This window comes from Azospirillum sp. TSH64 (genome assembly GCF_003116035.1).
Lineage (GTDB): Bacteria > Pseudomonadota > Alphaproteobacteria > Azospirillales > Azospirillaceae > Azospirillum.
On record NZ_LGQW01000015.1, the window covers coordinates 4,147,431 to 4,203,966 of the forward strand.

A 56,536-nucleotide genomic window follows, 5' to 3' on the forward strand; every position below is an offset into this window, starting at 1 on the left:
ACGGCTCTAGGGACGCTGACGAACTCGTCGGCCGGTGCAGGCATGCTGGTTCTGGCCAACAATGGCAGCAGTTCCGGCCTGTACCAGGTGGTCGACACCAACGGCGACGGACAGGTGGCCGCCACCGAGGTCCGGCTGCTCAGCGTCTACAACAGCACGGTGCTTTCGCTCTCCGACGTCAACCTCGGTTGATGGCCGGATCAGGGCCGGCATTGCGGCTGTACCGGGGGAAGGCGGGCGTTCCTCCTTCCCCAGCCGGCCGCAAATCTGCTATGGCCGCGGAACCGGGCGGACTCTGGCCTTTTGGTTTCCCGTGCGATTCACGCTTCAAGCGATTCCGCTTGAGCCGATCGCACTCCAGGCCATGCCCGGGTGAAAGGAGTGGGCGCCATGTGGCCCCTTGACTGGATCCGCCGTTCCCTGCCGAGCACCCTGCGCGGCAAGCTGCTTCTGGTTTCGCTTGCCGTGGTGGTTCTGCCCATCTCGCTGACCGGTTACCTGCTGGAACGGGAGGGACGGCAGGCGCTGGTCCGGGAAAAGTCGGAGAAGCTCTTCGGCCTGACGCGCCTGCTGGATGCTCATCTCGGCCCCGGCTTCGATTCCCTTCTGACAGATGCCGGTGTCGCGGCCGGCGACCGCGATGCCGCGATCCGCGCCCTTTCGGGCCGGCTGACCCCCTTCACCGACATGGTCGCCGGGGCGAATCCCGGCGTGGGCGTCGGCTATTACAGCAAAGCGCTCAACGCCATCATCACCTATGGGCCCAGCCGGGACTACAGCGCGACGGTCGGCACCACGATACCGCCGGAGCATCCGGGCTGGCATGTGCTGGAAAGCGGCAGGCAGGCGGTCGAAAGCGGCCGGCAGGTGCGCGGCTTCATCCTGAACGCGATGCTGCCGATCCTCCGCGACGGCGGCGTGATCGGCTACATCTGGGCCAACGAGCTTTCCGACGATGTGGAGCGGCAGGCCGCCGCCATGGACCGGGCGGTCCTGACCGTCAGCCTCGGCGGAATATTGCTCGGCCTTGTGCTGACACAGGTGCTGACGCGTGGGGTCGGCCGCGACATCCGCCAGATCATCGACGGTCTGTTGCGCATGCGGAGCGACCTTGGCGACGCGATCCGGCCGCCGCCGGGCGAGGTCGGCGCCATCGCGGTCGAGGTCAACGCCATGGCCCGCGCCCTGCTGGACGCCAAGTCCCTGACCGAAAACATCCTGCACAGCATTGCCGACGGCGTGATCGCCGTGGATCGGGCCGGGCAGGTGACGGCGCTCAACCCGGCCGCCGAGGCGATGATCGGGGTGAATGCGGCCGAAGTGATCGGCAGACCCTACGAGTCCCTGTTCAAGCCGGATGGCCGTTTCGCCAGCCCGCTGCTCGACACGCTGAAGACCGGCCGGCAGCATGTCGGCGTGGCGCTGGATTTTCCGGGGACCAGACAGACGCTTCATCTCACGGTATCGAGCAGCGTGCTGCGCGACAGCCATGGCGAGGCCATCGGCGCGGTGGTGGTGCTGAAGGATTTGACCGAGCAGCAGCGGCTGCGCACCCAGATCATGCGGGCCGACCGGCTGGCGGCGTTGGGCGAGCTGGTCGCCGGCCTCGCCCACGAGGTGCGCAACCCGCTGACCTCGATCCGCGGCTTTATGCAGTTCCTCGAAAGCTCCGACGATGTCGCCGAGTGGCAGCGCTATGCCCCCCTGATCGTCCGGCAGGTCGACAGCCTGAACCGCCTCGTCACCGAACTGCTGGAGTTCGGCCGGCCACGCCCGCCGGCCTTCCTGCCGGTGCAGTTGAACGATCTGATCCGCGAGGTGTCTTTGCTGGCGGGGCGCAGGTCGAACGCCCGCATCGCCCTGCATCCCGCCCCTGGCCTGCCCCTGGTCGAAGCCGATGGCGAGGCGCTGAAGCAGGTCATGCTCAACCTGATCATCAATGCGGTGCAGGCGACCTCGGAAACCGGAGGCATCGCCATCGCCACCGCCATGGCGGCGGATGGCCGCGAGGCCGTCGTCACGGTGAGCGACGACGGCGAGGGAATCGCGCCGGAGAACCTCGACAAGGTGTTCGATCCCTTCTTTTCGACCAAGCCGCAGGGGACCGGGCTTGGCTTGGCGATGGCGCACCGGATCGTCGATGCGCATCATGGAACCATCGCCATCGCCAGCGTGCCGGGTGCCGGCACGACGGTGACCCTGCGGATTCCCATCCTTCACAACCGGACGGTTGACGCATGACGACCCAGTTCCCTGCCATGCAGACCATTTCGGCGCCGGCCGTCCTGGTGGTGGACGACGACGAGGCGATCCGCGAAATGCTCGCCGCGGTGCTGACGCGCGACGGGCTGTCGGTGACCGCAGCCGCCGACGGGGTGGAGGCGGTCGCCGCCTTCGCAGCGCAGCGCCATGCCGTGGTGCTGATGGATGTCCGCATGCCGCGGATGACTGGGTTGCAGGCGTTGGCGGAAATCCGCAAGCTCGACCGCTCCACCGCGGTGATCCTGATGACCGCCTATGCCGAGGTCGGTGCCGCGGTCCAGGCGATCAAGGACGGCGCCTTCGACTATGTCATCAAGCCCTTCGACATCGCGGAGATCCTGCTGCAGGTCGGGCGGGCGTTGCAGATGCGCCGGATGCGCGACGACATCGCCACCCTGCACCGCGAACTGTCCAGCAGCTACCGCACCGACCGCATCCTGACCGCCAGCCCGCGCATGAGCGAGCTTCTCCAGACCATCGCCAAGGTCGCCAAGAGCAACGCCACCGTGCTGGTGACCGGCGAGAGTGGAACCGGCAAGGAGCTGGTGGCGGCGGCCATCCACTACAACAGCCCGCGCAATGCCGGCCCCTTCGTCAAGGTCAACTGCGCCGCGGTGCCGGAGGGGCTGCTGGAAAGCGAGTTCTTCGGCCACGAGAAGGGGGCCTTCACCGGAGCGCAGGCGCGCCGCCGCGGCCGCTTCGAGCAGGCCGAGCACGGCACCCTGTTCCTCGACGAGATCGGCGACATCTCCCCCAGCCTTCAGGTGAAGCTGCTGCGCGTGCTTCAGGAGCGCGAGTTCGAGCGGGTCGGCGGCACCGAGCTGGTGCGCACGGATGTGCGCGTCATCGTCGCCACCAACCGCAACCTTGAGGAGATGGTCCGCCAGGGGTTGTTCCGGCAGGACCTCTATTTCCGGCTGAATGTCGTGACCCTCAGGACCGTGCCGCTGCGCGAGCGGCCGGAGGATGTCCGCCTGCTCGCCAGCCATTTCCTGCAACGCTTCGCCGCCGAGAACCGGATCGAGGTCAGCGGCATCGACGAGCAGGCGATGGAGCGCCTGCTGGCCTACCGCTGGCCGGGCAACATCCGCGAACTGTCCAACGCGATGGAGCGCGCGGTGGTGATGAGCACCGGTGCCATCATCGTCACCGAGGATCTGCCGGAGCAGATCGCCGGACAGGCCGGGGACAGCGAACCGACAACCGATACCGACAGCGACGGCGCTGCCGCCCCGTCCGCCGCCGGCAGCCTGCGCGAGCAGGTCAGCCGCTTCGAGGCACGGGTGGTGGCCGAGGCCCTGGCCCGCAACGACGGCAACCGGATGAGGACGGCCCAGCAGCTGGGGATCAGCCGCCGCTCCCTGCTCTACAAACTTCAGGAATACGGCATTTCCTGAACGGCCGGTCTGAAGGGGCTGCTGCGCAAGAATTTGCGCAGCACGCACAAAGTTGCGCACCGGATCGGGCGGCCGGGCCGGCATTCTCCCGGTTCCGACCGGCGGCGGGTGCCGAACTCCAAGGCGGATGCTGGATTTCTCCGTCATCCGGCCTGGAGCCGGCCGTTGGCACATCCATTGCAATTGTATGGATATATCGGCCGGCTCAGACGGTCCACGGCACTGGCCTGGATGTCGCGGGTCTCCCGATCGCAGCGCTATGAAACAAGAATGAGCGCGCGGTCCACCTTTCAAGGCTCCCGTCAGGGATCCCGGGGCGGGCTCCGCGCCCGCGGGGCTGCCGGCGGAAATCGATCCGCCGCACCCCGACGTCCAAGGGAGACGTCGAATGAGTAAAGTGCGAAAGCTGGAAGAGGCCGTCGCCATGATTCCCGATGGCGCGGTTTTGATGATCGGCGGGTTCATGGGGGTCGGAACGCCGCCCCACCTGATCGATGAACTGCTCCGCCAGGGCAAGCGCGACCTGACGGTCATCGCCAACGACACCGCCCGCCCCACCGTGGGGATCGGCCGGCTGGTCACGGCGAAGGCGGTGCGCAAGGTGATTGCCAGCCACATCGGCACCAATTCCGAAACCCAGCGCCAGATGATCGCCGGCGAGACAATGGTCGATCTGGTGCCGCAGGGCACGCTGGCCGAGCGGGTGCGCGCCGGCGGCTTTGGCCTCGGCGGCGTGCTGACCCCGACCGGCGTCGGCACGGTGGTCGAGGAGGGCAAGCAGCGCATCGAGCTGGACGGCACGGTCTATCTGCTGGAGACGGCGCTGAAGGCCGATTTCGCCCTGATCGCCGCCAAGCGGGCCGATTATCTGGGAAATCTCGAATACGCGCTGACGGCGCGCAACTTCAACCCGCTGATGGCGATGGCGGCCGAAACGGTGATCGTCGAGGCGGAGGACATCGTGCCGGTGGGCGTCATTCCGCCCGACAGCGTCGTCACCCCGAATGTGCTGGTCGACTGCCTGGTCGCCAAGGAGCGTCGCCATGGATGAGAAAACCCTGATCGCCAAGCGCGTCGCGCTGGAACTGCGGCCGGGCAACCTGGTGAATCTCGGCATCGGCCTGCCGACCATGGTCGCCGCCCATCTTCCGACCGGCGTCAACGTCTTCTTCCAGTCGGAGAACGGCATCGTCGGCATGGCCCCGGTGCCCGAACCGGGGGCGGAGAACGAGGATCTGAGCGATGCCGGCGGGAGTCCCATCGGTGCCGTTCCGGGGGCCGCGTCCTTCGACAGCGCAATGTCCTTCGGCCTGATCCGCGGCGGGCATCTCGACGTCACCGTGCTGGGCGGCCTCCAGATCGACGAGGAGGGCCGGCTCGCCAACTGGATGGTGCCCGGCAAGATGGTGCCCGGCATGGGCGGTGCGATGGATCTGGTCTCCGGCGCCAAGCGGGTGATCGTCGCCATGCAGCACAGCGCCAAGGGCACGCCCAAGATCGTCAAGCGCTGCGAACTGCCGCTGACCTCGGTGCGACGGGTCGACCTGATCGTCACCGAACTGGCGGTGATCGAGCCGACGGACAAGGGGCTGGTGCTGCGGGAAGTGGCACCCGGCGTCACGGTGGCCGACGTGCTGGCCCAGACCGGGGCCGAGCTGATCGTCCCGTCCGCGGTGCCGACCATGCCGGTCGGCGCCTGACCGCCGTTCTTCACGCATCGGCCCATTTTGATCGCGGTCCATTTTGATCGTTGGGGGGAACCGTCCTCCCCGCGCCGTCCGGCCGTGCAGCCGACGGCGCGGGAACGGCCCCCTCGTGCCGGAGACCCGCCATGAGCGTCACCACAGCCCCCCCGCCGGCGCCGGAGACCAGCGCCCGCTTCAACCCGATCACGCCGATTTCCCGTGCCCTGACCTGGCTGGTCAGCCGCTATCTGCCCGACCCGCTGATCTTCGCCATCATCCTGACCGTGCTGACCTTCGGCTTCGCCTGGTGGCTGACGCCGAGCGGGCCGGTCGATCTGGTGCGCATGTGGGGCAACGGCTTCTGGAACCTGCTGGCCTTCTCGATGCAGATGGCGCTGGTGCTAGTCACCGGCCATGCGCTCGCCAGTTCGGAGCCGGTGCGCAACGTCATGGGCCGGGTGGCCTCCATCGCCAGGACGCCGGCCCAGGGCGTCATGCTGGTCTGCTTCGCCGCCGCGGTGACCAACGTCGTCAACTGGGGCTTCGGCCTCGTCGTCGGCGCCATGTTCGCCCGCGAGGTGGCCCGCCGCGTGCCGAAATCGGACTACCGGCTGCTGATCGCGTCCGCCTATATCGGCTTCATGACGTGGCATGGCGGCTTCTCCGCCTCGGTTCCGCTGGTCGCCGCGACCAAGGGCAACCCGATGGAGAAGACCGTCGGCCTGATCCCGATCTCCGACACCATCTTCACCACCTACAATGTCGGCATCACGCTGGCGCTGATCGTCGTCCTGCCGCTGATCTGCTGGATGATGCACCCGAAGCCGCATGAGGTGGTCGCGGTCGATCCCGCCCTGCTGAAGCCGGAACCCTCGACCAAGCGCGTTCTCGGCCCCGATGCCAGCCCGGCCGAAAAGCTGGAGGAGAGCCGCGTCCTCGGCTTCGTCGTCGCAGCACTCGGCATCGGCTACCTGTTCCTGCACTTCCAGGCCAAGGGCTTCGACCTCAACATCAATACGGTCAACCTGATCATGCTGGTGGCCGGCCTGATCCTGCACGGCACGCCGATGGCCTATGCCCGCGCCGTCGCCAACGCCGCCCGCGGCACCGCCGGCATCATGGTGCAGTTTCCCTTCTACGCCGGCATCCAGATCATGATGGAGCATTCCGGCCTGGGCGGTCTGATCACCAACCTGTTCGTCGACATCGCCAACAAGGAGACCTTCCCGGTCCTCGCCTTCCTGTCGTCGGGCCTGATCAACTTCGCCGTCCCGTCGGGCGGCGGCCACTGGGTGGTCCAGGGTCCCTTCATCATGCCGGCCGCCCAGCAGCTCGGCGTCGATCTCGGCAAGGCGGCCATGGCCATCGCCTATGGCGAGGAGTGGATGAACATGGCGCAGCCCTTCTGGGCGCTGCCGGCGCTCGCCATCGCCGGGCTGGGGGTGCGCGACATCATGGGCTACTGCGCGACGGCCCTGGTCATCACGCTGCCCATCTTCCTGATCGGCCTCTACTTCTGACCATTTGCAACCGACCGGCCGCCGCGCTCCACCGGATGGGCGCGGCGGCCTTCCTTCCTGCAAGACACACTGTTCCGGAGGAGTCCTCCATGACCGAGATCGTCATCGCCAGCGCGGTCCGCACCGCCATCGGCAGCTTCAACGGCGCGCTGGCATCCGTCCCCGCCCATGAACTCGGCGCCGCCGCGATTCGCGAGGCGCTGTCGCGCGCCCACACCGACGCCGCCGAGGTGTCCGAGGTGGTGCTGGGCCAGGTGCTGACCGCCGGCCAGGGCCAGAACCCCGCCCGTCAGGCCGCGGTCAAGGCCGGCATCCCGGTCGAGAAGACCGCCTTCGGCATCAATCAGGTCTGCGGCTCCGGCCTGCGCGCGGTGGCGCTCGGCTGGCAGGCGATCCGCTGCGGCGACGCCGAGGTGATGGTGGTCGGCGGCCAGGAGAACATGAGCCTGTCGCCCCACCTCATGCATCTGCGCAACGGCACCAAGATGGGCACCGCCGAGATGCTCGACAGCATGATCCGCGACGGGCTGTGGGAGGCGTTTAACAACTACCACATGGGCGCCACCGCCGAGAATGTCGCCCGCGCCTGGGACCTGAGCCGCGAACGGCAGGACCGGTTCGCGGTTGCCTCGCAGCAGAAGGCGGAGGCCGCGCAGAAGGCCGGCCGCTTCCGGGACGAGATCGTGCCGGTCACCATCAAGGGCCGCAAGGGAGATACCGTCGTCGATACCGACGAGTATCCCAAGCACGGCACCACGCTGGAGGCGCTGGCCAAGCTGCGCCCGGCCTTCGCCAAGGACGGCACCGTGACCGCCGGCAACGCCTCCGGCCTCAATGACGGAGCCGCCGCGCTGGTGCTGATGACGGCGGAGAACGCCGCCCGGCGCGGGCTGACTCCGCTGGCCCGCATCGCCTCCTGGGCGACGGCCGGCGTCGATCCGGCGATCATGGGCACCGGGCCGATCCCGGCCTCGAAGCTGGCCTTGCAGAAGGCCGGCTGGTCGGTGGACGACCTCGACCTGATCGAGGCGAACGAGGCTTTTGCGGCGCAGGCGCTGGCGGTCAATGCCGGTATGGGCTGGGACGAGGCCAAGGTGAACGTCAACGGCGGCGCCATCGCGCTCGGTCATCCCATCGGCGCGTCGGGCGCCCGCATCCTGGTCAGCCTGCTGCATGAGATGGGCCGGCGCGATGCCCGCAAGGGCCTCGCCACCCTGTGCATCGGCGGCGGCATGGGCGTTGCCCTCTGCGTCGAGCGCGCTTGATCCCCTCACGAAACGCGGAGCCGCCGATACCGACACAGGGCGGCGGCTCCGCGACCATTTGTACCCTTTTGAAGGATAGTAGTATGGCAGAGATTATCGAGGTGTCCGTCACCCTCCACATCGCGGTCGCCGACGCCTCTGACGGGCGGGCCCTCGCCCTGCGGGCGGCGGAGCATTTCAGCCATGTCAGTCACGCCCAGATCGCCGCGTTCAACGAGGTGAACCGGGTCCATTCCGCAGACCATGGCACCGTCGAAGCGGTCACCAGCATCGTCGCCGGTGCGGGCCGCGGCTCGTAACGTCGGTCCGGCCACCGGGAACGGCCTCTGGGAACGGCCCCTGGGAGCGGACCGGGGGCAGGCCGGAAAGAGGGAAACAGAATCATGCGTTTGTCGGAGCTGCCGTTGCGGTGGCGAATCGGATTCCTCGCGTCGCTGTCGATCATCGCCGCCGGGCTGGTGGCGGCGGTCGGCGGCCATTTCGTCAACCGTGCGCTGGTCGAGCAGCGGATGAACAGCGTCCGCTTCATCGCCGAGAGCGGCGGCAGCATCGCCGCCCGCTTCCACAAGCTGGCGCAGGACGGCGCGATGAGCGAGGAGGACGCCAAGGAGCGCGCCAAAACGGCCATCGGCGCGATGCGCTACGCCGACGGGGAGTATCTGTGGATCTGGACCTCGCAGATCGTCAACGTCATGCATGCCAACCCGGCGCTGATCGGCAAGAGCGGTGCCGAGATCCGCGACCGCAACGGCGTCTACGTCATCCGTGAGGCGGTGCGCGGCGCGTTGACGCCGGTGCCGGAGTTCGTGACCTACGAATGGCCGCGGCCCAACGACCCCAAGGGGCCGACCTATGAGAAGCTGGCCTATTCGGTCCATTTCGAACCATGGGACTGGGTGATCGGCACCGGCGTCTACACCGACGACCTGCGCTCCGCCTTCGTCGGCATGATGACCGTGTTTGGTCTGGTGGTCGCCGGGCTGTCGGCACTCGCCCTTCTGCTGGGCTGGGCGGTCGCCCGCAGCGTGACGCGCCCGCTGTCGCGCGTGCATGGCGTCATGCTGCGGCTTGCCGACCATGATCTGGACGCCGAGGTGCCGGAGCGCGGACGGCGGGACGAGATTGGCGGCATGGCGCGCACGCTGGAGGTCTTCAAGGAGAACATCCTGCGCAACCGCCAGATGGAGCAGGAGCGCCGCAGCGCCGCCGCACGGGCGGATGCCGAAAAGCGGGCGGCGGTGGTCGATCTGGCGAACCGGTTTGAAAGCCGGGTCGGCCGCATCGTCGAGCAGCTCGGTCAGTCGGCCAGCGGTTTCCAGCAGACCGCCTCGCACCTGTCCGGCGCGGTTCGCAAGGCCGAGCAGGACTGCACGTCGGTGGCCTCGGCGTCGGAGCAGGCGTCGGTCAATGTGCAGGCGGTGGCGTCGGCTGCCGAGGAGATGTCGACGGCGATCCGCGGCCTGTCGGGGCGGGTGGTGCAGGCGGCCCAGCGGTCCAAGGTGACCGCCGAGCGGGCGGAGCAGGCGCGCGGCCATCTGGATGCGCTGTCCACCGCCATCGAGCAGGTCGATCAGGTCGTCGCCTCGATCAACGCCGTGGCTTCCCAGACCAATCTGCTGGCGCTGAACGCGACCATCGAGGCGGCCCGCGCCGGCGAGGCGGGCAAGGGCTTCGCCGTGGTCGCCAGCGAGGTCAAGAATCTGGCGAGCCAGACCCATGCGATGACCGAGCAGATCGGCCAGCAGATCGGCACCGTGAAGGCGGCGTCGGACCGGACCGTGGAGGCGATGCGCGGCATCATCGGCCAGGTGGAGCAGATCGACCAGTCCGCCGCCGAGATGGCCGCCTCGGTCGAGCAGCAGAGTGCGGCGACCGACGAGATCAGCCGCAATGCCCAGCAGGCCGCCCTCGGCACCAACGAGGTCTCGCACAGCGTGGTCGACATCCAGAAGGCCGAGCGGGAGAGCGGGGTGGCCGCCGGTCAGGTCAAGCAGTCCGCCGACACGCTGGCGACCGACGCGGCCCTGCTGAAGCGGGAACTCGACACGTTCCTGGCGGAAATCCGCGCCGCCTGAAACCCATTGGGTCCGTGATTGCATGAACGCCCCGGTTCGCAGGAGCCGGGGCGTTCGTGCGTCTGGACTGCGGACGCAGCAGGTCAGGTGAACCAGTAGCGCGTGAGATGGAAGAACAGCGGCGCCGAGAACACGACGGAATCGAGACGGTCGAGGACGCCGCCATGCCCCTCGATCATCGTGCCCCAATCCTTGACGCCGAGGTCGCGCTTCATCGCCGACAGGACGAAACCGCCGAAGAACCCGGCCGTCACGATGACCAGCGACATGCCGGCCGCCTGGAGCGGCGAGAAGGGCGTGATGACGTGCAGGCCGGTGCCGATGGCGACGGCGGTCAGCCCGCCGCCGACCAGCCCCTCCACCGTCTTGGACGGGCTGATGCCGGGCGACAGCCGCGTCTTGCCCCACAGCTTGCCGAAGACATATTGGAAGACGTCGCTCAGCTGCGCCACCGTCATCAGATACAGCAGCAGCAGGGCGGGGGGCAGGCTGTAGCCGGGGATGTCGAGCCACAGCAGGGCCGGGGCATGGCTGGTGCAATAGACCGCCAGCATCAGGCCCCATTGCGCCTTGGCGGTGCGGGTCAGGAAGTCGGTGGTGTCGGCGCCCAGAACCGACAGCGACGGCAGCGCCATGAACACATAGACCGGGATGAAGATCGAGAACAGCCCGTACCAACCGATCCCGACCAGCCAGTATTGCAGCGGCACCACCACGAAGAAGGACAGGAACAGCCCGGCATGGTCGCCGCGCCGGGTCGGTGTCAGCGTGATGAACTCGCGCAGCGCCAGATAGGAGAGCAGGGCGAACAGCACCAGCGTCACCACGCTGCCCAGCAGCATCGCCGCGGCGAACAGCGCCACCATCACCCACCAGGAGCGGATGCGGGCGTTCAGGTTGCGCACCGTGTCGCGCCCGGCCGGCGTCTTCACCCGGTGGGCCAGGACGGCGCCGATCAGCGTGGCGACGACCAGCAGCCCGAGGGCGGCGCCCGACAGCCAGAGGAACAGCGGCTCGGTGGTCGTGAAGACAGTCATCACTGAGTTGATCACGCTGCTCATCGGGTGGTCCGTTGGTCGGAAGGTTGGGAAGCCGGTTGGGAATTGGACTGCGCGTTGGACTGGGAGGCGGGCCGGGACAGCGACACCAGCGCGTCGCGCGCGCGTCCCAGGAATGCCGCCTTGTCCTCGCCCTCGACCCCTTGCAGCGGCGCGCCGAAGCGCATGGTGCAGATCAGCGGCACCAGCAGCGGCATGCCTTTCGGCATCACGCGGTGCAGGTTCTCGATGAAGACGGGGACCAGCTCCGCCGTCGGCACCCGTTGGGAGAGGTGGTAAAGCCCGCTCTTGAATGGCGCCACGGTGCCGTCGCCGCGCGTGCCCTCGGGGAAGAGGATCAGCGACTGCCCGCTTTCCAGCACCGCCGCCATGGCGTCCATCACCTCCGCCGTCGCCTTGCCGGTGCGGTCGACCAGCAGCGCGTTCAGGCAGCCCACCGCCACCGCGCGCCGCAGGGCCGACCCCCCCCAATAGTCGAGTGCGGCCACCGGATGGGTACGCGCCCGCAAATTCGCCGGCAGGGCCGCCATGACGGCCAGCGTGTCGAGATGGCTGGTGTGGTTGGCGAAATAGATGCGCGGGACATCGGCGGGAGCGCTGCCTTCCCAGCTTGCGCGGGCGCCGACCAGCAGGCGGGTCAGCCCGAGCAGGCCGTGGCGGAGCGCCGGTTGGAACAGGGGGATCATGACCGGACCTCCGGCTTGAGGGCTTCCAGATGCTGGGAATTCAGGCGGCGGGCGATGCCGAGCGTGCGCGTCGCGACGGTCAGCAGGCTGCCGGCCATGATGATCCAGGCCGCCGCGAGCAGGCTGTAGCGCGTGCCCCACAGCGCATGCTCGACCGCCTGGGCGATCAGGGCGACGGTGAGGGCGGCCATGCGGCGCTGCTTGGCCATCACCCCGCCGAAATCCTGCGCCAGCCCAAGCGCGCCCCCGAAGGTGCGGACATAGGCGGTCATCATGGCCGCCAGCGCCGCCGCCCAGCCAAGCCAGGGCAGGCCGGCGGCATATCCCAGCGGCACCAAAAAGGCGGTGTCGGCGACACGGTCGGGGATCTCGTTGTAGAGCGCGCCGACCGGCGATCCCTTGCCGCCCTCAACCGCGACCATGCCGTCGAGCAGGTTGCACACGAGGCGCAGCTGGACGCACAGCGCAGCACCGATCCAGGCCAGCACACCGCCCTGCAGCAGAAGGGCGCCGCCAATTGCCGCCCACACCGCCGACAGCAGCGAGATCTGGTTCGGGGTCACCGGCGTCGTGGTCAGCCACGCCGCCAGCCGTTGCGCCCAGCGGGCCGACCGGGTGGCGATGGGGCGCCGGTCGGCAGCCGGCTTGGCGGCGGCATTGGCGGCGGTTGCACTGTTCTCCATCATGCAGGCTCCTTGGCTGCGGCCTCCGCGGCGAACCGCGTCACGGCGGGATAATCGGTCTTGCCGGTGCCCAGCAGCGGGACGGCGTCGATGTGCAGGATGTCGCGCGGAATGGCGATCTCGGGGGCTCCCCTGGTCCGTGCGGCGGCGACCAGCGCATCGCGGGTCAGCGTGGTGCCGGTGGTCGCCAGCACGATCCGCTCGCCGCGCTTGGCATCGGGCAGGGCGACGGCGGCATGGGTGGCGTCCGGATCGGCGAGTCCCGCCAGCTCTTCGACGAGGCCGAGCGGGATCATCTCGCCCGCCACCTTGGCGAAACGCTTGACCCGGCCGACGATGCGGATGAAGCCGTCGGCGTCGATCTCGACGATGTCGCCGGTGTCATGCCAGCCATCGGCCGGCGGCTGGATCACGCCGGGACGGTCGGCGTGCAGGTAGCCCTTCATCACGTTCGGCCCGCGCACCCGCAGCCGCCCGCCGGCATCGACGCCGGGCACCGGCACCAGCTCTGTCTCGATGCCGGGCAGGGCCTGTCCGACGCTGCCGGGACGGAAGCGGGCCGGGGTGTTGACGGCGATCACCGGTGCTGTTTCGGTGGTGCCGTAGCCCTCCAGCAGATGGACGCGCAGCCGCTCGGTGTAGACGCGCCGCGTCTCGTCCTGGAGCCGCTCTGCCCCGGCGAAGACGAGGCGCAGCGAGCGGTAGTCGTAGGGATCGGCCGACCGCGCCCAGGCGTTCAGGAAAAAGTCGGTGCCGAACAGGACGGTGGCGTTGGTCTGGTAGACCAGTTCCGGGATCAGCCGGACATGGCGCGGATTGGGGTAGAGCACCGTCTTCACCCCGTTCAGGATCGGCAGCAGCATGCCGCCGGTCAGGCCGAAGGAGTGGAAGACGGGCAGGCAGTTGAACACCACGTCCTGCCGGTTGAAATCCACCACCGACGCCACCTGCGCCATGTTGGCGAGCAGATTGCCATGGCTGAGCGCCACGCCCTTCGGCGGTCCCTCCGACCCCGAGGTGAAGAGGATGGCGGCGATGTCGTCGCTGGTCCCCTGCGGCGGCAGCAGCCGTTCCGGTGCCAGCAGAGCCGCCAGGGCGCGCAGCTTGTCACCCAGCCGCAGCCCGCGCTTGACCTCTTCCAGATGGATGATGGCGTGGTCGGCGGCCAGCGCCTCGACCAGCGCGCCGAGGCGTGCCTTCTCGATGAACTGGGCCGAGGTGACGATCCGGCGCACCCCGGCGGCGCGGCAGGCGGCCTTCACCGCATCCGGACCGGCGGTGAAATTCAGCATGGCCGCCGGCCGGCCATGGGCGGCGAGGCCGAAGAACACCGCCGCCGTCGGCGAGGCGGTCGGCAGCAGCACGCCCACCGGCTCGTCCGCTTCCGTGCCGCGCGTCAGGATGCGGCCGAGCACCAGGGCGCGGGCCGCCAGCGCGCGGTAGGACAGGGTGGAGAAATCGCCGTCCTGCACGGCCTCTTCCCGCGCCCCGGCCTTGGCCCGGGCGTCGAGCAAGGCCAGCATCAGCGTTTCCTGCCGCGGGCGGGCGGCGAAGACGCTCTCAGTCATCACGCGCGACAGCCAGGATTTCAGAGCGGCGCGGCGCTTCTTGCCGACCAGACCACCCACATCGGGGGTCGTCACTGGCGGCAGCACGGTGATGGTGATGCGCGGGAACAGGCCGAGCCGCAGCCGGCCCTTCATCCGCGACAGGACCGAGCGCTGGGCGCCCTCGATGCTGACCGGCACCACCGGGCAGCGCGCCTTGTCGGCCAGCATGCCGGGGCCGCCGTTGATCTTCATCAGCGACCCGGTGACGGTGATCCGCCCCTCCGGGAAGATGCAGACCTTGTCGCCGTCGGCAAGGGCGCGGGCCAGAATTCGGGTGCCGAGCGGGTTGGTCGGATCGATGGTGACATGGTCGGCGATTGCCAGGAACGGCTTGACCAGCGGGTGCTTTGCGATGTGGGTGTCGACCGCGAAGCGCATGCCCGGCAGGAAGGCGGCGAGCAGAGCGCCGTCCAGGAAGGACTGGTGGTTCGGCGTCACCACGGCGGCGCCGTCGAGCTTGGTCAGATGCTCGGCCCCGCGGACCTCGACACGGAAGGCCAGCCGGAACAGGCCGCGGAAGACGGTGCGCATCAGCGCCCGCGCATCGACGGCGAGCGCCATCACGACGGCCACCGCCATGCTGGCGCCGCCCACCGAGGCGACCGTCAGCGGCGAGGCCCCCAGCGCCAGCATCCCGGCGGCGACCGCCGAGCCGGCCACCATGTAGAGCGCGTTGATCACATAGGCGGCGGCGATGACGCGGGCACGGGCGCCCGGTGCCGCCCGGTGCTGGATCAACGCATAGAGCGGAACGGCGAAGGCGCCTCCGGCGGCGGCGATGACGAAGAGGTCGGCCAGCAGCGGCAACGCCCAGGGCTGGGCCAGCAGGGCCAGCGGCGACAACGGTTCTGCCGCCGGGACGGCCGGGGTCAGCAGGGGCAGGGCGGCGCCGGCCAGGGCGGCGATCAGACCGGCCAACGCGGCGCGGCCGGCATCGGCGGTGGACGGCGTGCGGTGGCTGAGGCCGGCATACACCGAGCCGGCGGCCACGCCGATGGCGAACACCGCCAGCAGCAGGGTGGCGCCGCCGCTGTCGGTTCCCAGCGTCTCGCGGGCGATGGACGGGAATTGCGCCATCACCACCGCGCCGACGCCCCAGAACACCGAGATGCCATGGATCGCCCGCATCGACGCCCGGTCGCCGGCGACCGAGCGCAGCACCCGCACCGTCACCGCCAGCGGGTTGAGCCCGACAGCCACCGCCGGATCGGCATTGCCGGCGCGCGGGATGAACAGCGACGCGGCCAGACCCAGCAGTGCGGAAGCGCCGAGCATGCCCGGCACCGCCCAGGGATGGAGCAGGGCCAGCGAGCCGCCGGCGATGGTGCCCAGCAGGATGGCGACGAAGGTTCCGGCCTCCACCAGACCGTTGGCGGCGGTCAGTTCGGACGGGTGGAGCAGGTCGGGCAGCAGGCCGTACTTGACCGGCCCGAACAGCGTCGAATGGGCGCCCATGCCGACCAGCGCGATGATCAGCACCGGCAGGTCGGCGGCGACGATGCCCCAGGACGCCAGCGCCATCAGCCCAATTTCCGCCAGCTTGACGATGCGGGCGATCACCGTGCGGTCGTAACGGTCGGCCAGTTGGCCGGCGGTGGCCGACAGCAGCAGGAAGGGCAGGGTGAAGGCGCCCGCCGCCAGGGTCGAGATCATCGCGCCGCTCAGCGCACCCTCGCCGGACACGCCATAGACTGCCAGCACCGCGATGGCGCCGCGCAGGACATTGTCGCCGAAGGCGCCGAGGAACTGGGCAAGGAACAGCGGCAGGAAGCGCCGCGACGCGAGAAGGGCGGAGGCGTTCATCGTCCGGCTCCAATCCTGGAAATTCCGGTGAGGATCGCGTCGGCGATCGGGTCGGCGAGGCTGGAGAGCGATGCCCTCTGCCGGCCGTAAACCTGCGACTGCACGTTCAGCACGATGGCGCCGATGACGATGTGGGACAGCGCATCGCGGTCGGCCGGCACAATGCTGCCCTCGGCGATCCCGTCGGCGACGATGCCGCAGATCACGTCGACCGGCGTCTCCTGGCCCTGCGGCACCAGCGGCAGCGATTCATGCTGCGACAACAGAAGGAAGCGGGTGCGGTCGGGGGCCGCCTCGGCCAGATGGAAGGCGTGACGGATGACCCGCCGCAGCCGCTCCGGCGCCGGGCCCTGGCCCGCCGCCTCGCGCAGGCTCTGCGACATGGCCGTGTATTCCGCCGCGAACAGGTCTGCCGCCAGCTCCTCCTTGCTCGGCCAGTGGCGGTAGAGCGCTCCCTCCGATACCCCGGCGGACCGAGCGATGTCGCGGACCGTCGTCGCCTTCACCCCCTTCTGGGCGAACAGCGCGATGGCGGCATCGCGGACCTTGTGGCGAACGTCGGTGGACATGACGCCTCCATGTGAATGAATGTTCACTCACAAGGTGACGAGGCCACCTCACGGGCGCAACGGCAAAAAAGTATAGGGTGCGGCGGTCCCGGCTCAGCTCATGGATATACCACCTATGAGCTGCCATGGTTCGCCTCCCGCCATCCCGATCCGTCCTTGTCGAACGCCCACGAACGATGCAACGCTAGGGGGTAGCGATGCAACGTTGGATGATAGTATGACGCCGGTTCTCCAGTCTCTGACAACCCTTCCGTCATATTTGCTCTTCGCCGTCGTGATGCTGGGGTTCCTGCTGCTGTTCATCCTGGCCTACACCGCCGTCACCCCGTATCGCGATCTGGCACTGGTTCGTCAGGGGAACACGACCGCCGCCCTGACCCTGGGCGGTGCCATGATCGGCTTCGCCCTGCCGCTGATGAGCGTCGCCTCGCACACCACCAACATCGTCGATCTGGCGGTGTGGGGCGTGATCGCGCTGGTGTCGCAGCTGTTGGTCTATGTCATCGGCTCTCGCGTGCTGCTGCCGGATTTCCGCGCCGGTGTCGAAGCCGACCGCACCGCCTACGGCATCCTGCTCGCCAGCCTGTCCATAGCGGTCGGGCTGCTGAATTACGGCTCGCTGACCTATTGATCCGAGGAAAGGCTTTCCGATGAAGCGCTCGCGCACCGTCGCGGCCCTGTTGCTGGGCGGCATCAGCCCGCTCCTGTTCGCCTGTGGCGAGGACGGCCCCGAAGAGGCGACCGTCTATCCCTCCGTGGAAGCCTGCACCGCCGAGAAGCCGGCGAGCGACTGCGCCGAGGCCTTCACCGCCGCCCGCCAGGAGCATCTGGCCGGCGCCCCCCGTTTCGCCAGCCGGGAGGCCTGCGAGGCGGAGATGGGCGATGGTGCCTGCACTCCGGCCAATGAAGGCATGGGAAGCGGCACCGGGAGCATCTTCGTTCCGGCGCTGGTCGGCTTCATGATCGGCCGCAGCCTGACCGGCGGCTACGCCCAGCCGGTCTATTTCGACCGCCAGGGCTATGCCCGCAGCGGCAACACCCGGATCGCCGAGACGCCGCTGCCGCCGCAACGCCGGGACGAAATCCGTCAGGGCAGCGGGGGCGTGTCCTCCAGTTCCGGCTCCTATTACCGGCCGGGCTCGGGCAATTCGGGAAAGTCCTTTACGGTCACCACGAGCGGGCGCAGCGCCGGCTTCGGCTCGACCGGGTCGTCGCGCGGCTTCTCGGGGAGCTGAGGCGATGGAACGTGTCCGGACGGCCCCCCGCCCGCAGTGGCAGGCCAAGCTCGACGAGATCGGCTTTCCCTTCCACACCGACGCCGACGGCACGGCCTATTGGGACGAAAGCGCCTACTGGCGCTTCTCCCTCGCCGAAATCGAGACGTTGGAGGAGGCCGCCGAAGAGGTCTACCGGCTGTGCGAGAAGGCCGTCGGCCACGTCGTGACGCGCGGCCTGTACGAGGCGGTCGGACTTCCGCGCTGGGCGGCTCCCGCCATCGAGGCGAGCTGGAAAGAGCGCGACGGGCGGGACATGGCGCTCTACGCCCGTTTCGACTTCGCCTGGGACGGTAAGGGCGGGCCGCCGAAGGCGCTGGAGCTGAATGCGGAAACGCCGACCTCGCTCTACGAGACCGCCGTCGCCCAATGGTGCTGGCTTCAGGACGTCCATCCCGACGCCGACCAGTTCAACAGCCTGGAGGAGGCCCTGGTCGAGCGTTGGCAGGCGCGGATGCAGGCCTTCCCCGCGCTGGCATCGCAGGCCGAGGCGGTGCATTTCGCCTGCCTGATGCCGCATCCGGAGGACGAGGCGACCATCGCCTATCTCCAGACCCTTGCCTTGCGCGCCGGCATGACCACCAAGGCGATGCCGATCCAGGCGATCCGCTACGACGACGCTTCCGGCTGCTTCCTGGACGATGCCGGCCTGCCGATCCGGCAGCTGATGAAGCTCTATCCGTGGGACTGGATGATCCGGGAGGAGACCGGCCGCGAACTGGTGACCGCCGCCGCGCAAGGGCGGATCCGGATGATCGAGCCGGCCTGGAAGATGGTGATGGCGTCGAAGGGGCTGTTCGCCCTGCTGTGGGAGCTGAACCCCGGCCACCCCAACCTGTTGCAGACCTCGCTCGACCGCACCGGCTTTCCGGCGGGGGCTACGGTGGTGGCGAAGCCGCTGCTCGGCCGCGAGGGCAGCAATGTCAGCATCGCCACCCTCGACGCCGCCGGCTTGCCCATCGGTCAGCCCATCGCCCAGACCGAAGGACCCTATGTCGACGAGGGCTGGGTGTACCAGTCCTTCACGCCGCTGGCGGAGGCCGACGGCAACCATGCCGTCTTCGGCGTCTGGATGGCCGGTGGCAAGCCCTGCGGCCTGGGCATCCGCGAGGACCGCGCGCTGATCACCGGCAACACCAGCCGCTTCGTCCCGCACATGATCGCACCGCCCTGAGGACGTCTGAGGTCACGCGCCGCGGAAGACAAGCTCGTCGGCGATGATGGCACCGCTCGCCTGCATCAGGTACAGCCCGATGTGGTGGGCGACCGCCTGCGGGTGGGCCGCGGTGTCGGGCAGGCCGAGGCTGCGGGCGGTGTCGAGCGGCAGGTCGTAAGTGGAGCAGCCCGGCTCATACACGACGATCTCGCGCAGCGGTCCGGTCATTCCGTGGTTGCGCGCCGACAGCAAGGCCTGCACCGCCTGAAGCACGCAGATGTCGGTGCAGATGCCGTCGACCACCAGCGTCTCGATGCCGTTGGCGGTGATCCAGTCGAACAGCCGGTTCTGGCCCGTCACGAGGTCGGTCGTGCCGACCACGCCGTTGATGCAGTCCTTGCGCATCAGCGTGACGCCGGGGGTGCCGTCCAGCCAGGACAGTTCCTCGACCAGATTCTCCTCGCCGGTGCCGGCCTCGCAATGGGGCGGGTAGGGGTATTCGGGCTTGCCCGGCTCATGGGTGTCGAGGAACACCGCGATGGGATGGCCGGCCGAGAGGAACAGCCGGTTCGTGCGGTCGATCTCGGCGATCATGCAGGTGACCTGGGCGTTGGCGACCGGCGGCGCCAGATTGCCGCCGCCGATGGCGGCGAACCCGTTCACCGGATCGACGTCGAGCTTCCCAACCCGCTTGCCGGCCAGCGAGACGCTGGCGCTGCGCACCGGCAGCGCGGCGGCGACGGCTTCCAGAGCGGCGGCGGGGCCGATGGCGAAATTTGCGATGGTCTCGGTCATGGCGTCTCTCCTGCGGGTCAGACCAGCACCGGGACGTTGGCGACGCCCTCGGTACCGAAGATGGCGCGGTAACGGGCGACCTCGGAAGCCGGCCCGGTGGCCTTCTCGTAATTGTCGCTGAGCTTGACCGCCCCCTTCCAGGCGCCGTCCACCTCGACCGCGGTCACCTTGCAGACCAGGCTCAGCGGGTCGAGCCCCTGGCCGTTGCGCGGGTGGCAGTTCCGGAAGTCGGAGGTCAGCAGCGTGCCCCAGCCATAGCCGTCGCGGATGCGGCCGCCGAAGGTTTGGTGGAGGGTCACGATGTCCTCGACGTCCAGCCCGTCGCTGAACAGGACGCGCTTCTCGCGCGGATCGCGGCCGTGGCGTTCCAGCCACGCGATGTACTCCTCGCCCGCCGCCACCGGCTCCTTGCTGTCCACCCGCATGCCGGTCCAGTCCGCCACCCAGTCCGGCGCGTCCCGCAGGAACTGGGTCGAGCCGAAGGTGTCGGGCAGGAACACCAGCATCGAGCCGCCATAGGTCTCCTGCCACAGCCGCAGCACGTCATATTGCGCCACCCGCAGCTCTCCGTCGGTCCGCGCCAGTGCCGCGACCGTCGTCGGCAGCTCGTGCGCGTTGGTGCCGATGGCTTCCAGATCGTGCTTCATGGCGAGATGGGTGTTGGAGGTGCCGATGAAGCGCGGACCGAGTTCCGCAGCCATCGTCTCCACCACATACTCCTGCCAGAGGAAGCTGTGCCGCCGCCGCGTGCCGAAATCCGACAGGCTGAGATCCTCCAGCGGGCGCAGCCGCTCGATCTTGTCCCACAGGCGGACCTTGGCGCGGGCGTAGAGGATGTCGAGTTCGGTCTCGGTCATGCTGGCGAGCGCTGCCCGCGTCTTCAGCTCGTTGATGACGCTGAGGGCGTAGATCTCCCACATCGTCGTCATCGCCCACGACCCTTCAAAGTCCAGGCGCCACTGGCCGTCCTCTTCCGACAGCCGGTAGTCGGGCAGGGCGAAATCCTCGGCGAGCCAGGCGACGAACTCCGGCCGGAAGATCCCGCGCTGGCCATAGAAGGTGTTGCCCTGGAGCCAGACCGCTTCCGAACGCTTCAGGCGCAGCGTGCGCACATTGTCCAACTGGCGGCGCAGTTCGGCCTCGTCGATGATCCGGGCCAGCTTCACCGAGCGGGTGCGGTTGATCAGGCTGAAGCGGACCTTCACGTCGCGGAAATGCCGCCAGATGAATTGCAGCATCGCCAGCTTGTACCAGTCGGTGTCGAGCAGCGACCGGACGATGAAGTCGGTGGCGAAATTGTGATTGTGGGCGCGGCTGCTGAAATTGACGAGCATGGCTGAAACCTCCTGTTCTCGCTGACCGGGTCACAGCCCGTAATGGTTGGTGACCGGCAGGCGCCAGCCCGGCCCGTAGGTCCGTTCGGTGACGACGACGCCCGGAGGGCTCTGGTCGCGCTTGTACTGCGCCCGCGCCGTCAGGCGGGCGATGCGCTCGGCATAGGCGGTGGAGATCGGCTGGCCGACGGCGGCACTCGCCAGTTCGGCGGCACGGTCCGCCCCGTTCAGCCCCTCGACCATGGTGGCGAGCACCGCGTCGAGATGTTCGTAGGCGCCCAAGGCCTGCTCGTCGGTCTGTCCCTCGCGCAGTTCGGCACTCGGCGGCTTGGCGATGATACGGTCCGGCATCACGGCCCCCTGCGGGCCGAGCAGTCCTTCGGGGCGGTGCGTGTTGCGCCAGCGCGCCAGCCGGAAGACCACCGTCTTGTAGACGTCCTTCAGCACCGAATAGCCGCCGCACATGTCGCCATAGAGGGTCGCATAGCCCACGCTCATCTCGCTCTTGTTGCCGGTGCTCAGCACCATCAGCCCAAGCCGGTTGGACAGGGCCATCAGCGTCATGCCGCGCGCCCGCGCCTGGACATTCTCGAAGGTGGTGTCGTCCGCCGGCACCGGATGGCCCTCGAAGACCGGGGCGAGCATGCCGTCGAAGGCGTCCATCGCCGGCGCTATCGGCACGGTCAGCAGGCGGGTGCCGAGCAGGGAAGCGGCCCGTTCGGCATCCTCCATGCTCTCCACCGAGGTGTAGGGCGACGGCATCCGCACCGGCAGCACGCGCCCGGCGCCCAGCGCGTCCACAGCGACGGCGGCCGACAGGGCGCTGTCGATGCCGCCCGACATGCCGAGCACCACGCCGGGAAAGCCGTTCTTGTCCACATAGTCGCGCAGGCCCAGCACCAGCGCCCGATACATCGCCTCGGTCTCGTCGGGATAGCCGTTCGGCAGCATGCCGAGCACGTCGCCGCGCCGCAGGTCGATGCCGCCGTCCTCGCCGCGCTCCAGCGTGATGTCGAACTCGCACTCCCGGAAGCCGGCCTGGGCGATCACCAGCCCGGCCCGGTCCATCGCATAGCTTCCGCCATCGAACACCAGGCTGTCCTGTCCCCCGGCCTGATTGACGTAGAGGATCGGCAGGCCGGTGGCCTTGACCGTGCGCCGGCCGATGGCGAGCCGGACCGCCTGCTTTCCGGTCCTGAAATGCGAGCCGTTCGGCACGATCAGGATCTCGGCCCCTTCGGCCGCCAGCGCCTGGGCGACCTTGCCGTGCCAGAAATCCTCGCAGATGCCGATGCCCAGGCGGAAGCCGCGGAAATCGACGGGCGCGGGCATCGGGCCGGGGGCGAAGACCCGCTTCTCGTCATAGACCTCGTCGTTCGGCAGCGTGTGCTTGAGCACGATCTTCATCGACCCGTCGGTCTCGATGAGAAAGGCGGCGTTGTAGGGCAGGGCGGCGCCGTCGAGCGGTCCGCCGACCAGCACCGCCGGCCCGCCGTCGCCCCGCATCTCACCGGCCAGCGCATCGAGCGCCGCGCGGAAATCGCGCCGGAAGCCGGGACGCAGCACCAGATCCTGAAGCGGATAGCCGCTGCCGAAGCACTCGCTGAACACCAGCAGGTCGGCCTTGCCGCGATACTGCGCGCGATGGCGGCGGACGATGTCGAAATTGCCCTGCAACGCGCCGACCGTGGGGTTGGCCTGGACGCAGACGATGCGCAAGGTGGAAGAGGTGTTGGTGGAAGAGGTGTTGGACATGGCAAAGCTCCTTTGCCGAATGCCGCCGGTCTGTCCGGCGGGCTTGATCGTCATGGTGTGATGCGACCCTGACCATGGGAGCGGACTCCGGTCCGGTTCAGTTGTTGGACTGGGCGATCAGGGTCTGGATGATGTGGTAGTGATCCTCGAACATCCGTTCGGGATCGATGTCGGCAATCGGCATCCAGCGGGCCGATCTGGCGTCGTCGCCGCCGCGCACCTTGGGGAATCCCTCGTCGGTCGGCTTGAGCTGGATGAGGAAGGCCTGCGTCACCGTGCGCCCGCGCGTCGAGCGGTAGGGGTGATCGAAGATCTGGCTGGCGCGGATGCCGCCCTCCAGGAAGCCCACCGGAATCTTGAGCTTCGTCTCCTCCCGCAACTCCCGGATCATAGCGTCCCTGATCCGCTCATGCTGCCCGACGAAGCCCCCGGGCAGCGCCAGCAGGCCGCGCCCCGGCAATCCGCGGCGTTCGACCAGCAGGACATGGCCGGACAGAACAACCACCGCATCGGCGGTCAGGAATGTGGGAGGGTAGGGGGCGTTGGCCCAGCCCGCCTTGTATTTGGCGATGTAGGCGCTTTCCTCGGCCAGCCGTTTGTACTCGTCGGTGCCCGCGAACTCGGCCAGGAAGGCGGCGACAGTGGCGGGCAGGGCCTCCTTCCACTCCTCCAGCGCCGCCGCCGGGTCGGTGAAATAGGCATCGCGGATCGGCGTCGCCGAAATCCCCCGGACATTCGCACACTCCACGGCGCCCCATTGCGGGAACATGCGCAGATAGTAGCTGCTGTGGTCCTTCGCATGACCGATCAGCCCGATTTTTGGGGGCGAGCCGTCGGCAGGCCGGTGGTGCTGCACGGCGACGCCGTGCACTGCGGCCTGGACATCGCGGATCCATTCCAGGTCGTTGTAGCGGTCGATGAGGGGAAGCACGGTGATGCGCCCGCACTCTTCCGGCGTGAAGGCGCCCTCGATGCAGGCGCGTACCTCTTCGAAGCGGAAGGGATTGCGGTGGCTGCGCGCCTGACGCGACGATCCGACCAGCACGATCAGATGCCGGCCCAGCGACAGGGCCCGCTTCATGACGGTGAGATGGCCGATATGGAAGGGGCGGAAGCGGCCGACGAAGACCAGGAAGTCGAAGCCTGAGGCGCTCTGCGCGCCGGGGGCCGCGGTCTTCTGCGGCAAGGACAGGGTGCCGGACTCGCGTCCGGTCGGAGAGACGGTGGTCATGCTCAGCAAGCTCCTTGCTGAAAGAGTGCCGCAGTCTATCTGCGGCACACAAACGATACGGGCTCGGCGGACATTTCTCAAGGCCCCCAGATATGCTCTTTGGGAGCAATACGGTTGGCCGAGCCGCATGGCTGCCCAAAATCTATCGCTCGCCTGTGCCGCCCACCTCGCGGAACCAGTCGGCATAGGGTGTCGTACGGACCATGTGCCGGTTCAGGTCCGGCGCACCATCGGGCCACCAGACGGGTCCGCGCTCGCCGAGCGCGCGCTTGGCCTGATCGACGGCAGCATGCGCCGCCGCTTCTCCATCGCTGTCCCCGGCCCGTCTCGCGGTCGCCACGGCCCGGCGGGCCCGCATCAGATCGGCAACCAGGCCGGCGCGGGCCTCGTCCGACAAAGCCGGGTTGGCCGTGCGCCACAGACGTCCGCGCACGACGATGTAGCGGCCATCGGGGGTGGTGAGCGGGCTGGGCTTGGTGGACAAGAGAACCTCCGACGCGTCTGCCGAATGAACAGCACAGGCGTCGAAACGGACCGCGCTCACACCGGTTCGGCAACCTTGCCGGCCGTCAGGCTTCGCAGGCCGGCGAGATCGGCCACGGTCCGGCAGCCGAGCAGGGCCATGGTCCGGTCGAGCTCGTCCCGCAGGATCGACAGCGCGTGCTCCGCTCCCGCCTGCCCGCCGGCGGCAAGACCGAACAGCGGCGCCCGGCCGAGCAGGACCGCGGCGGCCCCGGCGGCCAGCAGCTTTGCGGCGTCGCTGCCGCGCCGCACCCCGCTGTCGGCCAGCACCGTCAGCCGGTCGCGGACCGCGTCCACGATCCGCGGCAGAACGGTGAGCGGCGACGGCGCGCAATCGAGGTTGCGGCCGCCATGGTTGGACACCACGATGGCCTCGACCCCGGCCGCCGCGGCGCGCAGCGCATCCTCCGGCGCCAGCAGACCCTTCAGGATGATCCGGCCCTGCCAGCGGCGGCGCAGCTCCGCCACATCGTCCCAGTTGACCCGGTCGCACAGCCGGATCGGGTCGTGCGCCGCGGCGTCGGTGATGCGGGTGCGGAACTGCTCCGGATAATGGGCGTATCCGGGCCAGCCGCCGTTGGCCAGCAGGCGGAGCAGCACCCCGCCCGCCCAAGCCGGATGGCGTGCCACATCCAGGGCGCCGCGCAGGGACGGCTCGACCGGAACGGTGAATCCGTTGTGTCGGTTATACTCGCGCTTGGGCGAAACCGAAGTGTCCACCGTCAGGATCAGCGTGTCCACCCCGCAGGCGGCGACGCGGTCGAGCAGGGCGTGGGTCAGGCTGCGGTCGCGCCAGACATAGAGCTGGAACCACAGCTCGGCCCCGGACTCCGCGATCGCCTCAATGCTGGTGATCGACTGGGTCGAGACGCCGAAGGGAATGCCGGCGGCGCGGGCGGCACGGGCCAGCAGCACCTCGCCGTCATAGCGGACCAGACCGGCGGCGGCGGTCGGTGCGACGACGAAGGGCATCGGGCGGTCGCGGCCGAACAGAGTCGCGCCGGTGTGGCGCGCACTGCAATCGACCAGCACCCGCGGCGTCAGTTCGGCCTGGGCGAAGCTGTCGCGCAGCCGGCGCAGGGAGGTTTCATCCTCGGTGCCGCGGTCGATGTACTCGAACAGGCCGCGCGGCAGGAACCGGCGGGCGCGCAGCCGCAACTCGTCGATGTTCAGGCATGCCTGGTGGGCCGCCATGGGATCACCGCCTCCCGCGGGGTGGGGCCGCTATCGGGAATAGCTGCCGAATTTGTGGACGGAAATGGAAGCCGCGGCCACCTGGACATGGCGGGCAAGCTCCTGCTCGACCTGCTCCGGCGTCCAGCGCGTGGCCGGGACCGAGATGCTGAGGCCGGCCACGGCGCGGCCATGCTCGTCGGTGATGGCGGCGCCTACCGAGATGTCGCCCATCACCGTCTCGTTGATCAGCAGGGCATAGCCCTTCTCCCCCGCTTCGCGCACGCGGGCGCGAAGCCGGTCGGGATCGCAGACGGTGTAGGGGGTCAGCGGGCGCAGGTCGGTGCGGGCGAGGATCTCCTCCCGCTCCTCCTCCGACAGACGCGACAGGATCGCGGTGCCGGACGCCGTGTAATAGGCGGGCAGCCGGCTGCCGACCATGAATTCGATGTTGACCAGATGCTTGCCGGGGAAGCGGGCGACGAAGACGATCTCGGCGCCGTCCAGCTCCTGCAGGTTGGTGGTCTCGCCGACGCTGCGGCTGATGTCGAGAAGATAGGGGAAGGCCTTCTCGATCAGCTCGTTGGCACGCAGGTAGTTGTAGGAGAACTGCAGCAGCTTCGGCGTCAGCGCATAGTTGCGCGTGCCGTGGACGCGGCGAAGATATCCCAGGACCTCCAGCGTGTAGACCAGCCGCTGCGCGGCGCTGCGGTCCAGGTTGGCGGCCCTGGCGATCTCCGACAGCGGCATTTGCCGGTGCGGCCCGTCGAAGGCGTGGAGGATCTGGAAGGTCTTCTCGGTCGAGCCGACGAACAGCGAGGAGTCGCGCGGATCGGCCTTCCTGGCCTCCGGTTCCACCATCATTCCGGCCACCGTCATTCCGGCCGCCGTCATTCCAGCCGAAGTCCCGCCCGGCTCGGTCATGGCCTCTTCCGCCTTCGGCTTCCGTCCTGCTGTCCGCGTCATCGCCAATTCCCCAAGACAGTCTCCATCCCGCCGGACCCCGGCCCTGTGCTTTCGCGCCAGGGTCCGCCATCTCCACGCTAACGCATAGCATCCGGCGAACCGAATGCCACGCGCCGCGCGGTTGCCTCCCATCACACCGGCTGGGCAGCCGGCATTCCCTCGTAAGTGACCAGCAGGCGGGACAGCTCGCGCCGCAGCGACTGCTTCAGCGGCTCGCCGGGCTCGCGCAGCGGTGCCAGCATCGCCGGGGCGTTAACGCCGATCAGATCCATCACCGCCTTCATCGGGCCGGGGTTGGTCTCGGCGAAGGCGAGGTTCATCATCGGGATCAGGGTGCGGTGGATTTCCAGCGCCTTGTCGAGCTTGCCCGTCGAGGCGAGGTCATGGATCAGGCGCCACGCCCGCGGCAGCAGATTGGCCGTCACCACGATGCCGCCACGGGCACCCGCCGCGACATGCAGCGGGAACAGCGTGTCCTCGCCGCTCAGCACCGCGAAGGAGGAGTCCACCCCCGCCACCGTGCGCAGGAAATGGTACATGTCGGTGTTGCAGGCCTTCATGCCGACGATCCGCTCGTGCCGCGACAGCTCGTGCAGGATCTCCGGATCGATGGCGATGCGGGTGCGGTAGGGGATCTCGTAGATCAGGATCGGCACCGGCGATTCGTCGGCGTAGCGCAGGAAATAGTCGCGGATGCCGGCCTGCGTCGGGTTGGTGTAGTAGGGGGTCAGCACCAGCAGACCGTCCACCCCGGCGGCGGCGAAATCGCGGCCTGCCGACAGGGCGTCGTAATAGCCGGTGTCGAGCACCCCGGCGATCACCGGCCCGCGCTTCTCGCCAGCACCCGCCATCGCCTCGACCGACAGCTCGGCGAAGCGGATGCGCTGGTCCTTCGCCAGGGCGCCATACTCGCCGGTGCCGCCGAGCGGGACCAGCCCGTCGATCCCCTGGCGGAACAGCCAGGAGAACAGCGCCTTGGAGGCGGCCACGTCGATGGTGCCGTCGGCAGTGACCGGCGTCGGGGTGGCGGGCAGGATGCCGCGAATCTTCGTGGCGTTGAGCATGTCTTGTCCTTGGAAGAAGCTGGTGGTGAAGGCGGTTGGGGAGCCGGCCTCAGCCGGCGAGGCTGCGGCGGCGCAGACGGTCCGCGACATAGATCAAGGCGGCGACGAACAGCAGCAGTCCGGTCGACACCGCCGCGATGACGGGGGAGACCTGCAGCGTCACCTCGTCCCAGAACTGCTTGGGCAGCGTGGCGCTAAGCCCGCCCGAGGAGAACAGGGAGATGGTCAGCTCGTCGAAGGAGGTGGCGAAGGCGAACAGGAAGGACGACAGCATGCCGGCCCCCAGGATCGGGAAGGTGACGTGCCGCAGCGCCGCCACCGGCCGGGCGCCCAGGCTCTGCGCCGCGAGGTCGAGCCGGGTGTCGTAGTTGCGCAGCACCGCCATCATGGTCATGACCACATAGGGCACGGCGACGACGGTGTGGCCGATGACCAGACCCAGGATCGTGCCGACCAGACCCATCTGGGCGAAGACATAGAACATGCCGACGGCGATGATCATGCGCGGCACGACGATGGGCGACAGGATGAAGGCCAGCATGGCGCCCTTGCCCCGCATCTGGCTGCGCACCATCAGGAAGGCGGCGGGAACGCCGATCGCCATCGACAGCAGGCCGGTGCCGAACGCCACCACGATGGAGCGCCACAGCGCCTGCATCCAGATCGGCGAGTCCAGCAGCTGCTGGTACCATTGCAGCGTGAAGCCCGACGGCGGCCAGGCGAGCCCGCCCTTGCCGAAGGACAGCGGGATCATCAGGAAGGCGGGCAGGCTGATCAGCACCAGCAGCAGCCAGACGAAGGCGGTCAGCGCCACCGGACGCTCGGACCGGCCGCGGAGCGGATGGCGGCGCGGCACCAGGCCGATCAGCGCATCGCTGGCGGAGCCCAGCGCGGCCAGCACGCGCCCGCCCAGCCGCCGCATGGCGGTGTCGCGGTTGCGCACCGCGGCACTCTCGCCGGTCAGCGACGCGAAGCCGAAGACGCGGTCGTACAGCACGAACACCACCAGCACGACCGTCAGCAGCAGGACCGAGATGGCGCCGGCCAGACCCCAGTTCAGCGTCTGCTGCACCTGATCGATGATCAGCTGGGTGATCATCGTCTCCTTCCGGCCGCCCAGCAGGGCGGGCACGATGAAGAAGCCGATGGCAGACACGAAGACCATGATCGCCGCAGCGGCCACGCCCGGGAGCGACAGCGGGAAATAGACGGTCCAGAAGGCGGTGCCGGGCTTTGCTCCCAGCGTACCGGCGGCGCGCGGCAGGGTGCGGTCGATGTTCTCCATCACCGCCAGCATGGTCATCACCGCCAGCGGCAGCATGGCGTGCACCATGCCGACCAGCACCGCGCCGAAGCCGTAGAGCAGGTCGGCCGGGGTGTCGATGATGCCCAGCGACATCAGCGTGCTGTTGACGACGCCGTTGCGGCCGAGGATGACGACCCAGGCGAAGGCGCGCACCAGGAAGCTGGTCCAGAAGGACAGCAGGACCCAGAAGATCAGCCGGCTCTTCGCCGGCCCCTTGGCGATGGAGATCAGGTAGGCGACCGGATAGGCCGCGACCACCGCGACAACCGTCGTCGCCAGCGAGATCTTCAGCGTGATCCACAGGACGGTGATGTAGAGGCTGGAGGCGAACAGCTGGGCATAGGGCGCCAGCGTGAAGCCCTGCCCGTTGTAGACGCTGAGCGCCAGCAGCTGCCCGACCGGGAAGACCAGGAAGGCGACGAGCAGCAGCACGAGCGGGGCGCCCATCAGCACCGGCTTGCGCCAGGCGGGCGGGGGCGAGTGGCGTTTGGCGCCGGGGGCGTGGGTCATGGTCATGGACTGTCCGGCCATCTCACGCCGTCCCGGCCGCGCGGGCGCTGTCGGCGATCACCACGGCATCGCGGCCGCTCCAGGACAGCGTCAGCACGTCGTCGATGCGGACCGCGTCGTCCTCGTTGCGGGTGGGGAAGGCGGCGACCAGCGGCGGCAGCTTGCCGTCCAGCGGCTCCATATAGACCTTGGTCAGGCTGCCGGTGACCATCACCTCCGACACGCGGCCCTGAATCCCGTCGGGAACGCTCCCGCCCTTGCGGGCGACCGTCAGGTTCTGCGGACGCACCATGACGCGCACCTCGCTGCCCGGCGGCAGGTCGTTGCCGTTGGCGAGCGCCCGGCCGGACACGCCCTGCGTGCCGAGCCCGATCTCGACCTCGTCGCCGCTGCGGCTGCGGAGCGCCGCGGGCAGGATGTTGGATTCGCCCAGGAAATCGGCGACGAACAGCGAGCGCGGCCGGAAATACAGGTCGGCCGGCGTTCCCAGCTGCTCGATCCGCCCGGCATTCATCAGGCAGATGCGGTCGGACATCGTCATCGCCTCTTCCTGATCGTGGGTGACGTAGACGACCGTCGTTCCCAGCTCGCGGTGCAGGCGCTTGATCTCCAGCTGCATGTGCTCGCGCAGCTTCTTGTCGAGCGCGCCCAGCGGCTCGTCCATCAGGATGATCGACGGCTTGTAGACCATGCAGCGGGCGAGCGCGACGCGCTGCTGCTGGCCGCCCGACAGCTCGCGCGGATAGCGGCCGGCGATCTGCGGCAGATGCACCATCTCCAGCGCCTCGAGCGCGCGCCGCTTGGCCTCGGTCGCCCCGACCTTCCGCATCTTCAGCGGAAAGGCGATGTTCTCCTCGATGGTCATGTGCGGGAACAGCGCGTAGTTCTGGAACACCACGCCGATGTCGCGCTCATAGGGCGGGGCGTAGGTGACGTCCTGCGAGCCGATGCGCACGCTTCCCTCGTCGGGCGGCACCAGCCCGGCCAGAAGGCTGAGCAGCGTCGTCTTGCCGGAGCCCGACGGACCGAGCAGCGTCAGGAATTCGCCGTCGGCGACGACGAGATCCGTGGGAGCCAGCGCCACGAAGTCGCCGTAGTGCTTGGCAAGACCCTGGACGGAAAGGCTGGAAGAAGACATGCGCGCCTCCTCGCGAAGGGGTGGGGCCGAAGGGGAATGGGGGCGGAAAGGGCGGGCAGGGGACACCGCACCGGCATCCCCCGCCCGCGTTTCCTCAGCTCAGCAGCCAGGCGTTGTAGCGCTCGAGACCCTTCTGCTGGTTCTTCAGCCAGTAGTCGGCGTTGATCTGCACGCCGCGCTCGATGTTGGCCGGGAAGGTCGGGCAGTCGGGAGCGATCTTGGCGTCGATGTACTTGAAGGCGTCCGGCTGGGTCACGCCGGCCGGGAAATACTTCACCAGTTCGGCCTGCCGCTTGGGGTCGGAGGCGAACTTGATGAACTGGCGGCAGGCGTCGGCGTTCGGGGTGCCGGCCAGGATCGACCAGCTGTCGAGGCCCCAGATGTTCTGGTCCCAGACGATGCCGACCGGTGCGCCGGCGGCGATGGCGGCCTGCGGACGCGACACCCAGGTCGGCACCATGTCCACTTCACCCGACAGCAGCATCTGCTCGACCTGCGCGCCGCTGGTCCAGAACACCGAGATGTCCTTCTTGATGCGGTCCAGCGCCTTGAAAGCGCGGTCGAGGTCGCAGGGATAGACCTCGGCGGTCGGCACGCCGTCGGCCATCAGCGCCTGCTCGATGGTGTCGAACGGATGCTTGCGCAGGGCACGGCGGCCGGGGAAGTTGGCGACGTCGTAGAAGTCCTTCCACGAGGCCGGCGCCTTGCGGCCCTTGAAGGCTTCGGTGCGGTAGGCCAGAACCGTGGTGTAGACGTTGGTGCCGACGCCATATTCCGACATGTACTGCTTGGGGATCGAGGCGACCGCCGGGTCGGCCTCAAGCCCATGCTTCTCCAGCAGCGGCTTGTCGCCGCCGGTCAGCATCAGGATGGCCGGCTGGCTGATCTTCGCCATGTCCCAGGTGTAGGACTTGGCTTCCACCATCGAGCGGATCTGCGCGGTCGGCTCGGCATTGGCCTGGACGCCGACCACTTCGATGCCGGTCGCGGCGGTGAAGGGTTTATAGAAGATTTCGCCATAGGCCTTGGTGTAGATGCCGCCGTCGTCGCGCACGACGATCCGCTTGTTCTGCGCGCGGGCCGGGCTCCAGATCGCCGGCATGGCAAGCGCGGCCGTGCCGGCGGCGCCGGCTTTCAGCAGGGTGCGGCGGGACCAGCCGGATTGGCGGATGCTCATGTCGGAACTCCTCGTGGTGAGCCGGAACGGCGGAAGTGGGAACGGAAAGGGCCTCAGCCCGGCGGCAGCAGGCGGCCGGGATTGAAGAGATTCTGCGGATCCAGCGCCTGCTTCACCGCGCGCATCAGCGCCAGCTCGGCGGCAGGCTTGTAGCGCGCCATCTCGCCCAGCTGGACGCGGCCGACGCCGTGCTCGGCGCTGAAGGTGCCGTTCAGCCGGGCGGCCTCGTCGTTCACCGCATGGCGGATGGCGGCGGCCAGAGCCTCGCGGTCGGCAACCGCGTTCCAGGCATCGAAGGTGAAGAAGGGGATGAAGTGGACGTTGCCGTCGCCGAGATGGGCGACGACGATCGACGGCAGGCCCGGCACCAGCGCCCGCACCGCGGCATTGGCGGCGTCGATGAAGGCGGGCACCGCCGACAGCGGCACTGCGCAGTCGGTGGTCAGGCCGACGCCGGCCTTCTTGTTGGCCTCCGACACGCTGTGGCGCACCTCCCACATGGCGTGGCGCTGGGCCTCGCTGGCGGCCAGAGCCGCGTCGGTCAGCAGCCCGTCGCCGAAGGCGTCCTCCAGGATCAGCTGAAGCTCCATGTCCAGCGCGTCGCCGTCGCTGTTGTCCGACAGCTCGATCAGCACATGCCAGTCGGCCGAAGTCTCAAGCGGGCTGCGGCGGCCCGGAACCTGCTCCACCACCAGATCGAGCTGGAGGCGGTTGATCATCTCGAAGGCCGACAGCCGGGCGCCGCAGCGCTGCTGCACGCGGGTCAGCAGGGTCAGCGCATCGGCGGGATCGGCCATGCCGACCCAGGCTACGGCATGGCGCGTCGGCAGCGGATGCAGCTTCAGCGTCGCCGCCGTGACGATGCCCAGCGTGCCTTCCGACCCGATGAACAGATGCTTCAGGTCGTAGCCGGTGTTGTTCTTGCGCAGGCCGTACAGGCCCGACCAGATCGTGCCGTCGGCCAGCACCACCTCCAGCCCCAGCACATTGTCGCGCGTGTTGCCGTAGCGCAGGACCGAAGTGCCGCCGGCGTTGGTCGCGATGGTCCCGCCGATCTGGCAGGAGCCCTCGGCGCCCAGGCTGACCGGATAGAGCCGGCCCGCCGCCGCCGCCGCTTCCTGCACGGTGGCGAGCACGCAGCCGGCCTCCACCTCCATGGTGCTGTTGACCGGGTCGATGCTGCGCACCGCGCGCATGCGGGCCAGATTGAGGATGACCGGGGCGGGGCCGCTTTCCCACGGGGTGGCGCCGCCGCACAGGCTGGTGTTGCCGCCCTGCGGCAGCAGCGGAATCCCATGCCGGGCGCAGCAGCGCACCACCGCCGCCACCTGTTCGGCATTCGCCGGCCGGACGAGGCAGAGGGCCGGCCCGCGGTAGCGCCCGCGCCAGTCTTCCGTCGCCGCGTCCAGGTCGGATTTGGATGTCAGAACGGCGTCGGCGCCGATGAGGCCCGACAGCTCAGCGATCACGTCCACACGCGATCTCCTTGATCTGCATAGTGTTTGCTTGTAATCGCTATTCGATTACAACAACTGGAATATGATAGCGCGTGATTGGTGAGCCAACAATCCACTTTTTGCATAGAGACCGAATTTTTGGATAGACGACGAAATTTCCGGGATGGAAGCGAATGCCGGTCGGCCCTGGTATCACCGGACCGTCGTCCGTGCGGCGGCGCGCACACTCGACCTGCGGTGGCGACCCTGCCATTATCCTGTGATTGCGTGGTGCAACGGGGCGGTCCAGCCCCCAGGGCGAGAGTTGATGAGCCTTTCGAGCGATACAATGCCTGTCAGTCCGTCGACGGGGGCGAAGCCCGGCCGGAGCCGGTCGTCCACCCGCCGTTTCGTCGTCATCGACTGCGAGACCACCGGTCTATCGACGGCCGGCGGCGACCGCATGGTCAGCTTCGCCGCCATCGAACTGGCGGATGCGGTTCCGACCGGCCGCAGTCTCAGCCTCATCTTCAACCCGGGTCGCAAGTCGAACCCGCATGCGCTGAGGGTGCACGGGCTGCCGGACCATCTGCTTCGCCATCAGGATCCGTTCCACAGCGTCGCCCGGGACATTCTCGGCTTCCTGCAAGGCGCGGTCCTGGTCGGCCACAATGTCGGCTTCGACATCGAGTTCCTGCGGCACGAGTTCCAACTCTGCGGCATTCCCTGGATAGCTGGACAATCGGTCTGCACCATGCAGCATGCCAGGGCGCAGGTGGCGGGGCGTGCGTCGCTCGATGCGGTGGCGACGCTGTTCGGCATCGATGTCGGAATCCGGGCGCGCTTCCACGGCGCCTTCGTCGATGCCGAGATCACCAGCCGCCTGTTCCAGAAGATGATCCTCGGCAGTGCGGAGATGCTGGCAGTTCCCCATCTGGCGCCGACCAACCAGATCGATCCGCCGCCGCTGGTCCGGCAGCCCGCGGTTCCCATCACCCATGGCATCGCCGGCTATGCCTTCGCCGTCACCGGCGACCTGACCGGCCTGTCGCGCGAGGGGGTGATGGCCCGCATCCAGGTGCTGGGCGGACACTGGCATCACAGCGTCCGCAAGGACACCGACTATCTCGTCGTCGGCCATGCCCCCGGCGCCACCAAGCTCGACACCGCCGCCGCCCGGCGCGCCAAGTACGGCAAGCCCGACACCATCGACGAGGCGCAGTTCTTCGCCATGGTCGCGGCGTCCGGCACCCGCAAACGGGCCTGACGCCCGCCCGGCGTTTTTTAATCCCGTGCTTAGCGCCGGCCGGCGGACGTGATAGGACTGGGTGCACCCCAGTGTTTCAACCGCCGGAGAAACGGCATGGCGCGGTGGCTGCGGTCCACCCGATCCGTTTCCGAAACAATCGAGTACGCGCGCCGCAACCGGCCCTGTAGCGGTCGCATAGGCGGGGGATGGAACAGTGGAACAGGGCCGGAAAACCGTTCCATGGCGTTCCATCCGTTCCATCCCCCTCCCATGAGGCTGGCCGTGTCAGGCCGCGCGGACCTCTCCGATGAAGGCCTGGATCCGCTCGCGCAGCCGGTCGGAATCGTGCGACAGGCTGTCGGCGGCGCCCAGCACTTCCGTGGCCGCCTGTCCGACTTGCCCAGCGGAGCTGCTGACCTCGGCGATGTTGCCGGTCACCAGCTGGGTTCCCTGCGCCGCCTGCTGGATGTTGCGACCGATTTCCTGGGTGGCGGCGGTCTGCTGCTCCACCGCCGCGGCGATGGCGCCAGCGATGGAATCGACGTCGTTGATGGTGCGGCCGATGGTCTGGATCGCCGTCACCGTGCCGTCCGTCACCGTCTGGATCTCGGCGATCTGGCTGCCGATCTCCTCGGTCGCCTGGGCGGTCTGGGTGGCGAGCGCCTTCACCTCTTGCGCCACGACCGCGAAGCCCTTGCCGGCCTCTCCCGCCCGCGCTGCCTCGATGGTGGCGTTCAGCGCCAGCAGGTTGGTCTGGCTGGCGATGTTCTGGATCAGGCTGACGACATCGCCGATCCGCTGGGCGGCCTCGACCAGCCGGGCGACCAGCGCGTTGGTCCGCTCGCCCTCCTGCACGGCGTTGCGGGCGATGGCGGCGGCGGCGTTGACCTGCCGGCCGATCTCGCCGATGGAGCTTCCCAGCTGTTCCGACGCCGCCGCGACGGTGGCGACGTTGGCGGAGGACTGCGCCGTGGTGGCGGCGACGGTCGCCGCCTGTTCCGTCGTCTGCGAGGCGATGGCGGTCATGGTCTCGGCATTGCCGCGCAGATGGCGGGCGGCCGTCGCCACCGCCTGCACCACGTCCTGCACATCGGCGTCGAAGCGGTCGGCCAGCGCCCGCATGCCGGCCTGCCGGTCGCGTTCCGCCTGCAGCTTCTGCGCCTCGCGCTCCTCCTGCAGGCTGCGCATGGCAAGGCCGTTGCTCTTGAACACCAGCAGCGCGCGGGCGAGCAGCCCGACCTCGTCCTTGCGGCCGGCGCCCTGGATGTCGACGGCGAGATTGCCGTCGGCGATGGCCGTCATGTCGGCGACCAGCCGGTGCAGCGGCCGGACGACGAAGACCACGATGATGGAGCCGAACAGGCCGAAGGCGACCAGCAGCCCGACGCCGGTGACACCGTACAGCCGGGTCATGACGCTGGAGGACAGCGCCAGCGCCCGGTCCTCGGCGCGCTTGGTCTCCCCCAGGCTGTGCTCCACCCGCTCCGACAGCGCCAGGTTCAGCTTCTGCCGGACCGGGCGGCCGACATCGATCGACACGCGGATCGCGCTGTCGGTGTCATAGGCCCGCGCCAGCTCGACCGCCTTCTGCGACACCCGCTCATACTCGCCGACGATGGATTTGATCCCGGAGATCGCCTCGCGGTCGGCCGGGGCGTCATAGGCCGCGGCCAGCCGGTCGATGGCGGTCAACGCCTTGCCGATGTTGTCCTTGTAGGCCGCGAAGGCGGCATCGATGCGCTCGCGCGTGCCGGCGACCAGCGCGTTGGATTCCGCGTCCATCGCATCGCCCATGGCCGATTGGATGGCCAGCGCCGCCGACAGCCGCCCGGCGACCACATCGGTCACCCGGCTGGTCGAGGCGGTCAGGTCGACCAGTGCCGATCTGGCGGTCCAGACCACGCTGCCCATTACAGCAAGCAGCAGGACCGCCGGGATGAGCAGCTTGTGAACCAGTTTCCGATCGGAAAACCAGGCGTGCAGGGCCATGGGACGTCTCTTTCCAAGGGCTATGGAGTGGATCGGGGGCGTTCTGCCCAAGGCAACCGGTGGCAACGGGAGCAGGAAGACCCCAGCCCTAATAATTGCTATGCGATTGCATTGACTGAAATATGATAGACAATAGTTTGTGTCCAAACAAACGGTTTTTCTTGCCAACCGTGTGCCGCAGACAGGACCGCTGCAATCAAAGCGGTAGTGATTTGTTAACCCAACCGGGAGTCGGCAGCGGCAGATTGCCGCGTGTCACTGGAAACAGTGTGGGCATCCGTTATGATCGCGCGGCCATATCCCACGCCCGATGCGTCATTGAAGCCCAGCATGCCAACCGACACACCGCTGTCCGACGACGCAGCCCTCCCGCCCGCGGTCGTGGCGGAGGAACCGGCGACCGCGCCGTCCGTGCTGATCGTGGACGACGAGGAAGGCATCCGCAATTTCCTGTCGCGCAGCCTGGAGCGGCGCGGCTGGCGCGTCACCACGACGGGCAGCGCCGAGGACGCGGCGCTTCATCTGGAGCGGCACTGTGTCGACCTGATCATCCTCGACATCGCCCTGCCGGGGCAGTCGGGCCTCGACTGGCTGAAGGAATTGCAGGCGGCCGGTTTCGGCGGCGACGTGATCCTGATCACCGCCTTCGCCGACATCGACACCGCCATCGAGGCGCTGCGGGCCGGGGCGGCCGATCTGATCCTGAAGCCGTTCCGGGTCGAGCAGATCGTCAGCGCCATCGCCCGCTGCATGGAGCGCACCCGGCTCCAGCGCGAGAACTTCGTCCTGCGGCGTCAACTGGCCAAGCGGCGCGGCACCACCGACGAGATTGTCGGCCGCTCGGCCCCCATCCTGCGCCTGCGGGCGCTCATCGAACGGGTGGCCCCTTCGCCGTCCACCGTGCTGATCGAAGGGGAGTCCGGCGTCGGCAAGGAGCTGGTGGCGCGTGCCCTGCACACCCGCTCGCACCGGGCAGAGCGGCCCTTCGTGGCGCTGAACTGCGCCGCCGTGTCGGCCGATCTGGTGGAGGCGGAGCTGTTCGGCCATCTGCGCGGCGCCTTCACCGGGGCCAAGGAGGCGCGCAAAGGGCTGTTCTACTACGCCCATGGCGGCACGCTGTTCCTGGACGAGATCGGGGAGCTGCCGCTGGCGCTGCAATCGAAGCTGCTGCGCGTACTGGAGGAGCGCCGCATCCGTCCGGTCGGCGGCGAACAGGAGCTTCCGGTGGATGTCCGCGTGGTGGCCGCGACCAACCGCGATCTGAAGGCGGAGGTTGCCGCCGGCCGGTTCCGGGCGGACCTGTTCTATCGGCTTGCCGTGATGACCCTGCGCGTCCCGCCGCTGCGGGAGCGCGGCGACGATGTGGTCGAGCTGGCGCGCCGCTTCATGGGGGTGCTGTCGCTGCGCCTGGGGGTTCCACCGCTGGACATCGACCCGCCGCTCGAAGCGGCGCTGATCGCGCATGGCTGGCCGGGCAATGTGCGAGAACTGCGCAACCTCATGGAACGCGCCCTGCTGTTCGGCGAGTTTCCGCTGGAAGACCTGGGACTGTCGGTCTGTGTCGCCCAGGAGGGGGCCGGCGCCGATGCGGCCAGCGGGCAGACGCTGGCCGAGGTCGAAAAGCGCCACATCCTCGCCGTGCTGGCCGATTGCGGCGGGAACCGGGCGCGCGCCGCCGCCCTGTTGGGGGTGTCGCGCAAGACGCTCGACCGGAAGTGGGCCGAATGGGGCGTCTGAGCAGCCTGCGCGCCGCGCTGGACGAGCGTCTCACTCCCCTCACCGGATCGGTCCGCCACAAGCTGCTGGCGCTGGTCCTGGCGCCGCTGCTGCTGGGCATGCCGGCCCTGCTGCTGATCGTCTGGTACTGGGGCACCCAGGGTTATAACCAGCTGCTGATCAACAAGGTCAGTGCCGATCTCGGCACCGCCCGGCAGGTGTTCGACCGCATGCAGGGCACGGTCGGCGACGGGCTGGCGGCGCTCGCCGCCTCCCACCGCTTGGCGCTTGCGCTCGACGGTCAGGACGGCGGCAGGCTGGAGGCGCTGCTGGACGAGACCGCGCACCGGCAAGGGCTGGACTTCCTGCTGCTGCTCGATCCGCAAGGCCGGGTGCGGGCCGGCGCCGGAGCGGCCGGGGCTGACCGGTCCGGTTGGACGGTGGTTCGCTCGGCCTTGCGGAGCGACAGCACCCATGGGCTCGACGTGCTGGAGCCGGAGCATCTGGCCGCCATCGACCCGTCCCTGGCGGCCCGCACCCTCATTCCGCTGGTGCCCACCCGCAACGCCGCCTCGACCGCCCGTAGAGTGGAGGACCGTGCGCTGACCATCCACGCCGCCGTGCCGATTTTCGGGCTCGACGGCGGGCTGCTCGGCGTGCTGGAGGGCGGCATGCTGCTCAACGGCAGCCAAGCCATCGTCGACCGCATCAACACCGTCGTCTATCAGGAGGCGTCGCTGCCGCTGGGCAGCCAGGGCACCGCCACCCTGTTCCTCGACGACACCCGCATCGCCACCAATGTCCGCCTGTTCGAGGGGGAGCGTGCGCTCGGCACGCGGGCGTCGGCGGCGGTCTACCGCCGGGTGATGGGCGAGGGCAGGGTGTGGCTGGGCTCCGCCTTCGTGGTCGACGACACCTATGTCTCAGGCTACGAGCCGCTGCTCGACACCGGGGGTCGGCGCATCGGCATGCTTTATGTCGGCTTCCTGGAAGCGCCGTTGCAGGACGCGCTGTACCGTGCCATGACCGGGCTGGTGCTGGCGTTCCTGGCGGTTTCCGCGCTCGGAACCCTGGCCGACCTGCGCTTTGCCCAGGCGATTTTCCGGCCGCTCGAACGGATGAACCGGGTCATCGCCACCATCGAGGCAGGCGACGAGACGGCGCGCGCCGGGCCGAACCGCAGCCGGGACGAACTCGGGCGGCTGTCGCGGGCCTTCGACCAGCTTCTGGACTCGCTGGCGGCCCGCCGGCTGGAGTTGCAGCGGTCAGCCGAAGATCTCGACCGCAAGGTCGCCGAGCGCACTGCCGAGCTGGAAAGCGCCAATGCCACACTCCGGCAGGCCAGCCGCCAGCTGGTGCTGAGCGAGAAGCTGGCCGCCATCGGCCAGTTGACCGCCGGGGTCGCCCACGAGATCAACAACCCCGTCGCAGTGATCCAGGGCAACCTCGACCTGCTGGGCGAGGTGCTGGGCGATGCCGCCGCACCGGTGAAGGACGAGATCCGCCTGATCGACGAGCAGACCAGGCGCATCCAGACCATCATCGCCAAGCTGCTCCAGTTCGCCCGGCCGGGCGACTATGCCGGACAGGCGGAACCGGTCGACGTCAATGCGGTGGTCCTCGACTGCCTGCTGCTGACCCGCCACACCATGGGGCGCCGCCGCATCGCGGTGGAAACCAGCCTGACGGCGACGGTCCCGGTCGAGATCAGCCGGGGCGAGTTGCAGCAGGTGCTGGTCAACCTGATGGTCAACGCCGTCCAGGCGATGCCGGACGGCGGCACGCTGACCATCGAGACCGCCGACACGCGTTTCCCGGAGGAGGGCGAAGCGGGCGTCGTCCTGTCGGTCCATGACACCGGGCACGGCATCGCGCCCGACTGCCTCGGGCGCGTCTTCGATCCCTTCTTCACCACAAAGAAGTCCGAGGGGACGGGACTGGGCCTGTCGATCAGCTTCGCCATCGTCCAGCGCCAGGGCGGCCACATCGCCCTGGAAAGCCGGCCCGGCCTCCGCACCACCTTCACCGTGGCCCTGCGCCGGAAGGCCCGCTTCCCCGGCCGGCCCGGCGAACCGGCATCCCCATCGGTCCTGTTCGGCGACGAGTGAACCGGTCGCTCATTCCCCCTGTGCAAGGAAGGGGTTGCCGCCGATCCGCTGGAATCCCTCGTCGCCGACCAGGATGTCGAGGGCGAAGGAGGCGAGGTCGTCCGCCACCGGGTCGAGGCCGGGTGCCTTCTCCATCAGGAACAGCTTCAGATAGCCGTTGCAGGACTCGCAGGTTTCGGCCCGCGCCGGATCGTTGGACCCGCTGCCGGACTCCTCCCCCGCCTCGATCAACCGCAGGTCGATCCGGTTGCCTTCGCCGCAGGCGACGCAGGCGCTGCGGACATGGTGCCATGCCGTATGGCAGAGACCGCAATGGAGATAGCGCAGCCCGCCGATCTCGCTCCCGGTGTGGATCACGCCGGCAACCGGTGCGCTTCCGCAGACCGGGCAATGGCCGGCCACCGCCGAGGCGGAGATCGCATTGGCCTCCAATCCGCCGGCGTGGCGGGTCCAGGCGACCTGAAGGGCGGCGACGATGAAGGGTGCGCCGCCGATGTCCTCCCGGTTCGCCCCGCCGGTCAGCAGCCGCGCGGCCGAGGCGTTCAACGCCTCCCCGTCGCCCCACGGCAGATCCTCCAGCGCGTTCTCCGCCGTCGCCGGAAGCGTGCCGCGCAGCAGGCTGCGCAGCTGTTCGAGGTCGGGAAGCCATCCTGTCTCCGGCGACGCCACGCTTGGGATCACGGCCAGCTCATGCTGGGCGTCGCTCAACTGCGCCATGAAGGCCAGCCAGGAGGACAGACGGTGACCGGGGGCGAGGCTGCGAAGACGCCCGGCCCGGCGTTGAAACAGTAGGGCGGCATTCGGCAGGCGCACGGGGGACGGCGACCGGCCGGGCTCCAGTCCGGCGGCGGCCATGGCTTCGGCCATCGCTCCGCTGACGGGAGTGGATCCTTCGGTAGCAGCGGCGTGGCGGTGCTGGGACATGGGGGGCCGTTTCTCAAAAGGTTGCGCCTGCCGTCCGCTGCAATTTCCGTACAAGTCGGTTGAGCTGCCTTTCCACAACGGAAGGCACCAATCGGCCCACCTCTTATGTGGACATTCTGTCCCTCCGATCCGGACAGAATGTCCATAAACCTGCTGAAGCCATGACGGAAAACCACAGGGATTGAGGGCTTTTCCGGACTGGCACGGAACCTGCCTTGGGCGCGCCCAGAACAGCGCCAATCCGGGAGGAACCATGCAGCTCAGTCGTCGGCAATTCATGAAGGGAACGGCGGGGGGAATTGCGGCCTCCAGCGTGGCCGCGCTGGGGTTCCTGCCGTCCACCGCGCTGGCCGAGGTGCGGCAGTTCAAGCTGGCCCGCGCCAAGGAGATCCGCAACACCTGTCCCTACTGTTCGGTCGGCTGCGGCCTGCTGATGTACAGCCTGGGTGACGGCGCCAAGAACGCGAAGGCGGAGATCGTCCATATCGAGGGCGATCCCGACCATCCGGTCAGCCGCGGCTCGCTCTGTCCGAAGGGCGCCGGCCTGCTGGACTTCATCCACAGCCCGAACCGCCTCAAATACCCGGTGGTGCGCGAGGCCGGCAGCAGCGAGTGGAAGCGCATCTCCTGGCATGAGGCGATCGGGCGCATCGCCCGCCACATGAAAGACGACCGCGACGCTAACATCGTCGTCAGGAACGACCATGGCGTGACAGTGAACCGCTGGGTGTCGACGGCGATGCTCACGGCCTCAGCCTCGTCGAACGAGACCGGCATCCTGACGCAGAAGTTCATGCGCTCGCTCGGCATCGTCGGCACCGACGCGCAGGCCCGCGTCTGCCATGGCCCGACCGTGTCGGCACTGGCCTCCACCTTCGGGCGCGGGGCGATGACCAACACCTGGGTCGACATCTCCAACGCCGACTTCATCCTGGTGATGGGCGGCAACCCGGCCGAGGCGCACCCCGTCGGCTTCAAATGGGCCATCGAGGCGAAGAAGAGGGGTGCCCGGATCGTCGTGGTCGATCCGCGCTTCAACCGCTCCGCCGCCGTGGCCGACGAGTATGTCCCGATCCGCGCCGGCTCCGACATCGTGTTCCTGGGCGGCGTCATCAATTGGCTGATCGCCAACGACAGGATCCAGTGGGAATACGTGAAGGCGTTCACCAACGCCTCCTACATCGTCGACGAGGGCTTCGGCTTCGAGGACGGCCTGTTCTCCGGCTTCGATCCGGACAAGGGCCAGTACGACCGCAAGAGCTGGAACTACGAGTTCGACGAGGCGGGCAACGCCCGCACCGACCCGACGCTCCAGCATCCGCGCTGCGTGTGGAACCTGATGAAGGCCCATTACGCGCGCTACACGCCCGACGTCGTCGCCGACCTGACCGGCAGCCCGAAGGACGGCTTCCTGACGGTCTGCCGTTACCTTGGCGCGACGTCGGCACGCGATAAGGTCGGCACGATCCTCTACGCGCTCGGCTGGACCCAGCACACCGTCGGCGCCCAGAACATCCGCACCATGGCGATGATCCAGCTGCTGCTGGGCAACATCGGCATGCCCGGCGGCGGCGTGAACGCGCTGCGCGGCCACTCCAACATCCAGGGCCTGTCCGACCTCGGCCTGCTGTCGACCAGCCTGCCCGGCTATCTGACGCTGCCGAACGAGAAGGCGCATCCGACCCTCGCGGCCTATCTGGCGCAGACGACGCCCAAGGCGCAGCAGCCCGGCCAGCTGAATTTCTGGAGCAACACGCCGAAATTCTTCGTCAGCCTGATGAAGTGGTTTTGGGGCGACAACGCCACCCGGGACAATGACTGGGGCTACGACTGGATCCCCAAGTGGGACAAGATGTACGACGTGCTGCAGGTCATGGACCTGATGCACAACGGCAAGATCAACGGGCTGATCGTCCAGGGCTTCAACCCGCTGACCTCCTTCCCCGACGCGCGCAAGACCGCCGCCTGCTTCTCGAAGCTGAAATACATGGTGGTAATCGATCCGATCGCCACGGAGACGGCGTCCTTCTGGCGCAATCACGGAGAGATCAACGACGTCGACACCGCGGCCATCAAGACCGAGGTGTTCCGCCTGCCGTCGACCTGCTTCGCCGAGGAGGACGGCGCCATCGTCAATTCGGCGCGCTGGCTGCAATGGCACTACAAGGGCGCCAATCCGCCGGGCGAGGCCAAGACCGACCAGGAGATCATCGCCGAACTGTTCGTCGCGCTGCGCGACCTCTACCGCCGGGATGGCGGCAAGGCGCCGGAACCGATCCTCAATCTCTCCTGGCCCTACCGGAACCCGCTGGAACCGACGCCGGAGGAGTTGGCGAAGGAGCTGAACGGCCGGGCGCTGGTCGACATCCCCGACCCGAAGGACCCGACGAAGTTCCTGATCCGCAAGGGCGAGCAGCTTCCGGGATTCGCGCTGATGCAGGATGACGGCTCCACCCTGTCGGCCTGCTGGATCTTCGCCGGCTGCTGGACCCAGGCGGGCAACCAGATGGCGCGGCGCGACAACTCCGATTCCGGTCTCGGCAACACGCCGGGCTGGGCATGGGCTTGGCCGGCCAACCGCCGCATCATCTACAACCGCGCCTCCTGCGACCCGTCGGGCAAGCCCTGGGACCCGAAGCGCACGCTGATCGCCTGGACCGGCGAGCGCTGGGCTGGTGCCGACGTGCCGGACTTCAAGATCGACGCGGCACCCTCCAGCGGCATGAACCCCTTCATCATGAATCCGGAGGGCGTCGGCCGCCTGTTCGCCACCGACAAGCTGGTGGACGGCCCGTTCCCCGAGCATTACGAGCCGATGGAAAGCCCGCTCGGCACCAACCCGCTCCATCCGAAGGTGGTCACCAGCCCGGCGGTGCGCATCTTCCCTGCCGACAAGGCGCGGCTCGGCACCCATGACCAGTTCCCCTATGTCGGCACCACCTACCGCCTGACCGAACATTTCCAGTTCTGGACCAAGAGCGTGGCGCTGAACGCCATCGCCCAGCCCGAACAGTTCGTGGAGATCGGCGAGACGCTGGCCGCCGAGAAGGGCATCCGCACCGGCGACACCGTGAAGGTCAGCTCGCGGCGCGGCTTCATCAAGGCGAAGGCGGTGGTGACCAAGCGCGTCAAGGCGCTGACGGTCAGCGGCAAGACGATCCATCAGGTCGGCATCCCGCTGCACTGGGGATGGGAGACGGTAGCGCGCAAGGGCTACCTGTCCAACACCCTGCCGCCGGCCGTCGGCGACTGCAACACCCAGACGCCGGAATACAAGGCGTTCCTCGTGAACGTCGAGAAGATCGTGGGAGCGTAACGCCATGACCTCGTCATCCCTGGACATCCAGCGCCGCTCGGCCAGCCCGACCGCGGCGGCCGAGGCCCGGAACCCGGCCGAGATCGCCCAGCTCATCGACGTGTCGGCCTGCATCGGCTGCAAGGCCTGTCAGGTCGCCTGTTCCGAGTGGAACGAACTGCGCGCCGATATCGGCACCTGCGTCGGCGTCTACGACAACCCGACCGACCTGTCGTCGCAGGCTTGGACCGTCATGCGCTTCGCCGAGGTGGAGGAGAACGGCAAGCTGGAATGGCTGATCCGCAAGGACGGCTGCATGCATTGCGCCGAGCCCGGCTGCCTCAAGGCCTGCCCGTCGCCGGGTGCCATCGTCCAGCACAAGAACGGCATCGTCGACTACAACCAGGATCAGTGCATCGGCTGCGGCTATTGCGTGTCCGGCTGCCCGTTCAACGTGCCGCGCCTCAGCCCGAAGGACGGCAAGGCGTACAAGTGCAACATGTGCTCCGACCGCGTCGCGGTCGGGCTGGAACCGGCCTGCGTCAAGACCTGTCCGACCGGCGCCATCCAGTTCGGCTCGAAGGAGGACATGAAGGAGGTCGCGGCCACCCGCATCGCCGATCTCCAGAGCCGCGGTTTCCAACATGCCGGCCTCTACGACCCGCCGGGCGTCGGCGGCACGCACACGATGTATGTGCTGCACCATGCCGACAAGCCGGAACAGTATTCCGGCCTGCCCAACGATCCGTCGATCAGCACGGCGGTCGGCCTGTGGAAGGGCGCCTTGAAGCCGCTGGCGACGGTCGGCATCGCCGCTGCCGGCCTGTTCGGCTTCTTCCACTATATCACGGTCGGTCCCAACCGGGCCGATGACGACGCCCACCAAGACGCCAACGACGACGCGAAGGTAGGCACCCGCGAGGAGGACCGGTCATGACGGACAAGGCTGAAAATCTGGCCGCACAAAATCCGGCGAAGGAAAAGCTGATCCAGCGCTACAGCGCCGCCGAGCGGATCAATCACTGGGTCGTCGCGGTCTGCTTCGTGCTGCTGGCGATCTCCGGTCTGGCCTTCTTCTACCCGGCTTTCTTCTGGCTCACCGGCGTATTCGGCACGCCGGAACTGGCACGCATCGTCCATCCCTTCGTTGGGGTGGTCATGTTCGTCGCCTTTGGCCGGCAGTTCTTCCGCTACTGGCACCACAACCTGCTGAATCGCGAGGACATCCGCTGGATGGTCGCGGTGAGGGAGGTCATGAAGGGCAACGAGGTCGGCGACATCGGCCGCTACAATGGCGGCCAGAAGGCGATGTTCTGGATGATGGTCCTGTGCATGGCAGCATTGCTGGGTTCGGGCGTGATCGCGTGGCGGCCTTATTTCGCCGCCTCCTTCCCGATCCCGGTCATCCGCATCGCCCTGCTGGTCCATGCGACGAGTGCCGTGGTGCTGATCTCCTCGATCATCGTGCATGTGTATGCGGCGCTTTGGGTTCAGGGCACGATCCGCGCGATGGTCGAAGGCGTTGTTACCCATGGCTGGGCCAAGAAGCACCATCCGCGCTGGTATCGCGAGACCACCGGCAGGAAGGTCTGAGCCCGAGGAGACTGACATGCCGCTCGACATGCTGACCGATCCTTCGTACGGATCCGCCTTTCCAACCGTCCACCGCACCGCTGTCCTGCGGCTGGAGCAGGGGCGGGCCGAGGCCTGCGACGACCTTGTGATCGAGGAGGTTCCGGTCGCGCTGGTCTATAACCGCATTTCCCATGCGGTGATGCTGGCTTCTCCGGAGAATCTGGACGATCTGGGGCTGGGCTTCAGCCTGTCGGAGGGCATTCTGGCCGGTCCGGACGAGCTGTTCGACATCGCCGTCAGGGAAGGCTGCGATGGGCTGGAGGTTCACATGGACATCCCGCTGGAACGCTTCATGGCCCTGAAGGACCGCCGCCGCAGCATGACCGCGCGCACCGGCTGCGGCCTGTGCGGGGTGGAGAAGCTGGAGGCGGTGGCAAGGGTCAAGGACAGGGTGGTTCGCGGCGAACCCGTGCCGGTCGGCGCCGTGACCCGCGCGCTTGCCGGCTTCGCCGAGCACCAGCGCCTGCACCGCCTGACGGGCGCGGTCCATGGCGTCGCCTGGGTCGATCGGGTGGGTACCATCACGGCGATCCGTGAGGACGTCGGCCGGCACAATGCGCTCGACAAGCTGATCGGCTGGATGGCCCGCACGGGAATCGATGCCACCGACGGCTTCATCCTGACCTCCAGCCGGGCCAGCTTCGAAATGGTCCAGAAGGCGGCGGTTGCCGGCATCGGCTGCCTCGTCGCCATCTCCGCTCCGACCGCGCTTGCGGTGCGGCTGGCGGAGGGGTGCGGTTTGACGTTGGCAGGCTTCGCGCGTGACGAGCGCATCGTGGTCTACAGCCATCCCGGCCATTTCATCGTTTGATGGCCAGGGATCGCAATTGCCGGTTCTTGCAATCGGCAAAACCGAACGCCCCGGTTCGATGGAACCGGGGCGTTCGGTTTGGTCAGAAAAAGCCGGGACGCGGCCGATCCCGTCAGCACCGACCCGACGACGTCGGCGACTCCTGCTGCCGCAACGCCCGCGATGCCAGCAGTTTGCGTGGGATATGGCGAGCCAGCCCCATGGCGATGCCGGTGCCGTGCAGCGTCGCGGTGGACAGAACGAAGCCCAGTCCGTAGAGGAGCGGCTCTGCGGTCTGCGGCATCTCGGTGCCGTGAGCATGTCCATGCAGGACGGCGAAGGCGCCGACCAGGATCGCGGCGGCGGCGACCGGCACCCGCCTGTTCAGCAGCACCAGCAGCCCGAGCACCGCCACGGAGGCGGCGATCCCGGCCTCCACCGCCGGCAGTTCGATCCCGGCCATCCCGAGCGCGGCACCACCGGACAGCATGGCGATGAAGGCAGCCGGCAGCATCCAGATGGCTCGGCCACCATTCTGCGCCGCCCAGATACCGACCGCCACCATGGTCAGCAGATGATCGATGCCGGTCAGCGGGTGGAGCACCCCCTGAAGGAACATCGCATCGCCGGCATGGCCGGTGTGGGCAGCGGCCGGCAGAGCCAGCGTCGCCGCCAGAACGCCGGCGAGGCCGGCGGAAAGCAACCTGTTCATCGAACGATCTCCTAAGGGGTTCGGCCGGCCACGTCGCCCGTGTCAGGCGAGCAGGGAGGCCTTCAGGTGCCCTCTCCCGGCCTCTGCCTCGTCGACCTGGCGAAGCAGGTCGAGGGTGACCCGCGCGTCGGCTTCGTCGACGTGGGAAAGCGCGAAGCCGAGATGGACCAGGACCCATTGGCCGATCTGACCGGTCATGTCGTCGCCCGGTTCGGCGATGCAGGAGAGATTGACTTCCCGCTTTTCGCCCAGGATGTCGGCGACGGCGAGCATCCGTCCGGCATCCGCGATGGCGATGATTCTGGCCGGTACTCCCAGGCACATGGTCGGGCTCCTTCTCGTGCCGTCATGCCACTTCCAATTCGACCAGCGTCAGGTCGTCGCCGCCGCGGGGGGACAGGCGCAGGCCGCCGCAGACCGGGCAGGGGGAGAGACGCGTCGGAACCTCTCTCTCGCTGGAGCAGTCTTCACACCAGACCAAACCGGGCGGCTGTTGAATGTCCACCGTCGCTCCCTCGGCCAACGTATCGCGCCTGACCACATCGAAGGCGAAGCGAAGGGCCTCCGGATCGACGCAGGCGAACCGCCCCACCGCCAACCGGATCCGCGTGACCCGCTGGAAGGCGTGGCGCTGCGATTCCTCCCGCAGCAAGTCGATCAGGCGTTCGCACAATGAAAGTTCATGCATCGTCCTTCTCCACGATGGGAGCCGGAAGTCCCGAGCGGCAAAAAAGCATCGGTTCAAGAGACCTGCAAGGCATATCACCGACACTTGACTGCTGCAAATTATAAATAGGGAAAACACGAGTTTTCTTAAATCAAGACTGATCAATAACAAATTTCTATGGTGCGATAATCAATATTTATTCAAAGATGATCAGCGAATATTGACGGTGAGCCGGAATGCCGCATGTCGTTCTGCGGCGGCTTGGCGCAGAATCGGGCAGCGGGTGCTTGGCTGACCTCGCCGCCGGATTCGATGCTCCAGGACCGGCCGCGCCAATGGTAGACCGTAACGGACCGTCCAGCCGGTGCCCACACCCCATCTCCCACAAACTCGCCACAGCCAGGGTTCGGGCCATATCATGGAACATGCAACCGCCTGTAGCGCCCCGCAGCCCGCCGCACTTTCCCTGGCTCACCCGCTTTCCCATCGCGGAGTCCGGCATGTGCAGGCGATGATCCGCACGGAGTCCGGCTTCGACCGACGGGAAGAGAAGATCGTCGACGAGGTGCCGGTCGGGCTGGTCTATGCCGACGATCTCTTCGCCGTCATGCTGGCGACGCCCACCGACCTGGAGGATTTCGCCACCGGCTTTTCCCTCAGCGAGGGGATCGTCGGCAGCGCCGGCGAATTGGCCGTCACCGCCATCGATGAGCTGACGGACGGTGTCCGCATCCGCATGCAGTTGCCGGTGGAGCGGCTGGCTGCCCTGCTCAAACGCAAGCGCAACCTGATGGGTGGGTCCGGCTGCGGCCGTTGCGGCACCGACAGTTTCGCCGAAACCCTGAGACCGCTTGATCCGGTCCGCTCCGCCGCCCGCATCGAACCGGACGCGATCATCCGTGCCATGGCGGCATTGCCGTCGGGGCAGAGCCTGAACCGGGAGACTGGGGCCGTCCATGCCGCCGGCTTTGCCCGCCCCGATGGCGAGCTGGTGGCGGTGCGCGAGGATGTCGGCCGGCACAACGCGCTCGACAAGCTGATCGGCGCGCTCGCCCGCGCCCGGATCGACACGACCGGCGGCTTCATCGTGGTGTCGAGCCGCTGCTCCTTCGAGATGGTTCACAAGACCGCCGCCGCCGGCATTCCGCTGATCGCCGCCATCTCCGCCCCGACCTCGCTGTGCGTGGGCTTCGCCGAAACGGTTGGGGTGGGCGTCGTCGCCTTCGTGCGGCAAGGCCGCCTCACCGTCTACGCCGTCCCGTCACGGGTCGCGATGCCTGTCTGATCGGGGGGCGGAAAAGCCCGCGGGCCGGTTCATCGCCGGCCCGCGGGCTTTTCATTTGCATGCGCGGTCTTTTCAGCGTGTCGCCGCCGGCTGCCCCATCGACGGCAGCGGCTTTTGCGACGGCAGCGGGGTCAGGCCACCGAGGCCCTTGCGGTAGATCAGCCAATAAATGCCGCCGACGAACACCGATCCGCCGACGATGTTGCCCAGCGTAGCGAACAGCAGGTTGTGCAGGATGCCGCCCGCCGTGATCGCCGACATGTCCAGCCCGGCCGGCACATGGCCCGTCACCTTCAGCAGATAGGCCAGCGGCAGGAAATAGAGGTTGGCGATGCAGTGTTCGAACCCGGCGGCGACGAAGGCGGCGACCGGCAGGGTCAGCGCCACGATCTTGTCCGTCACCGTCCGGCCGGCATAGGCGAGCCAGACGGCGAGGCAGACCAGCAGGTTGCACAGGATGCCCTTGAAGAAGATCGTCACAGCGTCGGGCGCGATCTTGCCGATGGCGAGCTTCAGAACGGCGGCGCCGACCGCACCGTTGTTCATCTCGGTGTGGTGCGACAGATAGATCAGGAAGACGAGGCCCATCGCCCCGACCGCGTTGCCGATCCAGATGGTCGCCCAGTTGCGCAACACCTGCGCCGTGCTGATCTGGCCGTTGGCCCGCGCCATCACGATCAGGCAGTTGCCGGTGAACAGCTCCGCCCCGCCGACCATGACGATGGCGAGGCCGAGCGAGAAGACCAGCCCGCCCAATATCCGCTGGACGGCGAAGCTCAGCGCCGGATCGGCCAGCACGATGACGAAGAACATGCCGCCCAACCCGATGCCGCCGCCGGCGACGACCGCCAGCATGAAGCTGGGCAGGAAAGGCATCGTCGCCTTCTTCACCCCCAGCTTTTCGACCTTGTCCTGGATCTCGGCGGGCGAATAGGCGTCCATGCCGAGGACCGGCGTGTCTTTCGATGCAGGATCCGCCATGGCGAAATTCCTCCACTTGTCTTGAGTTGCCTTGAGGTCCGGATCAGCCCACCGTCTCGTAGCCCTCGAATCCCTCGCCGCGGACCAGCCGGTCGTGTACGGCCTCCACGGAATTGCGGATGGTGGGTGTGACAGGCGCGAAGAAGCTGGTGTCCTGCGGCTGGATGCCGAGGAACAGGATTTCCGGCACGGTTTCCCGCAGGCTGTCGATCAGGAAGTTCAGCGGGATGGCGTGGGTGGTGACCATGAACTGCTCAGCGACGCTGTCCTGCCCGATCAGGCGGACTTCGCCGGGCGGCAGTTCCATGTCGGCGGCATCGACGATCAGCACCCGCTGCGGCGCCAGCTTGCGGATGTGGTGGGTGTGGTTCTCCGGGACATCCTCGCCGTCCACCACGGTCCAGCCGGGGGCCGGCTGCTCGTCGAGCAACTGCGCCAGCAGCGGGCCGGCGCCGTCGTCGCCGCGCAGGACATTCCCAACCGTGAATACGACATCGGTCATGACAGCCGTCTCCCCATCAGATAGATCGCGGGCTCACGCCGGATGGCGTCCAGCGCGGTGCGCAGCCGGTCGAGCCAGGCCGCCACGTCGGGCGGGGCGGTGGGCAGCACCGCTTCGACGGCCGCCATCAGCAGCCGGACGTGGGTGCTGTCCACCGTGATCTCGCCAAAGCGCAGCAGGCCCGACAGCTTGCGGTGCGCCTCCTCATTGTCCTTCAGCGCGTCGAGAACGCGGTCGAACACCGCGGTGGTGCAGCGGAAGGCCGGCTTGAAGCAGTCGAACACGCCGATGTGATGCCCGATGGCCAGCGAATAATAGACCACCTGCCGGGCAGCCTCCGGGATGTCCTCCTTGCGTTCCAGCACCTTGGCGTTCAGTTGGTAGAAGACGACCTCCGGCGCCACGCCCCGGCCGGCGCGCAGGCCGGGAATGGAGCCGGGATCGGCTTGTGCGGGCGTGTTCATGGCGCTTCTCCCCGGGGCGCTTCTCCCCGAATGGCCCGCTGCACCACGTCGGCCAGCCGGGCGATGATCTCGGCGCGGCGCGGATCGCGTTCCTCGCCGATGGCCTCCAGCATCCGCTCGGACAGGCTGAAGGATCCCGGCGTGTGCGCGTGCCCCTCCAGCAGGGCCATGAACTCCTCGGCGATGTCGCGGCCCTGGCGGTAGCCGGCCATCCGCCGTGCCTCGCGTTCCAGCCGGACCCGCAAGGCATAGGGGATGTCGGGATGGGGCAGGGCGGCGGTCTCGCCGGCGGCCTCGACATGGGTCTCGGCCTTCAGCTTCTGCTCCAGCAGACCGAGCGCCACGGCAAAGCCGTGGATGGTGGCGGCCGGCGTCGGCGGACAGCCGGGGATGTAGACGTCCACCGGAACGATGTTGTCGGTGCCGCCCCAGACGCAGTAGAGGTCGTGGAAGATGCCGCCGGTACAGCCGCAGGCGCCGTAGGACACCACGATCTTCGGATCGGGCGCCGCCTCGTAGGCGCGCAGCGCCGGCATCCGCATGGAACGGGTCACGGCGCCAGTGAACAGCAGGATGTCGGCATGGCGGGGCGAGGCCACCACCTTGATGCCGAAACGCTCGGCATCGAACACCGGGGTGATGGACGAGAAGATCTCGATCTCGCAGCCGTTGCAGCCGCCGCAATCGACGCGATAGACGTAGGCGGAGCGCTGGATGTTCTTCAGCAGCGCCTTCTTCATCGTCGCGATCTGCTCGCTGGTGGAGACCGGCGACATCTCCGCCACCAGGGTCTTGGGGTCTACGGGGACGTTCATGGCGTGGTCTCCAGTTCCTTGGCCGGCTTTCCGGTTTTCGAGAGGCCGGCTTCCATCTGCCGGGCGATGCCCATGCCGGCGATGTGATGGACATCCTGGGCGCGCTTGCAGGCCGGACAGGTCGCGGCGGTCAGGCGCAGCCGGTCGGCTTCCTCAGCACTGCGGGCCGACTGGCTCAGCAGGCGGGCGACGTAATCGACCTCCTTGGCCGGGGCGAAGGGCTTGCCGCAGCAGGCGCAGTCGGCCAGCGTGAAGACGGCCTTGCGCGTCAGGTCGGCCTTGCTGCCGACCGCCAGTTCGAAATCGTCGGACAGGCGGATGGCGCCGGTCGGGCAGGATTCCTCGCAGCGGCCGCAGAAGACGCAGCGCCCATAATTGATCGACCAGGTGCGGCTGCCGGCGGCGGTGTCGGTCTCCATCTGGATGGCATTGGCCGGGCAGGCGACGGTGCAGGCGGCGCAGGCGATGCAGTCCTCCGCCTTGTGTTCCGGCTTGCCGCGGAAGTCCTTGCAGACCGGCATCGGGGCGAAGGGGTATTTGACCGTCGCCTCGCCCGTGCGGAAGATTTCCTTGAGTAGCTTGAGCATATCCGCCCCCCGTCACTTCAGCGGTGAATCCGTGCGTTCGCGGCAGTAGCGCTCCATCTCCTTGTAGGCGATGGTCTTGGAGCGCTTCTTGCGCACGTCCACCACGGTCACGCGGTCGGTGCAGGAATAGCAGGGGTCGATGCTGCCCACGATCAGCGGGGCGTCCGACACCGTATTGCCGCGCAGCATGTAGCGCAGCACCGGCCAGTTGTTGTAGGTCGAGGCGCGGCAGCGCCAGCGGTAGAGCTTCTGGTTGTCGCCGGTCATCGACCAGTGGATGTCCTCGCCGCGCGGCGCCTCGGTGAAGCCCAGCGCGAACTTGTGCGGGACATAGGTGAAATCCTCGTTCAGCACCGGGCCGGCCGGGGCCTTGTCCAGCAGCTGTTCAATGATCCACAGGCTGTCGAAGAACTCGGCCACCCGCACCAGCGTGCGGGACAGCACGTCGCAGCCCTGTTCGACATGGACCGGTATGTCGAGCAGCTTGTAGCCGGCGAAGGCATGGTCGGCGCGGGTGTCGCGGCGGTGGCCGCTGCCGCGCACCACCGGCCCGACCGGGCTGTAGTCGCGGGCGATCTGCGGGTCGAGCCGGCCGACGCCCTTGACGCGGCCGCTGACGTTGGCGGTGGACAGCAACACGTCGACCAGCCGGGTCACGTCGTCGCGCAGCTCGGCGACCAGTTCGCGGGTCTTTGCCTGCTGGTCGCCCAGGATGTCGCGGCGCACGCCGCCGATCAGGTTCAGAGCGTAGGTCTTGCGCGCGCCGGTCAGCAGTTCGGCCAGCGTCATCGCCTTCTCGCGCACGCGGAAGAACTGCATGAAGCCGGTGTCGAAGCCGATGAAATGGCAGACGAGGCCGAGGTTGAGCAGATGGCTGTGCATCCGCTCCGTCTCCAGCAGGATGGAGCGGATGGCCTGGGCCCGCGGCGGCACCTTGATGCCCAGCGCATTCTCCACCGAACTGGCATAGGCGACGCTGTGGGCGTAGCCGCAGATGCCGCAAACGCGGTCGGCCAGGAAGGTGACGTCATTGTAGCCCATCCGCGTCTCGGCCACCTTCTCCATGCCGCGGTGGACGTAGAACATGCGGTAATCGGCGTCGATGATGTCCTCGCCGTCGACGAACAGGCGGAAATGGCCGGGCTCGTCCGACGTGATGTGCAGCGGCCCCAGCGGGACGACGCGGGTCTCCTGCTTGGCCTCGTTGATGAACTGGTAGGTCTCGTCGTCGCTGGTCGGCGCCGGGCGCAGCCGGTAGTCCATCGAATCCTTGCGCAGCGGATACAGCTCGTCCGGCCAGTCGTCGGGCAGGACGAGGCGGCGTTCGTCCGGCAGCCCGACCGGGCGCAGGCCGAACATGTCGCGCACCTCGCGCTCGCCCCAGACGCAGGCGGGCACCCGCGGGGTGACGGACGGGTATTCCAGCGTGTCGGCCGGCACCTCGCAGCGCACCACCACATGGCACTTGTCGCCGCCCTCCATGGACAGGACATAGTAGACGGCGTAGCCGCCGTTCAGCGGCCGTTCGTCGTTGCCGACGACCACCGACAGCCAGCCATTGTGGTCGTAATAGAGGCTGGCGACGACGTCGGGCAGCGAGACCGGCTTGACCGTGATGGTGACCTGGGATTCGGTCTGCCAGGATTCGTCAATGATGGCGTGGGGCAGGCTCTCGCGCAGGGAGGCGATATAGCCGCTCCCGACCCGGTCCGGAGTGATGAGGTTCATTTTGAAATCTCCGTCTGCGAGAGGCTGCCGGTCACCAGCTGTCCGCCGGCGCGAACCGTGTCGTATGTTTGCCCGTCGTATTTTTGCCAGGGGGCGGCCACCACCGGGCGGCTGTCGCCGTTCATCACCACCGTCGTCGCCTGCTGCACCAGATTGGACAGCGGCTGCGGCACGGCGAAGCCCAGCGTCAGCACCAGCACCGCCAGCACGCCCAGCGGGGCGAGCGCCTTCCAGCCAAGGTCACCCTTGGCCATCGTCTCCGGGCTCTTGCCCAGCACGCTGTCGGCGACGATCTTCACCAGACCGGCGATGGTGATGCACAGGAACAGCGCGCACAGCGCCATGATCCAGCCATAGCCTTCGTTCAGCCCGGCCATGAAGACCATGAATTCGCTGACGAAGATGTTGAAGGGCGGGAAGCCGGCCAGTGCCAGGGCGCAGCCCATCATCAACAGGCCGGTGGCGGGCGCCACCCGCAGCACGCCCTTCACCGCCCGCAGGTCGCGGGTGCCGTATTTCATCAGGACGTTGCCGGCGCTGCAAAAGAACAGGGCCTTGGTGACGCTGTGGTTGATCGCGTGCAGCAGGGCGGCGGCGATGCCGAGCGGCCCGCCGACGCCGAGCGCCACGACGATCAGCCCGACATTCTCGATGCTGGAATAGGCCAGCTTGCGCTTCAGATCCTGCTGCACGAAGAACAGCAGCGACGAGACGCCTACCGACAGCAGGCCCAGCGTCAGCAGCAGCATCTGCGGGAAGCCGGTGCCGACCGTGCCGACGGTGATGACGTAGAAGCGGATGACGATCAGCAGCGCGCATTTCAGCAGCACGCCCGACAGCAGACCGGACACCGGACTCGGCGCCTCGGAGTGGGCGTCGGGCAGCCAGGCATGCATCGGGAAGATGCCGGCCTTGGTGCCGAAGCCGATCAGGGCGAAGACGAAGGCCAGCTTGACCAGCATCGGGTCCAGCTCGGCGGCATGGCCGACCAGGGCCGTCCACAGCACCGCCTGGTGCGGGTCGGCCAGCACGTCAGCGGCGTTGGAGAAGACCAGCACCGTGCCGTAGAGGCCGAAGGCGACGCCGACCGTGCAGATGATCACGTATTTCCAGGCGGCCTCCAGCGAGGATTTCTGCCCGTACAGCCCGACCAGGAAGGCGGAGCCGAGCGTCGTCGCCTCGATGGCCGCCCACATCATGATGATGTTGTTGGCGGTGACCGCCAGCAGCATGGTGAACTGGAACAGGCTGAAGAATCCGTAATAGATCCGGACCTTGCCGGCGTCGATGGCGCCGGACTCCAGATCGTGGCGGATGTAGGCGATGGAATAGAGGCCGGTCATCAGCCCGACCACGCCGACCAGCATCATGAAGACGGCGCCGAGCGCGTCGACGAACAGCCAGTCGCCGAAGGCGGAGATGGCGCCGTTCGACAGCACCTGGATCAGCGCCGCGATGCTCAGCAGGAAGACATAGCCGATGGAGCCCAGATGGATGCGCTCCAGCAGCGTCACGCTGCCCGTGTCGGTCGCGAAGGCTTCGGGCAGGGAGTCTCGGAACCAGGGCAGGGTCAGCAGGAACAGCGCCACCGCCAGCGGACCGATCAGCAGAAGTGGGGGAAGGATCGAGGGTACCATGG

49 protein-coding genes are annotated in these 56,536 nt (G+C 68.1%); 20 read left to right on the plus strand and 29 right to left on the minus strand.

Annotated features, from left to right (window positions below; all coding sequences use genetic code 11):
• From TSH64_RS35675 to TSH64_RS20240, 9 genes are all read left to right on the plus strand, one after another.
• Positions 1 to 192: hypothetical protein (locus tag TSH64_RS35675; RefSeq protein WP_211099164.1), on the plus strand; the 192-nt coding region annotated here is incomplete at its 5' end.
• A gap of 198 nt (positions 193 to 390) precedes the next feature.
• Positions 391 to 2,241: a two-component system sensor histidine kinase AtoS gene (gene atoS, locus TSH64_RS20205; RefSeq protein WP_109447672.1), complete on the plus strand. Its 1,851-nt coding sequence runs from the start codon at positions 391 to 393 to the stop codon at positions 2,239 to 2,241.
• On the plus strand, positions 2,238 to 3,659 hold the full coding sequence (gene atoC, locus TSH64_RS20210; protein WP_247873054.1) for an acetoacetate metabolism transcriptional regulator AtoC: 1,422 nt from the start codon (positions 2,238 to 2,240) through the stop codon (positions 3,657 to 3,659). Before atoS ends, atoC begins: the two co-directional genes overlap by 4 nt.
• A gap of 388 nt (positions 3,660 to 4,047) precedes the next feature.
• On the plus strand, positions 4,048 to 4,710 hold the full coding sequence (locus TSH64_RS20215; protein WP_109447674.1) for a 3-oxoacid CoA-transferase subunit A: 663 nt from the start codon (positions 4,048 to 4,050) through the stop codon (positions 4,708 to 4,710).
• Positions 4,703 to 5,359, plus strand: coding sequence for a 3-oxoacid CoA-transferase subunit B (locus tag TSH64_RS20220; protein ID WP_109447676.1), 657 nt, complete (start codon positions 4,703 to 4,705; stop codon positions 5,357 to 5,359). Before TSH64_RS20215 ends, TSH64_RS20220 begins: the two co-directional genes overlap by 8 nt.
• Positions 5,360 to 5,490: 131 nt before the next feature.
• Positions 5,491 to 6,864, plus strand: coding sequence for a TIGR00366 family protein (locus TSH64_RS20225; RefSeq protein WP_109447678.1), 1,374 nt, complete (start codon positions 5,491 to 5,493; stop codon positions 6,862 to 6,864).
• An 89-nt stretch (positions 6,865 to 6,953) separates the two neighbouring features.
• Positions 6,954 to 8,129: an acetyl-CoA C-acetyltransferase gene (locus TSH64_RS20230; protein WP_109447680.1), complete on the plus strand. Its 1,176-nt coding sequence runs from the start codon at positions 6,954 to 6,956 to the stop codon at positions 8,127 to 8,129.
• A gap of 83 nt (positions 8,130 to 8,212) precedes the next feature.
• The gene (locus TSH64_RS20235; protein WP_109047547.1) at positions 8,213 to 8,428 is read left to right on the plus strand and encodes a hypothetical protein; all 216 of its coding nucleotides are present in this window, start codon (positions 8,213 to 8,215) and stop codon (positions 8,426 to 8,428) included.
• 84 nt (positions 8,429 to 8,512) lie between these two features.
• Positions 8,513 to 10,204 (plus strand): methyl-accepting chemotaxis protein, encoded by a 1,692-nt coding sequence (locus TSH64_RS20240; protein ID WP_109447682.1) that lies wholly within the window; start codon positions 8,513 to 8,515, stop codon positions 10,202 to 10,204.
• Positions 10,205 to 10,287: 83 nt separating this feature from the next.
• On the opposite strand, the gene TSH64_RS20245 is transcribed toward TSH64_RS20240, so the two are convergent.
• Genes TSH64_RS20245 through TSH64_RS20265 form a run of 5 tightly spaced genes read right to left on the minus strand, consistent with a single transcriptional unit; the run spans position 10,288 to position 16,613 of the window.
• Positions 10,288 to 11,265, minus strand: coding sequence for a phosphatidate cytidylyltransferase (locus TSH64_RS20245; protein ID WP_247873055.1), 978 nt, complete (start codon positions 11,263 to 11,265; stop codon positions 10,288 to 10,290).
• The gene (locus TSH64_RS20250) at positions 11,262 to 11,948 is read right to left on the minus strand and encodes a lysophospholipid acyltransferase family protein (RefSeq protein ID WP_109447683.1); all 687 of its coding nucleotides are present in this window, start codon (positions 11,946 to 11,948) and stop codon (positions 11,262 to 11,264) included. Before TSH64_RS20250 ends, TSH64_RS20245 begins: the two co-directional genes overlap by 4 nt.
• Positions 11,945 to 12,634: a CDP-alcohol phosphatidyltransferase family protein gene (locus tag TSH64_RS20255; RefSeq protein ID WP_247873056.1), complete on the minus strand. Its 690-nt coding sequence runs from the start codon at positions 12,632 to 12,634 to the stop codon at positions 11,945 to 11,947. The genes TSH64_RS20250 and TSH64_RS20255 overlap by 4 nt, the downstream gene beginning before the upstream one ends.
• Positions 12,631 to 16,044, minus strand: a complete 3,414-nt coding sequence (locus TSH64_RS20260) for an acyl-[ACP]--phospholipid O-acyltransferase (RefSeq protein WP_109447687.1) — start codon at positions 16,042 to 16,044, stop codon at positions 12,631 to 12,633. Before TSH64_RS20260 ends, TSH64_RS20255 begins: the two co-directional genes overlap by 4 nt.
• Positions 16,041 to 16,613 carry a TetR/AcrR family transcriptional regulator gene (locus TSH64_RS20265; protein WP_199237613.1) on the minus strand — a complete coding sequence of 191 codons (573 nt, stop codon included), beginning with the start codon at positions 16,611 to 16,613 and terminating at the stop codon, positions 16,041 to 16,043. Before TSH64_RS20265 ends, TSH64_RS20260 begins: the two co-directional genes overlap by 4 nt.
• 217 nt (positions 16,614 to 16,830) lie before the next feature.
• Between TSH64_RS20265 and TSH64_RS20270 the strand changes: the two genes are divergently transcribed.
• The 3 genes from TSH64_RS20270 to TSH64_RS20280 are packed head-to-tail and all read left to right on the plus strand — an operon-like array spanning position 16,831 to position 19,061.
• The gene (locus TSH64_RS20270) at positions 16,831 to 17,244 is read left to right on the plus strand and encodes a DUF350 domain-containing protein (protein WP_109447691.1); all 414 of its coding nucleotides are present in this window, start codon (positions 16,831 to 16,833) and stop codon (positions 17,242 to 17,244) included.
• A gap of 19 nt (positions 17,245 to 17,263) precedes the next feature.
• On the plus strand, positions 17,264 to 17,848 hold the full coding sequence (locus TSH64_RS20275; RefSeq protein WP_109447693.1) for a DUF1190 domain-containing protein: 585 nt from the start codon (positions 17,264 to 17,266) through the stop codon (positions 17,846 to 17,848).
• 4 nt (positions 17,849 to 17,852) lie between these two features.
• Entirely contained in the window at positions 17,853 to 19,061 is a 1,209-nt protein-coding gene (locus TSH64_RS20280; RefSeq protein WP_109447695.1) for a glutathionylspermidine synthase family protein, read from the plus strand.
• Between the two features lie 12 nt (positions 19,062 to 19,073).
• Here the strand turns inward: TSH64_RS20280 and TSH64_RS20285 are convergent, their stop codons facing one another.
• From TSH64_RS20285 to TSH64_RS20340, 12 genes are all read right to left on the minus strand, one after another.
• Entirely contained in the window at positions 19,074 to 19,838 is a 765-nt protein-coding gene (locus TSH64_RS20285; protein ID WP_109447697.1) for an isochorismatase family protein, read from the minus strand.
• A gap of 17 nt (positions 19,839 to 19,855) precedes the next feature.
• On the minus strand, positions 19,856 to 21,172 hold the full coding sequence (locus TSH64_RS20290; RefSeq protein ID WP_109447699.1) for a nicotinate phosphoribosyltransferase: 1,317 nt from the start codon (positions 21,170 to 21,172) through the stop codon (positions 19,856 to 19,858).
• A gap of 30 nt (positions 21,173 to 21,202) precedes the next feature.
• Entirely contained in the window at positions 21,203 to 22,927 is a 1,725-nt protein-coding gene (locus TSH64_RS20295) for an NAD+ synthase (RefSeq protein WP_109447701.1), read from the minus strand.
• 97 nt (positions 22,928 to 23,024) lie between these two features.
• Positions 23,025 to 24,158, minus strand: coding sequence for a bifunctional nicotinamide-nucleotide adenylyltransferase/Nudix hydroxylase (locus tag TSH64_RS20300; RefSeq protein WP_109447703.1), 1,134 nt, complete (start codon positions 24,156 to 24,158; stop codon positions 23,025 to 23,027).
• A gap of 142 nt (positions 24,159 to 24,300) precedes the next feature.
• A complete protein-coding gene (locus TSH64_RS20305) occupies positions 24,301 to 24,642 on the minus strand; it encodes a hypothetical protein (RefSeq protein WP_109452860.1) in 342 nt (113 codons plus the stop codon).
• Positions 24,643 to 24,698: 56 nt separating this feature from the next.
• On the minus strand, positions 24,699 to 25,874 hold the full coding sequence (locus TSH64_RS20310) for an alpha-hydroxy acid oxidase (protein WP_109447705.1): 1,176 nt from the start codon (positions 25,872 to 25,874) through the stop codon (positions 24,699 to 24,701).
• Positions 25,875 to 25,904: 30 nt separating this feature from the next.
• Entirely contained in the window at positions 25,905 to 26,819 is a 915-nt protein-coding gene (locus tag TSH64_RS20315; RefSeq protein ID WP_247873057.1) for an IclR family transcriptional regulator C-terminal domain-containing protein, read from the minus strand.
• Between the two features lie 131 nt (positions 26,820 to 26,950).
• On the minus strand, positions 26,951 to 27,883 hold the full coding sequence (locus tag TSH64_RS20320; protein WP_109452862.1) for a dihydrodipicolinate synthase family protein: 933 nt from the start codon (positions 27,881 to 27,883) through the stop codon (positions 26,951 to 26,953).
• Positions 27,884 to 27,932: 49 nt separating this feature from the next.
• Positions 27,933 to 29,705: an ABC transporter permease subunit gene (locus TSH64_RS20325; RefSeq protein ID WP_247873058.1), complete on the minus strand. Its 1,773-nt coding sequence runs from the start codon at positions 29,703 to 29,705 to the stop codon at positions 27,933 to 27,935.
• A 16-nt stretch (positions 29,706 to 29,721) separates the two neighbouring features.
• Entirely contained in the window at positions 29,722 to 30,837 is a 1,116-nt protein-coding gene (locus tag TSH64_RS20330) for an ABC transporter ATP-binding protein (RefSeq protein WP_109447709.1), read from the minus strand.
• 94 nt (positions 30,838 to 30,931) lie between these two features.
• Positions 30,932 to 32,014, minus strand: coding sequence for an ABC transporter substrate-binding protein (locus tag TSH64_RS20335; protein WP_109447711.1), 1,083 nt, complete (start codon positions 32,012 to 32,014; stop codon positions 30,932 to 30,934).
• 53 nt (positions 32,015 to 32,067) lie between these two features.
• Positions 32,068 to 33,489 carry an FAD-binding oxidoreductase gene (locus TSH64_RS20340; RefSeq protein WP_109447714.1) on the minus strand — a complete coding sequence of 474 codons (1,422 nt, stop codon included), beginning with the start codon at positions 33,487 to 33,489 and terminating at the stop codon, positions 32,068 to 32,070.
• 310 nt (positions 33,490 to 33,799) lie between these two features.
• On the opposite strand from TSH64_RS20340, the gene TSH64_RS20345 reads away from it, so the two are divergent.
• Positions 33,800 to 34,717, plus strand: a complete 918-nt coding sequence (locus TSH64_RS20345) for an exonuclease domain-containing protein (protein WP_158285398.1) — start codon at positions 33,800 to 33,802, stop codon at positions 34,715 to 34,717.
• A 267-nt stretch (positions 34,718 to 34,984) separates the two neighbouring features.
• Here the strand turns inward: TSH64_RS20345 and TSH64_RS20350 are convergent, their stop codons facing one another.
• On the minus strand, positions 34,985 to 36,688 hold the full coding sequence (locus TSH64_RS20350; protein WP_109447718.1) for a methyl-accepting chemotaxis protein: 1,704 nt from the start codon (positions 36,686 to 36,688) through the stop codon (positions 34,985 to 34,987).
• Between the two features lie 330 nt (positions 36,689 to 37,018).
• On the opposite strand from TSH64_RS20350, the gene TSH64_RS20355 reads away from it, so the two are divergent.
• The gene (locus TSH64_RS20355; protein ID WP_199237614.1) at positions 37,019 to 38,425 is read left to right on the plus strand and encodes a sigma-54 dependent transcriptional regulator; all 1,407 of its coding nucleotides are present in this window, start codon (positions 37,019 to 37,021) and stop codon (positions 38,423 to 38,425) included.
• A complete protein-coding gene (locus tag TSH64_RS20360) occupies positions 38,413 to 40,512 on the plus strand; it encodes a cache domain-containing protein (protein WP_109447722.1) in 2,100 nt (699 codons plus the stop codon). The genes TSH64_RS20355 and TSH64_RS20360 overlap by 13 nt, the downstream gene beginning before the upstream one ends.
• A 9-nt stretch (positions 40,513 to 40,521) precedes the next feature.
• Here TSH64_RS20360 and TSH64_RS20365 read toward each other — a convergent pair whose 3' ends face one another.
• A complete protein-coding gene (locus TSH64_RS20365) occupies positions 40,522 to 41,436 on the minus strand; it encodes a formate dehydrogenase accessory protein FdhE (protein WP_199237615.1) in 915 nt (304 codons plus the stop codon).
• 253 nt (positions 41,437 to 41,689) lie between these two features.
• Between TSH64_RS20365 and fdnG the strand changes: the two genes are divergently transcribed.
• Genes fdnG through fdhD (TSH64_RS20385) form a run of 4 tightly spaced genes read left to right on the plus strand, consistent with a single transcriptional unit; the run spans position 41,690 to position 47,177 of the window.
• Positions 41,690 to 44,752: a formate dehydrogenase-N subunit alpha gene (gene fdnG / locus TSH64_RS20370; protein WP_109447726.1), complete on the plus strand. Its 3,063-nt coding sequence runs from the start codon at positions 41,690 to 41,692 to the stop codon at positions 44,750 to 44,752.
• 4 nt (positions 44,753 to 44,756) lie between these two features.
• A complete protein-coding gene (gene fdxH, locus TSH64_RS20375) occupies positions 44,757 to 45,668 on the plus strand; it encodes a formate dehydrogenase subunit beta (RefSeq protein WP_109447728.1) in 912 nt (303 codons plus the stop codon).
• A complete protein-coding gene (locus tag TSH64_RS20380) occupies positions 45,665 to 46,324 on the plus strand; it encodes a formate dehydrogenase subunit gamma (RefSeq protein ID WP_109447730.1) in 660 nt (219 codons plus the stop codon). The genes fdxH and TSH64_RS20380 overlap by 4 nt, the downstream gene beginning before the upstream one ends.
• Before the next feature lie 16 nt (positions 46,325 to 46,340).
• A complete protein-coding gene (gene fdhD, locus TSH64_RS20385; protein ID WP_247873059.1) occupies positions 46,341 to 47,177 on the plus strand; it encodes a formate dehydrogenase accessory sulfurtransferase FdhD in 837 nt (278 codons plus the stop codon).
• Between the two features lie 112 nt (positions 47,178 to 47,289).
• Here the strand turns inward: fdhD (TSH64_RS20385) and TSH64_RS20390 are convergent, their stop codons facing one another.
• Genes TSH64_RS20390 through hypA form a run of 3 tightly spaced genes read right to left on the minus strand, consistent with a single transcriptional unit; the run spans position 47,290 to position 48,556 of the window.
• Positions 47,290 to 47,868: a HupE/UreJ family protein gene (locus tag TSH64_RS20390; protein ID WP_199237616.1), complete on the minus strand. Its 579-nt coding sequence runs from the start codon at positions 47,866 to 47,868 to the stop codon at positions 47,290 to 47,292.
• 42 nt (positions 47,869 to 47,910) lie between these two features.
• The gene (hypC, locus tag TSH64_RS20395) at positions 47,911 to 48,192 is read right to left on the minus strand and encodes a HypC/HybG/HupF family hydrogenase formation chaperone (RefSeq protein ID WP_109447732.1); all 282 of its coding nucleotides are present in this window, start codon (positions 48,190 to 48,192) and stop codon (positions 47,911 to 47,913) included.
• Positions 48,193 to 48,214: 22 nt separating this feature from the next.
• Positions 48,215 to 48,556: a hydrogenase maturation nickel metallochaperone HypA gene (gene hypA / locus TSH64_RS20400; protein WP_109447734.1), complete on the minus strand. Its 342-nt coding sequence runs from the start codon at positions 48,554 to 48,556 to the stop codon at positions 48,215 to 48,217.
• 490 nt (positions 48,557 to 49,046) lie between these two features.
• Here hypA and fdhD (TSH64_RS20405) point away from each other — a divergent pair, with 490 nt between their 5' ends.
• Positions 49,047 to 49,820, plus strand: coding sequence for a formate dehydrogenase accessory sulfurtransferase FdhD (gene fdhD, locus TSH64_RS20405; protein ID WP_247873060.1), 774 nt, complete (start codon positions 49,047 to 49,049; stop codon positions 49,818 to 49,820).
• A 72-nt stretch (positions 49,821 to 49,892) separates the two neighbouring features.
• On the opposite strand, the gene TSH64_RS20410 is transcribed toward fdhD (TSH64_RS20405), so the two are convergent.
• Genes TSH64_RS20410 through TSH64_RS20440 form a run of 7 tightly spaced genes read right to left on the minus strand, consistent with a single transcriptional unit; the run spans position 49,893 to position 56,534 of the window.
• Complete coding sequence (locus TSH64_RS20410; RefSeq protein ID WP_109447738.1) at positions 49,893 to 50,801, minus strand: formate/nitrite transporter family protein; 909 nt, start codon at positions 50,799 to 50,801, stop codon at positions 49,893 to 49,895.
• A gap of 43 nt (positions 50,802 to 50,844) precedes the next feature.
• Positions 50,845 to 51,303 (minus strand): hydrogenase maturation peptidase HycI, encoded by a 459-nt coding sequence (hycI, locus tag TSH64_RS20415; RefSeq protein ID WP_109447740.1) that lies wholly within the window; start codon positions 51,301 to 51,303, stop codon positions 50,845 to 50,847.
• Positions 51,300 to 51,767, minus strand: a complete 468-nt coding sequence (locus TSH64_RS20420) for a formate hydrogenlyase maturation HycH family protein (protein ID WP_109447742.1) — start codon at positions 51,765 to 51,767, stop codon at positions 51,300 to 51,302. Before TSH64_RS20420 ends, hycI begins: the two co-directional genes overlap by 4 nt.
• The gene (locus tag TSH64_RS20425) at positions 51,764 to 52,582 is read right to left on the minus strand and encodes an NADH-quinone oxidoreductase subunit B family protein (RefSeq protein WP_146208054.1); all 819 of its coding nucleotides are present in this window, start codon (positions 52,580 to 52,582) and stop codon (positions 51,764 to 51,766) included. Before TSH64_RS20425 ends, TSH64_RS20420 begins: the two co-directional genes overlap by 4 nt.
• On the minus strand, positions 52,579 to 53,169 hold the full coding sequence (locus TSH64_RS20430; protein ID WP_042694835.1) for a formate hydrogenlyase complex iron-sulfur subunit: 591 nt from the start codon (positions 53,167 to 53,169) through the stop codon (positions 52,579 to 52,581). Before TSH64_RS20430 ends, TSH64_RS20425 begins: the two co-directional genes overlap by 4 nt.
• A 12-nt stretch (positions 53,170 to 53,181) precedes the next feature.
• Positions 53,182 to 54,897, minus strand: a complete 1,716-nt coding sequence (locus tag TSH64_RS20435) for a hydrogenase large subunit (RefSeq protein ID WP_109447744.1) — start codon at positions 54,895 to 54,897, stop codon at positions 53,182 to 53,184.
• Positions 54,894 to 56,534 (minus strand): hydrogenase 4 subunit F, encoded by a 1,641-nt coding sequence (locus TSH64_RS20440; protein ID WP_247873061.1) that lies wholly within the window; start codon positions 56,532 to 56,534, stop codon positions 54,894 to 54,896. The genes TSH64_RS20435 and TSH64_RS20440 overlap by 4 nt, the downstream gene beginning before the upstream one ends.
• Positions 56,535 to 56,536 lie beyond the last annotated feature (2 nt).

What these genes read in the sequence shown, in the direction of transcription:
- atoS (WP_109447672.1), top strand. Translation starts at nt 391, where the DNA reads ATGTGGCCCCTTGACTGGATCCGCCGTTCCCTGCCGAGCACCCTGCGC.
- atoC (WP_247873054.1), top strand. Translation starts at nt 2,238, where the DNA reads ATGACGACCCAGTTCCCTGCCATGCAGACCATTTCGGCGCCGGCCGTC.
- TSH64_RS20215 (WP_109447674.1), top strand. Translation starts at nt 4,048, where the DNA reads ATGAGTAAAGTGCGAAAGCTGGAAGAGGCCGTCGCCATGATTCCCGAT.
- TSH64_RS20220 (WP_109447676.1), top strand. Translation starts at nt 4,703, where the DNA reads ATGGATGAGAAAACCCTGATCGCCAAGCGCGTCGCGCTGGAACTGCGG.
- TSH64_RS20225 (WP_109447678.1), top strand. Translation starts at nt 5,491, where the DNA reads ATGAGCGTCACCACAGCCCCCCCGCCGGCGCCGGAGACCAGCGCCCGC.
- TSH64_RS20230 (WP_109447680.1), top strand. Translation starts at nt 6,954, where the DNA reads ATGACCGAGATCGTCATCGCCAGCGCGGTCCGCACCGCCATCGGCAGC.
- TSH64_RS20235 (WP_109047547.1), top strand. Translation starts at nt 8,213, where the DNA reads ATGGCAGAGATTATCGAGGTGTCCGTCACCCTCCACATCGCGGTCGCC.
- TSH64_RS20240 (WP_109447682.1), top strand. Translation starts at nt 8,513, where the DNA reads ATGCGTTTGTCGGAGCTGCCGTTGCGGTGGCGAATCGGATTCCTCGCG.
- TSH64_RS20245 (WP_247873055.1), bottom strand. Translation starts at nt 11,265, where the DNA reads ATGAGCAGCGTGATCAACTCAGTGATGACTGTCTTCACGACCACCGAG.
- TSH64_RS20250 (WP_109447683.1), bottom strand. Translation starts at nt 11,948, where the DNA reads ATGATCCCCCTGTTCCAACCGGCGCTCCGCCACGGCCTGCTCGGGCTG.
- TSH64_RS20255 (WP_247873056.1), bottom strand. Translation starts at nt 12,634, where the DNA reads ATGATGGAGAACAGTGCAACCGCCGCCAATGCCGCCGCCAAGCCGGCT.
- TSH64_RS20260 (WP_109447687.1), bottom strand. Translation starts at nt 16,044, where the DNA reads ATGAACGCCTCCGCCCTTCTCGCGTCGCGGCGCTTCCTGCCGCTGTTC.
- TSH64_RS20265 (WP_199237613.1), bottom strand. Translation starts at nt 16,613, where the DNA reads ATGTCCACCGACGTTCGCCACAAGGTCCGCGATGCCGCCATCGCGCTG.
- TSH64_RS20270 (WP_109447691.1), top strand. Translation starts at nt 16,831, where the DNA reads ATGACGCCGGTTCTCCAGTCTCTGACAACCCTTCCGTCATATTTGCTC.
- TSH64_RS20275 (WP_109447693.1), top strand. Translation starts at nt 17,264, where the DNA reads ATGAAGCGCTCGCGCACCGTCGCGGCCCTGTTGCTGGGCGGCATCAGC.
- TSH64_RS20280 (WP_109447695.1), top strand. Translation starts at nt 17,853, where the DNA reads ATGGAACGTGTCCGGACGGCCCCCCGCCCGCAGTGGCAGGCCAAGCTC.
- TSH64_RS20285 (WP_109447697.1), bottom strand. Translation starts at nt 19,838, where the DNA reads ATGACCGAGACCATCGCAAATTTCGCCATCGGCCCCGCCGCCGCTCTG.
- TSH64_RS20290 (WP_109447699.1), bottom strand. Translation starts at nt 21,172, where the DNA reads ATGCTCGTCAATTTCAGCAGCCGCGCCCACAATCACAATTTCGCCACC.
- TSH64_RS20295 (WP_109447701.1), bottom strand. Translation starts at nt 22,927, where the DNA reads ATGTCCAACACCTCTTCCACCAACACCTCTTCCACCTTGCGCATCGTC.
- TSH64_RS20300 (WP_109447703.1), bottom strand. Translation starts at nt 24,158, where the DNA reads ATGACCACCGTCTCTCCGACCGGACGCGAGTCCGGCACCCTGTCCTTG.
- TSH64_RS20310 (WP_109447705.1), bottom strand. Translation starts at nt 25,874, where the DNA reads ATGGCGGCCCACCAGGCATGCCTGAACATCGACGAGTTGCGGCTGCGC.
- TSH64_RS20315 (WP_247873057.1), bottom strand. Translation starts at nt 26,819, where the DNA reads ATGACGCGGACAGCAGGACGGAAGCCGAAGGCGGAAGAGGCCATGACC.
- TSH64_RS20320 (WP_109452862.1), bottom strand. Translation starts at nt 27,883, where the DNA reads ATGCTCAACGCCACGAAGATTCGCGGCATCCTGCCCGCCACCCCGACG.
- TSH64_RS20325 (WP_247873058.1), bottom strand. Translation starts at nt 29,705, where the DNA reads ATGACCATGACCCACGCCCCCGGCGCCAAACGCCACTCGCCCCCGCCC.
- TSH64_RS20330 (WP_109447709.1), bottom strand. Translation starts at nt 30,837, where the DNA reads ATGTCTTCTTCCAGCCTTTCCGTCCAGGGTCTTGCCAAGCACTACGGC.
- TSH64_RS20335 (WP_109447711.1), bottom strand. Translation starts at nt 32,014, where the DNA reads ATGAGCATCCGCCAATCCGGCTGGTCCCGCCGCACCCTGCTGAAAGCC.
- TSH64_RS20345 (WP_158285398.1), top strand. Translation starts at nt 33,800, where the DNA reads ATGCCTGTCAGTCCGTCGACGGGGGCGAAGCCCGGCCGGAGCCGGTCG.
- TSH64_RS20350 (WP_109447718.1), bottom strand. Translation starts at nt 36,688, where the DNA reads ATGGCCCTGCACGCCTGGTTTTCCGATCGGAAACTGGTTCACAAGCTG.
- TSH64_RS20355 (WP_199237614.1), top strand. Translation starts at nt 37,019, where the DNA reads ATGCCAACCGACACACCGCTGTCCGACGACGCAGCCCTCCCGCCCGCG.
- TSH64_RS20360 (WP_109447722.1), top strand. Translation starts at nt 38,413, where the DNA reads ATGGGGCGTCTGAGCAGCCTGCGCGCCGCGCTGGACGAGCGTCTCACT.
- TSH64_RS20365 (WP_199237615.1), bottom strand. Translation starts at nt 41,436, where the DNA reads ATGTCCCAGCACCGCCACGCCGCTGCTACCGAAGGATCCACTCCCGTC.
- fdnG (WP_109447726.1), top strand. Translation starts at nt 41,690, where the DNA reads ATGCAGCTCAGTCGTCGGCAATTCATGAAGGGAACGGCGGGGGGAATT.
- fdxH (WP_109447728.1), top strand. Translation starts at nt 44,757, where the DNA reads ATGACCTCGTCATCCCTGGACATCCAGCGCCGCTCGGCCAGCCCGACC.
- TSH64_RS20380 (WP_109447730.1), top strand. Translation starts at nt 45,665, where the DNA reads ATGACGGACAAGGCTGAAAATCTGGCCGCACAAAATCCGGCGAAGGAA.
- fdhD (WP_247873059.1), top strand. Translation starts at nt 46,341, where the DNA reads ATGCCGCTCGACATGCTGACCGATCCTTCGTACGGATCCGCCTTTCCA.
- TSH64_RS20390 (WP_199237616.1), bottom strand. Translation starts at nt 47,868, where the DNA reads ATGAACAGGTTGCTTTCCGCCGGCCTCGCCGGCGTTCTGGCGGCGACG.
- hypC (WP_109447732.1), bottom strand. Translation starts at nt 48,192, where the DNA reads ATGTGCCTGGGAGTACCGGCCAGAATCATCGCCATCGCGGATGCCGGA.
- hypA (WP_109447734.1), bottom strand. Translation starts at nt 48,556, where the DNA reads ATGCATGAACTTTCATTGTGCGAACGCCTGATCGACTTGCTGCGGGAG.
- fdhD (WP_247873060.1), top strand. Translation starts at nt 49,047, where the DNA reads ATGATCCGCACGGAGTCCGGCTTCGACCGACGGGAAGAGAAGATCGTC.
- TSH64_RS20410 (WP_109447738.1), bottom strand. Translation starts at nt 50,801, where the DNA reads ATGGCGGATCCTGCATCGAAAGACACGCCGGTCCTCGGCATGGACGCC.
- hycI (WP_109447740.1), bottom strand. Translation starts at nt 51,303, where the DNA reads ATGACCGATGTCGTATTCACGGTTGGGAATGTCCTGCGCGGCGACGAC.
- TSH64_RS20420 (WP_109447742.1), bottom strand. Translation starts at nt 51,767, where the DNA reads ATGAACACGCCCGCACAAGCCGATCCCGGCTCCATTCCCGGCCTGCGC.
- TSH64_RS20425 (WP_146208054.1), bottom strand. Translation starts at nt 52,582, where the DNA reads ATGAACGTCCCCGTAGACCCCAAGACCCTGGTGGCGGAGATGTCGCCG.
- TSH64_RS20430 (WP_042694835.1), bottom strand. Translation starts at nt 53,169, where the DNA reads ATGCTCAAGCTACTCAAGGAAATCTTCCGCACGGGCGAGGCGACGGTC.
- TSH64_RS20435 (WP_109447744.1), bottom strand. Translation starts at nt 54,897, where the DNA reads ATGAACCTCATCACTCCGGACCGGGTCGGGAGCGGCTATATCGCCTCC.
- TSH64_RS20440 (WP_247873061.1), bottom strand. Translation starts at nt 56,534, where the DNA reads ATGGTACCCTCGATCCTTCCCCCACTTCTGCTGATCGGTCCGCTGGCG.